The organism is Paenibacillus senegalensis JC66 (assembly GCF_000285515.1).
In the GTDB taxonomy this organism is placed as follows: domain Bacteria; phylum Bacillota; class Bacilli; order Paenibacillales; family NBRC-103111; genus Paenibacillus_L; species Paenibacillus_L senegalensis.
Genome location: NZ_HE610957.1, coordinates 1 through 57671, shown reverse-complemented (window position 1 = coordinate 57671; position 57671 = coordinate 1). Strand labels below are relative to the sequence as shown.

52 protein-coding genes and 2 pseudogenes (1 of these 54 running past the window's edge) are annotated in these 57671 nt (G+C 46.5%); 9 read left to right on the top strand and 45 right to left on the bottom strand.

Features of this window, described 5'->3' with window-relative positions:
- The 15 genes from PSHG_RS00690 to PSHG_RS00620 all read right to left on the bottom strand — a co-directional run.
- Positions 1-757 carry the 5' portion of an ABC transporter ATP-binding protein gene (locus PSHG_RS00690; RefSeq protein ID WP_010267995.1) on the bottom strand. Its footprint begins 230 nt before the window's first position, so 757 of the gene's 987 nt are visible here — the first part of the coding sequence; the start codon lies at positions 755-757; its stop codon lies beyond the left edge, outside the window.
- A complete protein-coding gene (locus PSHG_RS00685) occupies positions 750-1790 on the bottom strand; it encodes an ABC transporter ATP-binding protein (RefSeq protein WP_010267985.1) in 1041 nt (346 codons plus the stop codon). Before PSHG_RS00685 ends, PSHG_RS00690 begins: the two co-directional genes overlap by 8 nt.
- Before the next feature lie 12 nt (positions 1791-1802).
- On the bottom strand, positions 1803-2735 hold the full coding sequence (locus tag PSHG_RS00680) for an ABC transporter permease (RefSeq protein WP_010267984.1): 933 nt from the start codon (positions 2733-2735) through the stop codon (positions 1803-1805).
- A gap of 11 nt (positions 2736-2746) precedes the next feature.
- On the bottom strand, positions 2747-3667 hold the full coding sequence (locus tag PSHG_RS00675; protein ID WP_010267983.1) for an ABC transporter permease: 921 nt from the start codon (positions 3665-3667) through the stop codon (positions 2747-2749).
- Between the two features lie 136 nt (positions 3668-3803).
- A complete protein-coding gene (locus tag PSHG_RS00670) occupies positions 3804-5438 on the bottom strand; it encodes a peptide ABC transporter substrate-binding protein (protein ID WP_010267982.1) in 1635 nt (544 codons plus the stop codon).
- Between the two features lie 772 nt (positions 5439-6210).
- Positions 6211-7242, bottom strand: coding sequence for a Gfo/Idh/MocA family protein (locus PSHG_RS26210; protein ID WP_010267980.1), 1032 nt, complete (start codon positions 7240-7242; stop codon positions 6211-6213).
- Between the two features lie 217 nt (positions 7243-7459).
- Positions 7460-8851: a TrkH family potassium uptake protein gene (locus PSHG_RS00660; protein ID WP_010267978.1), complete on the bottom strand. Its 1392-nt coding sequence runs from the start codon at positions 8849-8851 to the stop codon at positions 7460-7462.
- Positions 8835-9500, bottom strand: a complete 666-nt coding sequence (locus PSHG_RS00655) for a potassium channel family protein (protein WP_010267976.1) — start codon at positions 9498-9500, stop codon at positions 8835-8837. The genes PSHG_RS00660 and PSHG_RS00655 overlap by 17 nt, the downstream gene beginning before the upstream one ends.
- Before the next feature lie 405 nt (positions 9501-9905).
- Positions 9906-10754 carry a phytanoyl-CoA dioxygenase family protein gene (locus tag PSHG_RS00650; RefSeq protein WP_010267971.1) on the bottom strand — a complete coding sequence of 283 codons (849 nt, stop codon included), beginning with the start codon at positions 10752-10754 and terminating at the stop codon, positions 9906-9908.
- Between the two features lie 109 nt (positions 10755-10863).
- The gene (locus PSHG_RS00645; RefSeq protein ID WP_010267969.1) at positions 10864-12393 is read right to left on the bottom strand and encodes an extracellular solute-binding protein; all 1530 of its coding nucleotides are present in this window, start codon (positions 12391-12393) and stop codon (positions 10864-10866) included.
- Positions 12394-12466: 73 nt separating this feature from the next.
- Positions 12467-13327, bottom strand: a complete 861-nt coding sequence (locus PSHG_RS00640) for a carbohydrate ABC transporter permease (protein WP_010267964.1) — start codon at positions 13325-13327, stop codon at positions 12467-12469.
- Entirely contained in the window at positions 13321-14277 is a 957-nt protein-coding gene (locus PSHG_RS00635) for an ABC transporter permease (RefSeq protein WP_010267962.1), read from the bottom strand. The genes PSHG_RS00640 and PSHG_RS00635 overlap by 7 nt, the downstream gene beginning before the upstream one ends.
- A 314-nt stretch (positions 14278-14591) precedes the next feature.
- Complete coding sequence (locus PSHG_RS00630) at positions 14592-15341, bottom strand: HAD family hydrolase (RefSeq protein WP_010267959.1); 750 nt, start codon at positions 15339-15341, stop codon at positions 14592-14594.
- A 29-nt stretch (positions 15342-15370) separates the two neighbouring features.
- Complete coding sequence (locus PSHG_RS00625) at positions 15371-16399, bottom strand: zinc-dependent alcohol dehydrogenase (RefSeq protein ID WP_010267956.1); 1029 nt, start codon at positions 16397-16399, stop codon at positions 15371-15373.
- Positions 16400-16469: 70 nt separating this feature from the next.
- Positions 16470-17630, bottom strand: coding sequence for a mandelate racemase/muconate lactonizing enzyme family protein (locus PSHG_RS00620; RefSeq protein ID WP_010267953.1), 1161 nt, complete (start codon positions 17628-17630; stop codon positions 16470-16472).
- A gap of 177 nt (positions 17631-17807) precedes the next feature.
- Here PSHG_RS00620 and PSHG_RS00615 point away from each other — a divergent pair, with 177 nt between their 5' ends.
- Positions 17808-18449 (top strand): GntR family transcriptional regulator, encoded by a 642-nt coding sequence (locus PSHG_RS00615; RefSeq protein WP_010267951.1) that lies wholly within the window; start codon positions 17808-17810, stop codon positions 18447-18449.
- Positions 18450-19227: 778 nt separating this feature from the next.
- On the opposite strand, the gene PSHG_RS00610 is transcribed toward PSHG_RS00615, so the two are convergent.
- From PSHG_RS00610 to PSHG_RS00595, 4 genes are read right to left on the bottom strand one after another with little or no spacing between them, the layout of a single operon-like run.
- Complete coding sequence (locus tag PSHG_RS00610; protein ID WP_010267949.1) at positions 19228-19929, bottom strand: PIG-L deacetylase family protein; 702 nt, start codon at positions 19927-19929, stop codon at positions 19228-19230.
- Between the two features lie 50 nt (positions 19930-19979).
- Positions 19980-20807 (bottom strand): carbohydrate ABC transporter permease, encoded by an 828-nt coding sequence (locus tag PSHG_RS00605; RefSeq protein ID WP_010267948.1) that lies wholly within the window; start codon positions 20805-20807, stop codon positions 19980-19982.
- Positions 20807-21724, bottom strand: coding sequence for a carbohydrate ABC transporter permease (locus tag PSHG_RS00600; protein ID WP_010267947.1), 918 nt, complete (start codon positions 21722-21724; stop codon positions 20807-20809). Before PSHG_RS00600 ends, PSHG_RS00605 begins: the two co-directional genes overlap by 1 nt.
- Positions 21725-21758: 34 nt before the next feature.
- Positions 21759-23072, bottom strand: coding sequence for an ABC transporter substrate-binding protein (locus PSHG_RS00595; protein ID WP_010267946.1), 1314 nt, complete (start codon positions 23070-23072; stop codon positions 21759-21761).
- A 449-nt stretch (positions 23073-23521) separates the two neighbouring features.
- On the opposite strand from PSHG_RS00595, the gene PSHG_RS00585 reads away from it, so the two are divergent.
- Together PSHG_RS00585 and PSHG_RS26205 are read left to right on the top strand one after the other, a co-directional pair.
- On the top strand, positions 23522-24553 hold the full coding sequence (locus PSHG_RS00585; protein WP_010267945.1) for a DUF6786 family protein: 1032 nt from the start codon (positions 23522-23524) through the stop codon (positions 24551-24553).
- A 152-nt stretch (positions 24554-24705) separates the two neighbouring features.
- On the top strand, positions 24706-24984 hold the full coding sequence (locus PSHG_RS26205; protein WP_010267943.1) for a hypothetical protein: 279 nt from the start codon (positions 24706-24708) through the stop codon (positions 24982-24984).
- A gap of 61 nt (positions 24985-25045) precedes the next feature.
- Here PSHG_RS26205 and PSHG_RS00575 read toward each other — a convergent pair.
- A pseudogene (locus PSHG_RS00575) lies at positions 25046-25198 on the bottom strand (MerR family DNA-binding transcriptional regulator); the annotation flags it as partial.
- 208 nt (positions 25199-25406) lie between these two features.
- Between PSHG_RS00575 and PSHG_RS00570 the strand changes: the two are divergent.
- The 3 genes from PSHG_RS00570 to PSHG_RS00560 all read left to right on the top strand — a co-directional run bounded on the left by PSHG_RS00570 (position 25407) and on the right by PSHG_RS00560 (position 27697).
- Positions 25407-26168 carry a MerR family transcriptional regulator gene (locus tag PSHG_RS00570; RefSeq protein ID WP_010267925.1) on the top strand — a complete coding sequence of 254 codons (762 nt, stop codon included), beginning with the start codon at positions 25407-25409 and terminating at the stop codon, positions 26166-26168.
- Positions 26169-26232: 64 nt separating this feature from the next.
- On the top strand, positions 26233-26967 hold the full coding sequence (locus PSHG_RS00565) for an ABC transporter ATP-binding protein (protein WP_010267917.1): 735 nt from the start codon (positions 26233-26235) through the stop codon (positions 26965-26967).
- Complete coding sequence (locus PSHG_RS00560; protein ID WP_010267913.1) at positions 26954-27697, top strand: ABC transporter permease; 744 nt, start codon at positions 26954-26956, stop codon at positions 27695-27697. Before PSHG_RS00565 ends, PSHG_RS00560 begins: the two co-directional genes overlap by 14 nt.
- Positions 27698-27787: 90 nt before the next feature.
- On the opposite strand, the gene PSHG_RS26200 is transcribed toward PSHG_RS00560, so the two are convergent.
- From PSHG_RS26200 to asd, 11 genes are all read right to left on the bottom strand, one after another.
- Positions 27788-28024, bottom strand: coding sequence for a uracil-DNA glycosylase (locus PSHG_RS26200; RefSeq protein ID WP_210436460.1), 237 nt, complete (start codon positions 28022-28024; stop codon positions 27788-27790).
- A gap of 268 nt (positions 28025-28292) precedes the next feature.
- Positions 28293-29339, bottom strand: coding sequence for a LacI family DNA-binding transcriptional regulator (locus tag PSHG_RS00550; protein ID WP_010267902.1), 1047 nt, complete (start codon positions 29337-29339; stop codon positions 28293-28295).
- A 125-nt stretch (positions 29340-29464) separates the two neighbouring features.
- Positions 29465-31255, bottom strand: coding sequence for a sensor histidine kinase (locus tag PSHG_RS00545; RefSeq protein WP_148497586.1), 1791 nt, complete (start codon positions 31253-31255; stop codon positions 29465-29467).
- Positions 31252-32079, bottom strand: coding sequence for a response regulator transcription factor (locus tag PSHG_RS00540; protein WP_010267898.1), 828 nt, complete (start codon positions 32077-32079; stop codon positions 31252-31254). Before PSHG_RS00540 ends, PSHG_RS00545 begins: the two co-directional genes overlap by 4 nt.
- Before the next feature lie 637 nt (positions 32080-32716).
- Positions 32717-33562, bottom strand: a complete 846-nt coding sequence (locus PSHG_RS00530) for a creatininase family protein (protein ID WP_235781998.1) — start codon at positions 33560-33562, stop codon at positions 32717-32719.
- 14 nt (positions 33563-33576) lie between these two features.
- The gene (locus PSHG_RS00525) at positions 33577-33948 is read right to left on the bottom strand and encodes a RidA family protein (protein ID WP_010267895.1); all 372 of its coding nucleotides are present in this window, start codon (positions 33946-33948) and stop codon (positions 33577-33579) included.
- Between the two features lie 26 nt (positions 33949-33974).
- On the bottom strand, positions 33975-35117 hold the full coding sequence (locus PSHG_RS00520; protein WP_010267894.1) for a hypothetical protein: 1143 nt from the start codon (positions 35115-35117) through the stop codon (positions 33975-33977).
- On the bottom strand, positions 35108-35866 hold the full coding sequence (locus PSHG_RS00515) for an SDR family NAD(P)-dependent oxidoreductase (RefSeq protein WP_010267893.1): 759 nt from the start codon (positions 35864-35866) through the stop codon (positions 35108-35110). Before PSHG_RS00515 ends, PSHG_RS00520 begins: the two co-directional genes overlap by 10 nt.
- Before the next feature lie 498 nt (positions 35867-36364).
- Complete coding sequence (locus tag PSHG_RS00510; protein ID WP_010267891.1) at positions 36365-37153, bottom strand: IclR family transcriptional regulator; 789 nt, start codon at positions 37151-37153, stop codon at positions 36365-36367.
- Positions 37154-37637: 484 nt separating this feature from the next.
- Positions 37638-39650, bottom strand: a complete 2013-nt coding sequence (locus tag PSHG_RS00505; protein WP_010267889.1) for an exo-alpha-sialidase — start codon at positions 39648-39650, stop codon at positions 37638-37640.
- A gap of 677 nt (positions 39651-40327) precedes the next feature.
- Positions 40328-41413 (bottom strand): aspartate-semialdehyde dehydrogenase, encoded by a 1086-nt coding sequence (asd, locus tag PSHG_RS00495; protein WP_010267886.1) that lies wholly within the window; start codon positions 41411-41413, stop codon positions 40328-40330.
- A gap of 1598 nt (positions 41414-43011) precedes the next feature.
- On the opposite strand from asd, the gene PSHG_RS00490 reads away from it, so the two are divergent.
- Positions 43012-43425 (top strand): VOC family protein, encoded by a 414-nt coding sequence (locus tag PSHG_RS00490; RefSeq protein WP_010267884.1) that lies wholly within the window; start codon positions 43012-43014, stop codon positions 43423-43425.
- A gap of 113 nt (positions 43426-43538) precedes the next feature.
- On the opposite strand, the gene PSHG_RS00485 is transcribed toward PSHG_RS00490, so the two are convergent.
- The 7 genes from PSHG_RS00485 to PSHG_RS00450 all read right to left on the bottom strand — a co-directional run bounded on the left by PSHG_RS00485 (position 43539) and on the right by PSHG_RS00450 (position 50938).
- Positions 43539-44363 (bottom strand): TerC family protein, encoded by an 825-nt coding sequence (locus PSHG_RS00485; protein WP_010267881.1) that lies wholly within the window; start codon positions 44361-44363, stop codon positions 43539-43541.
- Between the two features lie 568 nt (positions 44364-44931).
- Positions 44932-45624 (bottom strand): hypothetical protein, encoded by a 693-nt coding sequence (locus PSHG_RS00480; protein WP_010267877.1) that lies wholly within the window; start codon positions 45622-45624, stop codon positions 44932-44934.
- Positions 45621-46520, bottom strand: a complete 900-nt coding sequence (locus PSHG_RS00475; RefSeq protein ID WP_010267874.1) for an ABC transporter ATP-binding protein — start codon at positions 46518-46520, stop codon at positions 45621-45623. Before PSHG_RS00475 ends, PSHG_RS00480 begins: the two co-directional genes overlap by 4 nt.
- Entirely contained in the window at positions 46517-46888 is a 372-nt protein-coding gene (locus PSHG_RS00470; protein ID WP_010267869.1) for a GntR family transcriptional regulator, read from the bottom strand. Before PSHG_RS00470 ends, PSHG_RS00475 begins: the two co-directional genes overlap by 4 nt.
- A gap of 339 nt (positions 46889-47227) precedes the next feature.
- Positions 47228-48211 (bottom strand): ornithine cyclodeaminase, encoded by a 984-nt coding sequence (locus PSHG_RS00460; RefSeq protein ID WP_010267868.1) that lies wholly within the window; start codon positions 48209-48211, stop codon positions 47228-47230.
- Positions 48208-49203, bottom strand: coding sequence for a 2,3-diaminopropionate biosynthesis protein SbnA (gene sbnA / locus PSHG_RS26195; RefSeq protein ID WP_010267867.1), 996 nt, complete (start codon positions 49201-49203; stop codon positions 48208-48210). Before sbnA ends, PSHG_RS00460 begins: the two co-directional genes overlap by 4 nt.
- A 499-nt stretch (positions 49204-49702) precedes the next feature.
- Positions 49703-50938 carry an AMP-binding protein gene (locus PSHG_RS00450; protein ID WP_010267866.1) on the bottom strand — a complete coding sequence of 412 codons (1236 nt, stop codon included), beginning with the start codon at positions 50936-50938 and terminating at the stop codon, positions 49703-49705.
- A gap of 174 nt (positions 50939-51112) precedes the next feature.
- Here PSHG_RS00450 and PSHG_RS00445 point away from each other — a divergent pair, with 174 nt between their 5' ends.
- Positions 51113-51910 (top strand): YheC/YheD family protein, encoded by a 798-nt coding sequence (locus tag PSHG_RS00445; protein WP_010267864.1) that lies wholly within the window; start codon positions 51113-51115, stop codon positions 51908-51910.
- Positions 51911-51989: 79 nt separating this feature from the next.
- Here PSHG_RS00445 and PSHG_RS00440 read toward each other — a convergent pair whose 3' ends face one another.
- The 7 genes from PSHG_RS00440 to PSHG_RS26190 all read right to left on the bottom strand — a co-directional run bounded on the left by PSHG_RS00440 (position 51990) and on the right by PSHG_RS26190 (position 57241).
- Positions 51990-52850, bottom strand: coding sequence for a Gfo/Idh/MocA family protein (locus tag PSHG_RS00440; protein WP_010267860.1), 861 nt, complete (start codon positions 52848-52850; stop codon positions 51990-51992).
- A 158-nt stretch (positions 52851-53008) separates the two neighbouring features.
- Positions 53009-53566: a CGNR zinc finger domain-containing protein gene (locus tag PSHG_RS00435; RefSeq protein ID WP_042121035.1), complete on the bottom strand. Its 558-nt coding sequence runs from the start codon at positions 53564-53566 to the stop codon at positions 53009-53011.
- Position 53567: 1 nt separating this feature from the next.
- The gene (gene pnuC / locus PSHG_RS00430) at positions 53568-54275 is read right to left on the bottom strand and encodes a nicotinamide riboside transporter PnuC (protein ID WP_081505017.1); all 708 of its coding nucleotides are present in this window, start codon (positions 54273-54275) and stop codon (positions 53568-53570) included.
- 379 nt (positions 54276-54654) lie between these two features.
- The gene (locus tag PSHG_RS00425) at positions 54655-55494 is read right to left on the bottom strand and encodes a DNA alkylation repair protein (RefSeq protein ID WP_010267853.1); all 840 of its coding nucleotides are present in this window, start codon (positions 55492-55494) and stop codon (positions 54655-54657) included.
- Positions 55495-55525: 31 nt separating this feature from the next.
- On the bottom strand, positions 55526-55699 hold the full coding sequence (locus PSHG_RS00420) for a thioredoxin domain-containing protein (RefSeq protein WP_010267851.1): 174 nt from the start codon (positions 55697-55699) through the stop codon (positions 55526-55528).
- A gap of 81 nt (positions 55700-55780) precedes the next feature.
- Positions 55781-56479: a Crp/Fnr family transcriptional regulator gene (locus PSHG_RS00415; RefSeq protein WP_010267846.1), complete on the bottom strand. Its 699-nt coding sequence runs from the start codon at positions 56477-56479 to the stop codon at positions 55781-55783.
- 294 nt (positions 56480-56773) lie between these two features.
- Complete coding sequence (locus PSHG_RS26190; RefSeq protein WP_010267842.1) at positions 56774-57241, bottom strand: rRNA adenine N-6-methyltransferase family protein; 468 nt, start codon at positions 57239-57241, stop codon at positions 56774-56776.
- A gap of 227 nt (positions 57242-57468) precedes the next feature.
- On the opposite strand from PSHG_RS26190, the pseudogene PSHG_RS00405 reads away from it, so the two are divergent.
- Positions 57469-57671, top strand: a pseudogene (locus PSHG_RS00405) (BclA C-terminal domain-containing protein); the annotation flags it as partial.

Sequence of the window (57671 nt, the reverse complement as noted above, 5' to 3'; positions counted from 1 at the left end):
CTTCGAGCAGCCCTTGCGTATAAGGATGCAGCGGCTTAGTATAGAGCGTATCCGTTTCCGCCTTTTCAACCAGATTGCCGAGGTACATCACAGCAATATCATCCGAAATATGCCGCACCATACTCAAGTCATGAGCGATAAACAAATAGGTCAGGCCAAGCTCATCCTGGAGATCCATCAGCAAATTTATAATTTGGGCCTGAATCGACACGTCCAGAGCAGAAATCGCTTCATCACAAACAATAAATTCCGGCTCCACGGCCAAGGCTCTTGCTATTCCAACCCGTTGACGCTGGCCCCCGGAGAACTCATGCGGAAACCTCCCGGCATGCTCCCGATTTAAGCCAACCATCTCCAGCAGTTCATATATGCGTTCATTGCGCGCCTTTCTGCCGTTATACAGCTTGTGAATATCAAGCCCTTCTCCAATGATGTCCCCTACAGTCATTCTAGGATTCAGGGAAGAATACGGATCCTGAAAGATCATCTGCATTCTTTTCGTAAGCTCATGAGCTTGCTTGCGGGTAACGCGGTGCACGTCCATATCCTGAAACAGCACTTGTCCTCCATCCGCCTGGTATAACCGGACCACTGTACGGCCGATAGTGGTTTTGCCGCAGCCTGACTCGCCAACCAGACCAAGCGTTTTCCCCCGGGCAATCGAAAAGCTGACCTTGTCAATCGCTTTGAATTCGACACCCCGGCCTACCTGAAAGCTTTTCTCCAGGTCGCGCACGACTAACAATTCGTTAGACATGCTCCCCGCCCCCTTCCTGTTTCCTGTGACTTTTGATCACGGGTGGTGCCACCTGCGGCGCTCGCGGATCGAGCAGCCAGCATGCCGCCTGGTGAGCACCATCCACCGCAGCAAGCACAGGCTCCGCGGTTTTGCAGATATGCATGCAATACTTGCATCGGGCTGCAAAGGCACAGCCGGGCGGCGGAGCAAACAAATCCGGCGGCGAGCCCGGAATGGCGGCCAGCCGTTTGCCGGAGCGCTTCTCGTAGCTCGGCACCGATTCCAGCAGCCCCCAGGTATAAGGATGCTTCGGACGATAAAAAATGTCTTCAGCGGTTCCGGTCTCTACAATTTTACCGGCATACATAACAGCGATCCTGTCGGCCATCTGAGCGACGACTCCCAAATCATGAGTGATCAGGACGATAGCCGTTTTCAGCTTGTCCTTCAAGTCATTCATCAGCTGCAGAATTTGCGCCTGCATCGTAACATCCAGTGCGGTAGTCGGCTCATCTGCGAGTAAAATTTTGGAATTACAAGCCAGGGCAATCGCAATCATTACGCGCTGACGCATGCCTCCGCTGAATTGATGGGGATAGCGGTCCATATTTGTCTCATAATCCGGTATGCCGACAAGGCGGAGCATTTCAGCCGCCCGCTTGCGCGCTTCCTTGGTGCTGAGCCCTTCATGCTTGCGTATCCCCTCTATTATCTGCTTTCCTACTTTCATAGTCGGATTGAGAGAAGACATAGGATCTTGAAAGATCATCGAGATTTCTTTTCCCCGGATTGCTTCCATCGCTTTATCCGAGAGCCGGGTCAAATCTTGACCCTTGTACACAATTTCACCGCTCTTCAGTTTGGAGGGGGGCGAAGGAATCAGCTTAAGAATCGATTGGACGCTCACGCTTTTTCCCGATCCGGATTCCCCGACAATTGCCAAGGTTTCCCCTTCTCTTAATTGAAAGGAGATCCCGCGGACGGCTTGTACTTCTCCGGCATAAGTCTCAAAGGAGACGTTCAAATCTTTAACTTCCAATATGAGTTCCACGTATCATCCCTCCTAGCGGCGTAATTTCGGATCGAATGCGTCTCTCAGGCCATCGCCGAACAAGTTGAAGGACAGCATCGTTATGCAAATAAAAATGGATGGAATGAACAGCTGGGCCGGAAATACCCGGAATACTTTAATGCCTTCATTCACTAACTGCCCCCAGCTGGACATAGGCGGCTTGATGCCGATTCCAATAAAGCTGAGATAGGCTTCGTAGAAAATCGCTGCGGGGACGGCAGTCGTTATCCCGACAATAATAATCCCCAGCGTATTCGGGATCAGATGCTTGGCAATGAGCCGCGCCGCTGATGCTCCGAGCGCCCGTGAGGCGAGCACGAATTCCCGCTCCTTCAGCTGCAGAACAAGTCCGCGGATGTTGCGGGCGGAGCTCATCCAGCCGGTAATGGCAAAGGCCGCAATGATGGGACCGGGACCGGAGCCAAAATAAATCATGATCAGGATGACATAAATCAACTGCGGAATGCAGATGCAGATGTCAATAAATCTCATGATCAGCATATCAAGCCTGCCGCCAAAATAACCGGAAATGCCTCCGATAATAATGCCGATCAGACTGGGGACCACAGCTCCCAGCACGCCAACGATGAGGGATACCCTTGCGCCCATCCATACTCTCGCCCACAAGTCGCGTCCAAGGTTATCGGTACCGAACCAGTGCTCGGCAGACATCGGGGCATTAATATTCGTCAGATTAGTGTCGTTGTAACGGTAAGGTGTCATCATCGGTCCGAATATTGCAAAGAAAACCATCAGCACAATGATGCCTAGACCGAGCATCGCCACTTTATTTTTCATAAGCCGGTGCCAGGCATCCTGCCAAAACGATAAACTTGGCCTGATCACCTGCTGTCCGGCCGTATCGCTGATGCCTACCATCTCAAAGGGATCAGCAGGACGTTTGACGTTCAGTTCTTTATTCATTTGAAGTCTCCTTAATCAGCTACCCGGATTCTAGGATCGATCAATCCATACACAATATCGACGATAAAATTGGCAGCCACCAAGAATGCGCCAAAGAAAATGGTCAGCCCAAGAGCCATTGTATAGTCGAGAGATTGTACGGATTGGACAAAGTGCATCCCTAAGCCGGGAATGGCAAAAATCTGCTCAATGACAAAAGTCCCCATCAGCACGCTAGCGACCAGCGGTCCAAGAACGGTTACAATTGGCAGCATCGCATTGCGCAGCTGGTGGCTCCAAATAATTTTCAGACTGCCTAGCCCTTTGGCTTTAGCCGTTTTAATATAATCCTGACTGGTTACTTCAAGCATACTGGCCCTCATCAAGCGTGTGAGGGTGGCCATAAGGGATAACCCCATCGCCAGTGAGGGCAATACCGTGTGCCACACGCTGTTCCACTGGGCAACCGGAAAGATTCCCAGCTTGACGCCAAAGGTGTACTGCAGCAGGGTTCCGGCAATAAAGCTTGGTACCGAAATGCCGATGACGGCAACGAACACACACAAGTAATCTGCAGCCTTGCCTCTTCTCCGTGCGGCGATAACACCCAGCAGCAGGCCTAATGGAACCGCTAGCGCAAGCGCGCGAAGGCCGAGCTCGGCGGAGATTGGGAACGATTCGGCAATTATGCTGTTCACGGACCGATTTGTGTATTTCAGTGAATATCCCATATCTCCTTTAAGCAGATTGCCCATATACTGGAAATACTGCTCATATAGCGGCTTATCCAATCCGTAATACGCCATCATGCGCTCCTGTACCTCCGCTGACAGAAGCGTTTCGGTCTGAAACGGATTGCCGGGTAACGACCGGAGCAGGAAAAAAGACACGGTGGCCAGCAGCCAGAGCGTTAGCAGTGATATAAACACGCGTCTGATAATATATCTTTTCAAGCCAGTCGCCTCCATAGATTAAGATCCGTGCTTGCTTTGTTTAAAAAAAGAAAAGCCCTGGTCATGAAAAGAAACTTCTAGGACCAGGGCCTGGCCTTCTTTGAGCGCCTCCCTTATTTCATAGGCAAAACACTAATTACTTGGCAATGTCCGCGTAAATCATTTGTGAAGGAGCGCCAACTGCCGACCTAATAATGCCGCTGACATAATCATGAACCACGTAGCTGTTGCCGACATACATAAACGGTTCCAGCGGCCCGTTCTCGAACATATATTTTTCCACTTCAAAAAGCGCTTGATCTCTTTCTGCCGGGTCAACGATTCTCATCGCCTCTTGATACATCTCGGTATAGACTTCATCGTCCCAGCCAGTCCAGTTAACGCTTCCGCCAGCTACCCAGTAGTCGAACAGCTCGGACACATCGCGGGAAGCGGTCAAGCTTTGCAGGTAGATATCGTATTCTCTATTCATCGTAGCCTCAATTGCTTGCGGCACGGGTAGAATCTGGATTTCAATATTGTTCAGCCCCAATACTTGTACCCAGGCATCCTGAAGCGCTTCTGCATAGACCCGGTTTCGGCCATCCATACCTACATAGCGGATTACTGGCAGCTCATCAATAGACATACCGAGCTCGTCCAATGCGATTTGCAGGTATTCTCTCGCCTTGTCTTCATCCCCCTCAAGAGGCACTCCTTCAAACGGGTGCTCTTGCAGGTAAGAAGTAAAGGTTGGCAGTACAAAACGTCCTGCCGGCTCTGTCCCCGGCGGGGCAATCGCTGCTGCAATGTTGTTGCGGTTCAGTGCATAACTTAACGCTTTGCGAAAATTGACATTGGACATCAAAGGCTGAGATTCCGGCGTATCCCCGTCAAGATTAAATTGCAGCATCTGCACGCCCCCGGCAAGCGAATTTTCAGCATTCGGATAGCTGGTAATCAATGCGGCCGGAATACTTGGCAAATAATCTAATTCGCCAGTGTCAAACATATTCGCTGCCGTATTGCTGTCCGGAACAATCAGTTGAGTAATTCCATCGAGCTTAATGGCATCTGCGTTCCAATAATTTTCGTTCTTGACCATGCGAATTTCCGCCTCATGGTTCCATCTCTCCAGAGTGAACGGTCCATTTGTAACGATTTTGTCCGCGTCAGCTGCATAGTTGGAGCCGTGCTCTTCGACAACATCCTGTCTGACCGGATAGAAGTAAGAGTTGCTGCCGATGGTGACCAGGAAATAAGGAACGGGATATTCCAATTTAATTTCAAGTGTATGATCATCAAGCGCCTTGACGCCTACCTGGGAAGCATCTGTTATTTCCCCCCTGTTATAAGCCATCGCGTTTACAATCGCATCAACCTTCTCAACAAAGGAAGAGCCGGTTGCCGGATCAAGAAACCGTTTAAAGGTATACTCGAAATCATGGGCGGTCAAGGGTACACCGTCAGACCAGACAGATTCTCTTAAGTAGAAGGTGTAGGTCAGTCCGTCATCAGACACATCCCAACGCTCGGCTATTCCCGGCTTGGTTTCGTTATTGATGTTTCGCACAAGCCCTTCACTAATATGGAATAAAATCTCGTTGGACATATCATCTACACTCTTATTGCTATCCAAGGTTCCGGGTTCGGCTCCCATGGAATAAGTAAGTATTTTTTTCCCGCCTGCATCTCCCTCACCCCCGCCAGTGCCCTCTGAAGCGGTAGTACAGCCTGCGAGTAAGCCTCCGATCAAACACAAGCTTACAAGAATCAACCAACCCTTTTTCAAAACTGACCCCTCCAAAAAATGAAATGTGTAAGTGCGTCTTTAAGAAAACTTGACAATTTGTAAATCTACCACAGAACTCCTTTCCCAATTTTTCGCTTCCTAAACTAGCATGTTTATTTTTTATAGTTATACATCCAATTCTAACAAATTGTCAACCTATTTTTTGGGCCAAAATGTTATGTTATATAACATTTCGGGTGGATTTTTAAAGGTTAACTATGATTTTGTGCAAATTTCATGATTCGGTAGCATGTTGAAGTCAATTTTACTTACATTCACACTACCTTGTTTTGATTTTTATTAACGAATATCGCATAATTATTCAATCGGAAATAAAGTTCATTTAGCGTCCCGCAATCTCTGTCACTCTCATCCTAATATTGATTCATCGCTATTTATAAGCGTTTTTATATGCATATTTCTGATTGCTTTAACGCGTTGACGCAGTTTTCTTGCAATGCTTGCTGGCTTCAAAGCATGTATTAACCTATGTTAGGATACCTTCCTCCTAAAATAAACAAAAAGTCAAAATTTCGCGAAGGGAAAGCCATATTTTGTGATCTAGTAATGTACTTACATGCAGGTGCAAATTTTACATTCTCTTGCTATAAAAAAAGAAAAGACCGTACATAAGGGGTGTTCCCATGTACGATCAACCAGCTATAAGCGATGTCGTTCAACAAATCCGGATCTCAGCTTCCATAATAGAGTATCTGATACCAAGCCATAAGCTATTCTGTATATTAAAGGAAAGCTGACATCAAGTCATAAGCTATTCAGAATGATAATGATGGCGATATTCGGAAAGTCTGATTTTCTTCCCGGTTGAAACAGATTCGACAGCGGCACAGGTTAGCTCGAAGCTGTAAATATTGTCTTCTATAGAAGTGAGCGGTCTTCTGTCCTCCCGGATTGCGCTGATCAGCTCGGACAAAGACAGGACTCTGGGATCAGCCGCAAGCGGGGCAAGCGGAATTTCTCTTTCCTGCGTCACTTCTCCGCCAGTATTCACTTCTCTGACGACTATTTGGTCCCCTGCCAGCACTAGCTCACCACGCTCACCAACCAAACGGATATCTCCGCTCCATGGAGTAAGGCTGCCCCTTGGTACCCAGCTGCCAAAATAATTTACATGGATCCCGTCTTCAAACTGAATAACGACGCTGGCCGCCGGCTTGCCCTTCCACCAGCTCCATTCGGTTTGAAAGCTCTGGGCGAAAATCTCTATAGCTTCTTTGCCAAGCAAATACCGCAAAAGATCAAAGTGGTGGATCGACATATCCTCCAGAAGCACCTCCGGAAGCGTATCTCGCCAACCGCTAAGCTGTATGGACTGACGGAAGGTATATTCAACATAGCCGATTTTACCTACAACCGCCTGTTCCAGCATCCTTTTCAACGTCTGAATCGAGGCAAAGTAGCGGTAATTTTGACTTACCATAACCCGCTTATCATACTGCTTGCTCTCGTTAAGCAGCTCAATGCTATTGGCATATGAATCCGTCATCGGTTTCTCCATCAAAACGTGCATACCGGCTCTAACTGCTTGCAGCGTAAGCGCTTTGTGTGTTTGCTGAGGTGTGACGATAAGAGCGATATCCGCCTGAACCGTCTTGAAAGCTTCCTTTAGATCGGTAAATAATCGTTCCTCCGGCAAGCCGGTTATCTCTCCCGCTTTTTTCAGATTAGCCTCAGACAGTTCAACAACGGCACACAGTTCGGCGTCCGGGCATGCTTTCACGGCCTCCAGCCAGCTTTGACCGAAGCCGCCTGCACCAATTTGGATTACTTTTTTGTTAGCCATTTGATCCCCTCCGTAAGGTGGAGTGCTGAATACCACTAGGTTTTTCCTTTTTTCTTCCTAGTATCTTGCCTCTCAGTCATATCCATGCCGCTTCATGCTTCTAGTATCTTGCCTCTCAGCCATTTCCATTCCGCTTCACGCTTCCTATTATCCTGCTTCTATTCCTTTCCGTTTGTACAGTTTGTTAGGCTGTAAACTTATATGGAGGCGGCGAGCTTCATCCAATCATAATATTATCTTCTGGATAGCCAATTTTAGATTTCCTTCGTTTGTTAGCCAGTGCAAAAGCAAGTGTTAGCGGACCGAGCCGGCCAACGAACATCGTAACAATAATGATAACTTTGCCTATTGGGGAAAGATCGTCAGTAAGCCCCATAGATAGTCCTGTTGTACTAAAAGCGGAGGTGGCCTCAAACAACACTTCCAAAAAATGCTCCTCCAGCATATCTTCCGTTATGGTTAAGAGCAAAGCGACAATCAATACACAAACAATCGAACTGATAACAACGGCTAACGCACGCATAACCGTCTCCTGGTTGATCCTGCGGTGAAAAGCATGAATCTGTCCGCCGCCGCGGAATGTATTGATCGTAGCGAGCAGAAGCACAGTTAGGGTGTTGACCTTAATGCCTCCGCCGGTACCACCGGATGCAGCGCCAATAAACATCAGAATGATGATAAAAAACTGCGAAGTTGTCAGCATACTTCCTATGTCGATCGTATTAAATCCCGCACTGCGTGGTGTTGCTCCCTGAAAAAGAGCTGCCGAGACTCTTTCCCCAAAGGACAGCTCGCTAAATGTGGCCGGATTCCAGCTTTCCAGCATAAATATAACGAGGAACCCGCCGGCATACAAAATTCCAGAGACAAGCAGCACTACCTTCGTATGCAGGGACAGCTTTCGCCAAGACCGTTTTCTTAATAGATCGACAACAACAATGTAGCCAAGACCGCCGGTTACGAACAGAATGATAACTGTAACTACGACTACAGGATCACCGATAAAATTGGACAGACTATCTGACCATAAGGCGAATCCGGCATTATTAAAAGCAGAAATCGAATGAAATAGCGCATAGTAAATAGCTTGCCCTAACCCCATCTCATCCTGCCAGCGTAAAGTTAAAATAACCGTGGCCAACCCTTCCATAATAACGGCGATCGACGCGATATAGATGGAAAGCCGAACTAAACCTTGGGCGGAGGTGGCTTGAGTCGTTTGCTGGATGATAAGGCGCTGCTTCAACCCTATTTTTTTGCCCAGAACGATGGCCACCATTACTCCTAGTGTCATAAAGCCCAGACCGCCAATTTGGATCAGGATCATAATAATGACTTGGCCGAAGACGGAAAATGCACTTCCCGTATCCACGACAACTAATCCATTTACACAAATTGCTGATGTAGCCGTAAATAACGCATCAAGCAAGCCTATCGTTTCTCCATTAGCAGATGCTTGCGGGAGTGTGAGCAAGATGGTTCCCAGACAGATGAGCACGAAAAAAACACTCATAATAAACTGTGGCGGGCCCATGTTTTGCATAATGACTTTCCAGGATTTAATCCAAGCTGCTATTAAGGTAGAAATTCGTTTAGCGCTTTCGCTCATAGTGATTCTCCAATTGGCGAATATCTTCATTGCTGCCAATCATCAGCAATAAATCCCCAGCATGAACCCGGTCTTCTGCTTTCGGCGAGATGTTAATTTCATCATTAGTCTTAATGGCGAGTATAGTACAGCCAAATTCCGCCCGTATATTCAGCTCATCCAATGTACGGCCATTCATAGCATGGGGGGCCAATATTTCTACCAGATTATAGTTGGGGGAAAGCTCGATATAATCGATCAGAGTATCTGAGCTGAGCTGTTTGCCTAGCCGTATTCCCATATCCCGCTCCGGATAGACCACATGGTCCGCCCCTACTTTATACAGCACTGTTCCATGCATGTCATTTCTGGCTTTTGCTGTAACCTTGGGCATGTTAAGCTCTTTAAGAATCAAGGTTGTCATAATGCTGGCTTGCAGATCATCTCCAATGGCTACAATCCCGTGATGGAAATTGGAAGCCCCAAGCTGCTTCAATACGGTCTCATCTGTACTGTCTGCATGGATGACCTGGGTCGCTATGGAAGCCATCTCCTGGACCACATTCTCATTAGTATCCAGAGCCAACACCTCATGCCCATTCTCAATTAGCGTGCGTGTCAAGCTCGAACCAAATCGCCCCAAGCCAATGACCATAAATTGTTTTTTCATCTGTTTCCTCCACTGTTTCATGAGATCAAACCTGCAAGCAAAATCAAAGCACAAAAAAACCGGGAGTAGAAATCCATTATTACCCTGACAAGATGAAGGTAAACTAAAAAGCATGGATTCATTTCTCGCGGTATGCTCAGATAGAGCTTCCTTTTTCTGGACTGCGTACTTTTTCGTATACAGAAAAACCGCAGAAAAGCCCGCTTGTGGCAGGCTCCTCCAAATTACTGCTTATTCAATTCTCCAATTTGTGATTATACTATACCCCTTTTTATTGAAGTTGTAAAGATTGCCTTCTTAACCTGCAAAGAGCTGATAGCTAAAGCCACATCAGACTGCTCTAATGTGGCTTTAGGCGGAGTTATCCGGCAATCAAATATTGCTATTGATCCTATTCACGGTTTATTAAGAGTTGGATAAATTAAGCCAATATTTCTTCAGCGGTACCATAGATTCTTCAGGTACATAATACTTGAAGCAGTTCTCACTAATATCACCCAGAAGCTGGCGTCTTACTGGATCTGCTCCCTCCAGCAGTTCAGGGGATGCTTTATGATAGTCAATTGGTCTGATCCAAAAAGGACTGTAACCTATGAAAAGCTGGCGTCTTTCAAACTCTGAGCGGTTATGTGAGCCTGCATGCCACAGGTTCTGCGGAAAAATAAAGACATCTCCAGGCTTGCCGCATACGGCGATCTCATTCTCTACCGGTACATCGACATCCGTTTGCACCGGGTGGAAGTTAGGTTTTGTATGACTTCCAGGAATGATCTTCGTATTCCCTCTATCCGGCTCCGACATATCACTAAGAATGTAGCAAATCTTAATGTAGTAAGTGGACGTAAGTCCCCCTATTTTCGGAAACTGAGGATGCGGTCCATCCTGATGCCAGTTGATGAAGCTGTTAGTAGCTGTCTTAACATCAGCCGGGTTCGGTTTGCGAACAGTCAAATGAGATATATGAAGCTGAATGTTAAAGCCCAGCAGGTTCACCATCAAGGGCAGCAGATCCGGATGATCGATTAGCGAGAGGATCGCAGGATCACGCTCTACACTGTTATAAACATTATATGCAAGAGATTCTGTCTCTTCAGAAATAATCCGGTCAATCGCCGAGTTTAACTGCTTTACCTTATCCTCGGTGAGTACATTCCGCAAAAGAAGATAGCCTTCTTCATGAAATTGCTTTACCAAAGCTGGAATATCCAGGTTCAGTTGTGTTTGGTTTACAAGCTCGCTATTCAAGGTAGTCATAAGCTCATCCTCCGTATTTTACTCGAGTAAATTTTATTCTTTTTAAAAAAGGGAGAGAACCTCTCCCTTTCCATTTCATTTTTACACGTGTATACCTGTTTGTCAACCTTTAATTTCCATAGCCGAGCGCTTTCAATTGCTCGATTGCAGAGTCGACATAAAGCTTATAATTCATAGTTGTATCCATCGTATTCAGGAAATCATCATATTCGGAAAGCGGGCGTGTGCCATAAATGAACTTCGTGAACTCTTCCTCCAAATACCGGTTGGCGTCCGCCGGATTATATCCTTCTGGAAAATCGACGAAACCATTGAGTACTTCCAGGCGGGGATGGTTGCTGGCAAATTCGATATATTCAGCTTGTCGAGCGAATTTCACCTGCAAATATTCCATCTCCGGCCGGCCCGTGAATTGGTACAACCACGTAAATCCGGCTTCCTGCCCCATAAGCTCTGTAGCTACCACTTGGCCATCCTCTATATTGTAATGTCTGCCCTCCAATCCGAACTGAACCAGCATAGAGCCTTCTTCGCTAGACACATAGTTCAACAGCTCAAATACTTTGCTCAGCTTATCCGGATCGTTCTCCAGAGACTTCGGAATGGCAAACATCGCTCCTGCGTTACCGATATCCCAGGAGTTCGCATAAGCCCCTCCCGGTCCTTCCGGCGTAGCCAGTTGAATCCATTCGGCATTCGGGTTTACGGTATGAATTTGTTCAACGATCTCATCTTTGCTAATGTTAGCCCAGTCGATAAACAGCATTCCAGCCTGGCCCTTAATCGCTTTTTCCTGGTGCAGCAGTCCGGAGTTAGCCATAATTTCCGGGTCTACAACGCCTGCAGACATCATTTCATTAAAGAAAGTTAGCGCTTCCTTCATAGCCGGATCATAGAGAGAATTGATGATTTCCCCATCTTTAACAAAGAACTCTCCAGGATTGACAGTACCGAAGGAGCCATATAGCGGAGCAAACGTGCTCAATGAGCCGCCGGTATAGCCGATAGTGTCGTTTACACCATTCTGGTCGGGATCATCTTCGGTAAAGGCTCTGGCCACCTCAAAAAATTCATCAAGCGTTTTAGGAACTTCCAGATTCAGATTGTCGAGCCAATCCTTGCGAATCCAGATGGTCATGCTAGGAATACCGGGAGCCTTGGGAATCGCATAAACCTTGCCATCGATCATTCCCTTCTTGACGGTATCCTCGCCAATAAAATTGACAACCTCTTGCAAATCGCTCTCCAAATAAGGCGTCAAATCCAGCAGCAAATTTTGTTTTTGATATTGCTGAATCTGAGCTTTGTTAACTCCGAACAGGTCAGGCAGATTTCCGGAAGCCATACGCACGTTCAACTGATTCTGATAATCATCAGCGCTGCCATAAGCACTCATCACAAGATCAATATTAAGCGCTTTATCCAATTCCTGCTTAACGAAGTCCTTATCGGGTGAAGGCAATCCGCTTGCACTTAGCATGACCTCCAGCTTCGTTACTTGGTCCGTCGATTGCGATGGAGACGCCGATGGTGACGGAGTTTCTGTATCGCCTGTCCCGTTGCTGGAAGCGCATCCAGCAAATACTGCAGAAAGCAGCAAAATCGCAGAAGGTAAGGCTATCGCTTTTTTATTTCTCATGGTAACCCCTTCTTTCTTGTTTATTTATTGAATCAGGTTGGATGACCCGCGTCAAGCTGGCCATCCAACTGCCTCAACCTTTAATCGAACCTAGCAGCATTCCTTTAGTAAAATACTTTTGCAGGAATGGATAAACGACGATGATTGGCAGCGAGGCGAGCACAACTGCGGCCATCTGCAAGGTTTGTGTCGGAGTCATGTTCTCCACGTTCTCCATAGGCTGCTGAGTCTGCATCAATATCTCACGCACTACGACCTGCAGCGGGAATAGATCGCGGTCGGTGATATACATAATCGCTTGGAAGAAGTCATTCCAATGACCGACGGCGTAGAACAACGAGATGGTTGCAATAACCGAGAGTGATAATGGCAGCGCCATTTGAGCGAGAATCCTGAATTCACTAGCTCCATCCATTCTTGCGGATTCAAATATTTCCTCGGGCAGCTGCTCGAAAAAGCTTTTAACAATTAAGAGATTAAAGCTCCCCACCAATGTGGGAAGAATGAGCGCCCACAAGGAATCAAGCAAGCCTAATCCTTTGACCACCAAATAAGTGGGAATAATTCCTCCCGAAAACAGCATCGTAAACAGAACCATCATCAGGAAAATGCTTCTTCCCGGCAGCCATTTGCGGCTGAGCGGATAGGCCATCAACAGCGTAATGAGCATATTGAAAAAAGTGCCTACTACCGTAACCAGAGTGGTCACGCCCAGCGCTTTCACCATACCCGTTTCATCAAGCAGAGTTTTATAAGCGCTGAAGGTGATTTCCTTTGGAATAATCGGGAACGAACCGCTCCGCAGTACCTCTCCCAAAGGGGTCAGGGACACAGAGACTACATACAGCAGAGGAAACACTGCCACGATTCCGCAAAGGGACAAAATGATAATAACAACGGTGTTAAAGATGTGGTCCCCGGCACCTCTTACCATATTCCTTCCCCCCATCGTCTGGCAATCTTGTTAGAGATCAGGACAAGCACCAGACCAATCCCTGATTTAAACAACCCGACAGCTGCCGCCAAACTAAAGTTTAACTGAAGCAGTCCGGTTCGGAATACCCAAGTATCGATAATGTCTGCAACCGGATACACTTGCAGGTTATATAAGACGTAGACTTGACCAAATCCGGCATCCAGGATATAACCGAGATTAAGAATAAACAGCATAATAATAACCGAACGAATACCCGGCAGAGTCACATGCCAGATCATTCTTAGACGACTAGCCCCATCCACGCGCGCAGCCTCGTACAACGTTGGATCGATTCCGGACATCGCCGCTAAATAAATGATCGCTCCCCAGCCAAGATTTTGCCAGATTTCCGAGCCCACGAGAATTGATCGGAAATATGTCGTTGAGGTCATGAAAGGAATAGCTTCCCCGCCTAATTCCTTGATCCAGTGGTTAATCAGTCCGGAAGACTGGGACAGAAGAGCAATAAGAATTCCATAAATGATTACCCAGGACAAGAAATGCGGCATGTAAGTTAAGGTTTGCACCAGCGATTTGAACCATCTCACTCGGCACTCATTCAAGAGCAAGGCCATAATAATGGGCGGAAAAATACCGAAGATCAGTTTGTAAACGCTTATAAGAATGGTGTTCCTTAACAATTGATAGAAATACGGCGATTCAAAGAACGTAAGAAAATGCTTGTTCCATGGATCCGCCCAGGGACTTTTTAATATCCCGTCCAAAATGCTGAAATCTTTAAACGCTATAATTACGCCATACATCGGGAAATATTTAAAAATAATGTAATAAATAACTCCCGGCAGCAGCATAATATAAAGCGCTTTCGCTTGCCAGATGCGCCTAAGTCCTAAAGCCTTCCTGGCTTTAACCTGAGGCGGTGGATTAGCGGCAGTCGGTGAACTCATTCAGTACCCCCCTCATCGTTCCAGCCAGTTATAACATAGACTGGTAAGTCTACAAATGATTATAACAATGGCCCTAATACCTGCTCTATGCAGTAATCTTGTGAAATTAGGCAGTAAATCGTACATTCTTGGCATAAACAAAAACAGGGCGTCCAGTCGTCAGTTTTCACTGATACTGAACTGCCCTGACTCTAGGACTGCCCTTCGCTTGTATCTATTCGATTTGGATCGTAAAGTCTGCCGAACATTAAATCGTAAAAGTCTGTCGGCCATTAATTAGGTTAGATATATGAGGTTCGATGTATTAAATGAGATCACAACGGATCGATCCGGATCTGATTGATCGATGTAATCAGCACATCGGCTTCCGGAGCCAATACTTCTTCAGAGCCTTCGTAAGTAATGATACCTACAGCCAGGCTTCCAGCCTGCTTGGCCATTTTCATATCGACGACGGAATCACCGATTACAGCCATCTCATGAGGCTGAATATTAAGCTGTTGGCACGCGGTATGAACCATATCCGGTGCAGGCTTGCCATTCTTGACCTTCTCCGGGGTTACGATAAAATCCAACAGCCTCTGCACCTCCAGCAGTTCCATGCATTTTTCAGTACGAGCGTAGGAGTCTGAAGTCAGAATACCTGTGTAGATGCCTGCTTTTGTCAGCTTATGAAAAATATCGGGCACCCCTTCGACTTTTTTGAACGCCTGTGCAATTTCCATCTGTTTATCCGCTGTCTGGAATATTTCCTCTGCAGCCTGCTTGCATTTCACCCATGGCCAAGCCTTTAATTGATAAATCAGTCCTGCTGTCATAATAATCTCTTCATTAGTGGTAGCAACAGCCAGCACGCCCTGATGATCCACAGCAGTATCTGTTATACCCATGAGACGGCTCCAGGCTTCCTTGTACTGCTCACCAACCTGAGATGCGAATGCCTCTTTCCGCAAATTATCAATGTACAGCCAGAAGCCGAATGCATCGAACAAGGTACCGTCCTTGTCAAAAGCGACGCATTTAATGGTTGTCTCTTTCTCTCCGAACCACACAGTTGCTCCCATCCGCGCTCCCTCCTACTCAGTATCTGGCTCTATGCCTTTTCCCAGTCAATAACAGCTTTCACCCATGGCCACGAGCTGAGGCTTAACAATCGTGCCGCTTCCCCGGCAGAGATTACATGATCCGCAATGGTGTCTATAGTCAAGGCCCCTGAGCCGACCAGCTCCAACGCCTTAAGCCATAGCGATGGCCCATTCGTTCTTCCATAAAGCGTCAAATTCTTCAACACCATTTCTCGATGGGGAAAAGCGCGGCTCTCCGCTTCCTTTAATCCATATAAAATGATACGTCCGCCTACTCTTGCCATATTCACAGCCTGCAAGACGGTTTCCGAGCTGCCTACCGCATCGATAACCAAATCGAAGCCATCATGGTCCATATAGCAGCTTGTTGTACGAAGCCGGTCAATATTATCGCTCTCTACTAGTTCATTGGCTCCATACAATCTTAAGGCGTCTGTCCTGGCTTGCTGACGGTAGGAGACGGCTATGGCAGCGGCTCCCATCATGCGGGCAATCTGTACGAAGTACATAGCGGCCGGCCCGTCACCGAGCACTAACACGTGATCCCCAGTATGAATACCAGCCGCTTCCGACGCATTCAGCGGACAAACAAGGGGCTCGAACACGGCGGCTGCCATATCGGACATGGAATCGGGAATGGCATAGACACATCTGGCCGGAGCTTTTGCATACTCTGCCCAGCCTCCGTCCTCTGTAATGCCAAGCTCCCGGTAATTCCGGCAGAACTCCCATTTGCCTTGACGGCAAAATCTGCATACTTCACAGGGAATTGCGGGATCGACCACGACTCTCGTTCCAATTGGCAAATGGTCAGCTTCACTGCCAGTCTTCGCTATTGTACCGGTTATTTCATGACCAAGTGTGTATGGCGGCTTGTACGGATATTCTCCGTTAAAGATTTCCTGGTCCGTGGCGCAGATCCCCGAATAGCGAACTTTCACCAGAACTTCCCTGGCTCCTATGGAAGGTACCGGCACGCTTTCAAGACGCAAATCGCTTTTCCCGTGCCAAACCAGCGCTTTCATTTGCTGAGACATGCTTCTTCAACCTCCCTGCGCCTATCCGTTTTTTCAATAGGTTGAGTTACTCTCCGTTTTCTTTTCCGTGCTACAGCAGCATTCCAATTCTCGGCTGATACTGCTCTGCCGACTCATCATCATAAAAGACCATCTCGCGGATTTCGTCTTTAGCCAGTCCATTAAACTCTGGTGCGAGTTCTACTCCTAAGCCAGGACGGTCGCTCATGCTGAGCTTTCCATTCTCAATCGTAAGCGGCTGGCTCAGTACATCTGAAGCATACCACTCATAATGGGTATCGCTCGCCATCAGGAAGTTCCGGGATGATGCAATCAAATGCGCATTCGCCATGGTGGCAATTCCCGTTTCCGCCCAAGAACCGGTCACACACCATATGCCGTACGTGTTGGCCAGCTCAATAATCTGCTTGGCTTTCAAAAGTCCGCCAGCTTCGGAAGGATAGACCGTAAATGCGGACACCGCTCCTTTTTCAATCAGCTTAAGGGCAGAATCAAAAGTGGTACAGGCTTCATCCGCCGTGATCGGCACCGGTACAGCACGGCTTACCGCCGCCATCCCATCGATATCGTAATAAGGGACAGGCTGTTCAACAAGCTGCAGCCCATATTCCGCCATTTGGTTAATTGCGCGAATGGCAGTCGGGACGCTCCAAATTTGATTCGCGTCTATTCTGAGCTTAACATCCGGGCCGACTGCCCGGCGAATCTCCTTGATTCTTTGGGTATCATAATCGACTTCACGGCCAACTTTAATTTTAATTTCATCATATCCTTTGGCCACTAACTCCTCCGCTTCCCTAGCATTTACTAACGGATCGTCAATAAACAAATAGCCGGCAAAGCGGACATCCTTGCGGTACAAGCCTCCTAATAGATTATACATCGGAGTGCTTAATATTTTCGCCTTTAAATCGAGCAGCGCTATATCGATTCCCGCCATGGCATAATAGCCCATTTGCGACCAGTTAAGTACATATTCCTCTAATTGATGAAGAATAAGCTCTGTTTGCATAGGGTCTTTGCCTAGCAGAAAGGGCTTGAATTCTTTCTCCACTACTGTACGGATGGTCGGAATTGTAGGACCCACGCACTCTCCATAACCAATCAAACCTTCATCAGTAACTAATTGAACGATTAAAGCCGGAGCATTTCTGCGGATGCCACCCGACCACTTGGCAGGCTTTTTGAACGGAATCAAAACGGGCGTAGTTATTACATCGATAATCTTCATGAGGACACTCCTTATCGGGTTTCATAGATTCAAGTTCAGTTCTAGCATATGACACAGTATTGTCATTGTCAACAATAACATTTACGTTTATTTATACTGTAGACATTGACTTAAGAAATTATTTCCGTTATTGTAAGATAAAGTGTCAGTCCAATATGAGTGGAGGAAAAGTCAAGCATGAGCTCCGAATTTCGGTTTTCTATAAAAAAAACAGATACACTGCGCAATCAGATTTACCAGGATATTAAGGATGCCGTCATTGGCGGGCAATTGAAGCCTGGACAAAGACTGCGCGAGCAGGATTTGTCGAGAGATATGGGAGTTAGCCGCGGCCCAATCCGGGAAGCGATTCTCCTTCTGGAGCGCGAAGGCTTGCTCGTCACCCAGACTCACCGGGAAACGGTAGTCGCCAACGTGAATCAAGAAGAAGTCGCGGTACTGCTCAACCCTCTTCGGATCCTGCTCGAGTCGTTCTGCATTCGCAAAGTACTCAATCAGCTGGACGAAGACCATTTCCATAATCTGGACAATATCGTGAAAGAATTAATCGAAGCCTGCAAGAATGAAGATTTGGGCAGCGTCGTCAAGAAGGATCTTCAATTTCATGAATATCTGGTTTCCTTGACGGGCGAGCCCTACTTGATTTCATTATGGTCAGGGGTATCATCCAGAATCGTGTTTCATTTCATGAACAATTCCCATATGCATCAGCAAGATCACTTTGCCAAGCTGATTCAAGAGCACTCGGAGCTGCTGGAAGCCCTCCGGACCAAAGACTGGAGCTGCATTGAGCCGGTCCTGAAGTCTCATATATACTGAGCTGCTGGGAATGAGTCCACTCCAGCAGCTTTCTTAAACGCTTTTAGCGATAACGGCGTCATAGCTTAATGTCGTTATAATCCTTACAAGATAACGGGGCTGTCCAGAAAGTAAGTGTAGACTGACTGATGGACGGCCCCATTTCGCTTCCGATTGCGCTGCGAGGGCAATTGTATGCGGTTTTTGGCATAAAATTGGCACCCGGGCCCCGCTGTAGCGGCGATTGTATACGGTTTTTCTGTGAAAATAAAACTCCCCGCATGATGAGCATCTCGGGTAATCGTACCTCAATCACATGACTTGTACGACATTTCGTCTAGAACATTGGCTGCAGTTCCTTAATAGCTTAAAGCCCTTGCATTTGTACGATTTGTCATACAAATCTCGGGTAATCGCCCTTCAATCCCCTGCCTTTGTACGATTTGTCATACAAATCTTGGGTAATTGCCCTTCTATCCCCTGTATTTGTACGACGTTTCATACAAATCTCCGGTATTCGCCCGTCAACCCCATGCGTTTGTACGACATTTCGTACAAAATGCAGGAAACAACTAGCAACAACAGGCAACAAGCCCCCGCAGCCGCGACCCCCGCCAACCTTGGTTATTTTCATGCAGGAGTTGTGCCTTAGAATTCAATGGTATGATTGTTTTCGCATACATTTCGTATCGGGTCCGCTGCCTCGGGCGAGCTGCTTGGGGGTTGCTTTATTCTAACTATCGGACTGCAACGGCCACTTTTCGCACAGTCCCGTTATTATTTTATATTCAGGCTTAGCTTAAGGAAGAAGATGCCCTCCACCCTGAACGGGATACATGGGCAGGCTGCGGAAAGCCTCTGCATAACGCACCCCTATGGCCATTCCTCGTACCGAGCTCATTTTGGAGACAAACTCGATATAATCCATTCCATACTGATACTGCAGCCACGAATCCTGACTTTCGTGCGCGCGGATCATATTGCTTTTGGTTTCATATACATCGGTTACATCGACATAAAATTCCGGCTCAAAGCCGATAGCGCCTAAATTATCCATGATGAACACATGTGGAATTTTGCCTAGGGGCGGATGCTCTGTTTCAATTAACGGCACCGTAACGGGAATACGGCAGTCTGCAGCTATTTCACCACAAATCCTATGATCCGGATGATAATCATTGCTGCCATGCACGAACATCACATCCGGAGCCGCCTTGCGGATAGCATTAATAAAAGCCATCCGGGTTTCCCGGTCATGAAATAAAAATTCATCGTCATAGCCAAGCCAAATCAAATCCGCTCCGATGATATCGGCAGAGCGCTGGGCCTCTTTTTTCCGTACGTCGGCAATTTCCTCCTTAGTCAAATTTGGAGATCCGACGTTGCCGTTTGTTGCAATCATAATGGTGACTTGATCCCCCCTGGCCGCATATTTAGCCAAGGTACCTCCGCATAATATTTCCACATCGTCCGGATGCGCTCCGACGGCAAGCACTCTCATAAGTATTTCTCCTTTGCTTTTTTAGTTGAAAATTCAGCTCAATACGAAAATCAGCCTTTTACAGCACCGCTTGTCATGCCTTCAATCATGAATCTCTGACCGACTAAATAAATGATAAAGACCGGAAGCGTGGTCAACAGAATATTGCCAAAAATATAGTTCCAGTCCGTACGAAAATAGCCGTAGAACCGGTAAATATTCAAAGGCATGGTCCAATATTGATTGTCGTTGAGAAAAAACAGCGGAATCTGAGAATCGTTCCACACATTCATAAACACAAGAATAGCAGCGGTAAAAGTAATAGGTTTCATTAGCGGAAAGATAATGACCGCAAACATTCGGTAAGGCCCGCAGCCGTCAATAGTCGCCGCTTCGTCCATTTCCCGCGGAATGGTCTTAATAAAACCGACGTAGATAAACATGGCAAAAGGAATAAGGATTCCCGCAAAAATCATAATAATTCCTAGTCGTGTATTTAACAGGTTGAGGCCTTTGAGCACATTGAAGGTGGTTACTAGGCTGATGGGCGCCACCATCCCCAAGAGAAAAAACCGGTAAAGAAAATCGGAAAATTTCCCCTTTACTCTGGCAATATAGAAGCTGAGCAGTGCTGCACACGCCAGTACGAGCACAAGCGATCCAAACGTGACCACAACACTGTTGATAAAGCCCTGAATAATATGTCCTCTCTCAAATATGGTCTGGTAGTTTTCAAAAATATGAAACTCTGAAGGAAAGGAGAGACGAAACAGGCCTGCTTCTTTACTGTTCTTCGCCGAAGTTAAGACGACCAGCAGGTAAGGGATAAATATAATGAGGCTTAAAGCCCATAAACCCAACTCCACCAAACGATTTAAACCTCGAGTCTTTTTTCCCATTACCCTTCAACCTCCCTTTTTCTCATGTAAGAAAGAAGCGGCATGGAAATGACGATGATCAATACAACTAGAATTAGATTCATCGCGGTGCTGTAGCCATACAGCCCTTGTCCCATATATTTATAGACAAGTGTCATGAGCACTTCAGAAGAGCTTCCCGGGCCCCCTTGGGTAAGAAAGTACACACCTTCAAACATACGGGCTCCGTAAATGACTGCCAGCAAAACATTAATGGTTATAGCCGGCATTAGCAGCGGTAACGTGACATGTGTGAATTTTTTCCACATGGACGCCCCATCGATCTCAGCAGCCTCATAGTAATCCTTGGATATGTTCTGGATTCCCGCGATATAAATAGCCATGGAAATACCGGTTGCCCTCCAAATTTCCATTAGACAAGCTGCATAGATAGCCAGAGAAGGATCACTAATCCAGCCCAGCGCCAAAAAATCAAGATTTAAGGATCTCAGAGTATTGTTCAAAAAACCGGTATGCGGATTCAGCAGCCCTTGGAAAATTAAACCTACCGCCACTATATTGAGAATGGCCGGGGAGAAGTAGACGGCTCTTAGCGCGCTGCGGGCCCGGATCCCCATAGTGAGCAGAACGGCCAGGGCAATCCCCAGCCCGTTCTTGCCCAGCGTCGTTACAATGGCGAATATAAAGGTGTTTCGCAAAGCAATTCCAAAGTCGGGATTTTTAACCGCTTCCACAAACTGTGTAAGGCCTACAAAACGAATGTCCGAATTAGATGAATTCCAATCTGTAAAAGAGTAGTAAAAGCCGAGCAAAGTTGGATAAGCAAAAAACACAAGATAGACGATTAAGGCAGGTACAATAAATAAGACAGGATAGTAAATTGGAGGCCTGCGCTTTCTTAATAAAGGTAATTTCCTCGCTTCTATGCTGGCTGACACGTCAGTCCCTCCCTCCATTGAAATCGGTTCACGCTTACCATCCCGGCAGCTGCTTCCCTCTGCCAAGCAGCTCGGCTTTGGCGTCAAGCTCTTCGAGTACTCTTTGCGGTGATTTGCTTCCGAGCATCATTTCCTGCATTAATTTGCGTGCGTCCATATCATTCCATACCTGAAATCTTCCGAACATTCCCATGAATGCTCTCCCGCTGTCCATATACTTTTGCAGTTCCTCACTTATCATGTTTTGCTCCGCCTCGACATCAGCAAATACAGAGGTGCCCGGAGCTTTGCCCATATAGGCTTCCTGTTCTTCCTTAGTGGCGAAGAAATCAATCAGCTCCAGAGCCGCCTCTTTGTTTTTAGCATTACTATTTACAGACATTCCGACTCCAGCGTATAAGGAAATTACTCCAGGTGTATCGCCAAAAGGCATGGGGAAAAATCCCAGCTCGATATCCGGATAATTCTCCAACAGCGGCTCGAGTATAAAATCACCTCCAGGATGCATAGCCACTTGTCCGGTACCCAGCTTTTCCTGTGTCATCTCAAACGTATTGGAAATAAAATCTTCATTAATATAGCCCTTTTCCTTTAGCTCCAGCATTTGCTGCAAAGCCTGTTCATATTCTTCTACTTCCACGAGCTTAAGCTTATTGCTGTTTAATTCATCCCAAATCTGGCTCCCCCTGTTCAGCTCGGCATTGGCAAACAGCTGATGCATCAAGTGAGTGGTGCCAAATTCACTGCCGTTTGCCAATTGAATATTAATGGGGGTAACGCCTGCTTGCTTCAACGTTTCGGAAAGCTGAAGCAGCTCATCCCAAGTTGTAGGCTCGGACAATCCAAGCTCATCAAATATCGCTTTGTTGTACATCATCCCCATGCCGCCAGGATTCGTAATGGGGAGTCCGGTAATCCTTCCATCGTTCCATTCGATAATGGCTCTGCCCCCGTCTGAAAGCCGCTCTGCCCACGGCCGCTCTGTCAGATCCTCAAACCATTCTACGGGTACCTGAAATTGGGACATCGCTATATCGTCTGTTACGAACAAATCAGGACCTTCATCGGACATCATTTTTACCTTAAGCATGTTGTCAAATTCCGCTGCCGGGAACAGCTGTACATCAACCCGGTTGCCGCTCATCTCTTCGTAATTGGCGATGAAATCCTTCAGTCTGCCGCTGTAGTTTTCACTAGTGACCATGAATTGAAGAGTCACCTGACCCTCATTAGCATTTCCTTGTCCGTTGGTACCGCTTTCACTTCCGGCATTGCTGCCACAAGCTGTAAGTACTATGCTGATTAGAACGCCTGCCGCTATTTTCTTCTTCCCTCTTGTCATTACCATTGCCTAACCCCCTAATCTAATTCGAATATTGCTTTACAATAAACACTCTAATGCTGCAAGCCTTCCCTTTTGCTTGTGAACTGCATCAAAATCAAATTGTCTTTGTTGTTGTCAACAATTATAATGATAAAAAACAACTTACTTCCTATCGCCATGTCCTATAGTAACCAATATAACTATCGTAGCGCTTACAATAATGGTTCAATGATGCAAGCTTGCTTTCCCTACCCAGCTTCTTATCAGACACTTATCATATCCATCCGCATCTGGAGCAGTCAAATGTTTTAATCCCCTTCACCTGCCTATTCCCTCTGTATAACCCTTATAATACGATTCATTTTTTTGATTGTCAACAATATTGTTGACAATAAATCGTTGGATCGTTACTCTTATATCAATCGTTCTGCTCACAGTAAGACGCTTATAGTGTTTAATGAGGAGGCACTGGGATGAGAATCAGCCGTACATACAACGATAACGAATTAAAACAAAGCGGAATGTTTGTTCTAAAGGATGCCGCTGGAGGACACGCTTTATTGCTCCAGCGTGGTTCCCGGCTGATTGAATTAATACCGGCGGGATGCCGGCATTCTGGAATATGGTTTGATCAGGCTGCCTTGCGGAAAGGCAGCTGGAATGTTGGGGGTGAGCGTACTTGGATAAGTCCTGAAATGAAGTATTTTGTGGACGGGGCTGGTGAATATTACGTTCCAAGTCAGTTGGATCCTGGAAATTATCATATGTTCTATTTGAGTAATGACCTTATTCAGGCTGAACAAATTTGCTCCATGCTGCGAAGTTCCGACGGGCGCAAAGTGGATGTCCGCATTAAACATCGGTACAAGCTTGCTGCAAATCCATTCAGTATGAGTACGTGTGAATTTTCCGCTGAGTTGAGAAGCGTCTCTTATATTGGTTTAGACATCAGAAAATCGATTAAATTACTCAGTTCTCCCAATCCGTCTGATGAATCTGTTCCAGCTGTTAATCTTTGGTCTATTCTTCAAGTACCTCCTGGAGGAGATGTCCTTGTTCCTGTAATCGGCAGCAGGCCTCCCCTTACCATGTACAGCCAAGCGGCCTCAATTGAAGTATTTAACGGGGGACACTATATGAAGTTCTCATTCAATGGAGCATCACGCTTCAAGCTATCCTTTCCCCCGCTGCAAAGTACAGGACGATTTGGTTATTTCCGCAGAATTGATCAGAATACATGCTGTTTAATTGTCAGACAATTTCAGGTCAATCCATCGGGTTTGTATCCGGATTACCCCGCTGACCGTCCTGATGATAGTGGCTCGTGCATGCAGTACTTTTACGATGGCGGGCAAATGGGGGGCTACGGTGAGCTCGAGCACCATTCCCCCGCTCTTTGCGGTCCCGCCGAAGCTGTTGATCAGTCCCAACTTTATTATTTCGTAGGCAATGACGAACAAATCTCTCAAGCGGCCTATCACCTTCTAGGTATTTCCCTTAACTAAGCTTTGCGAGCCCACTTAACCAAAAGCACACAGAGGAAACAATTCCTCCGTGTGCTTTTAGGTGCACAAGGCTAGATGTGATGTCCCTGTAGACTCGCGTACCTCGATAGGCCATAGCGTTAAAGAAAATGCGTGAGGAAGGAAAGGTCGTCTTGGAAAAGGTTAAAAATACCGTATTCCCGGCAACATTTTATACTGCACTTACCTTTATGGAAAATTTAAATAACGATGATATTGTAAACAGCTTGGAGAAGCAAAAGCAGGAAATCACAGAAGTGTACAAGAGTATGAAAGCAGGGTACAAGCTAAAAAAGAAAGCGTTTGGGAAAGTACCGGATAATATTAATATTATTTTCGACAATATGTATGAGCAATGTGAACTTCAGTTGAAATCTATTGAGGCCATAATAAAGTCTATTAAGGGGAACTAAGATGAACCGAAAACACGTCAATTCTTCCGTTTTATTTGTAGTGATTCTGGCCATATTCGCAGATTTGCTGCAAGGTTTCAAGAGCTTGTTCGTCATAAAGCCTGTACTTCGCTTCTGTTACCGCGCTTGGTTTTAACAATCCGATTTTATCGTAATGATGCAGCATACGCACACTGATCCCTGTTAAATCTGAAACTTGCTTAATCGTTTTCATATCCTCACCTCCACAACGTTCATATTACACTATGACACAATGTAAGGATCAACCATATAAATCGATCAGCAGAAGATTACTCGCCTGGCAAGCGCGGGATATAAGGTTATTCTTGTTCCCATTGTTTTCATTCGTTATAATAAAACCCTCCATTAAACCACCAGGCTTATGAAATCATGATATCGTTAAGGGGGAGGGTATCAAATTCATGAATACGTATCGAACTGCAGAAATCGCGCACCGTTTTGGCATCCATCCAAACACGGTGCGGCTTTACGAGGAGCTTGGCCTTATCCCCCGACCGGAGCGAAAAGCGAATGGATATCGTGTTTTTACAGATTTCCATGTGGAACAGCTTAAGTTGGCCAGAACGGCTCTGGAAGTCGAGGTTTTGCAAAACGGTCTGCGGAAGCAGGCCATTGCCATTATCAAAGCCTCATCTGCCGGAAATTTCGACAAAGCCATTCATCTAACGGAGCGTTATGGCCAACAAATAAAAACCGAACAAACAAACGCCGAAGAAGCGATTGCGATTGCAGAAAAGTTATTGTCTGGCGAAAACCAGGAACGTAGCAACGCTCGCTTAACGAGAAGAGAAACGGCCGACCTTCTGCAAATCTCCATCGATGCCTTACGAAATTGGGAAATGAACGGTTTGTTGACCGTGAAACGAAAGCAAAATGGATACCGCGTCTATTCCGATCAGGATATAAGGCGGCTGAAAATGATACGTGCTTTACGCTGTGCCAATTATTCACTGGCAGCCATTTTACGAATGCTGAATGCGTTATCCCGTGACCCCAAAGCGGACTTGCGAGCAACCATTGATACGCCCGAAGAAAATGATGACGTGATCTCGGTATGCGATAAACTGCTCACCTCCCTGCAAGTCGCCGATACAAACGCTCGCATCATACTCACTCAACTTGAGGCGATGAAAAAGCAATTTGCAACTAACCCTCCACTTTAACACCAGACTTTGCGCTGGTGTTATTTTGTTTAGGCAAGTGAAAATTCAGGAGGGATTGGATAACGTGGAAATCACAATCAAGGTGGAAAACTTGAGCAAGTCTTACGCCAACGTCAAAGCGGTTGATCGACTCCATCTGGCGATTTGCCGCGGGGAAGTGTTCGGCTTGCTGGGCGCCAACGGCGCAGGCAAAAGCACCGCCATGGAATGTATGTTGGGCACCAAACAACCGGACAGCGGCACGGTGACGATATTGGGATTGGACCCGCAAAAAGAACGCAACAAGCTGTTTGAGAAGGTTGGCGTTCAATTTCAAGAAGCTCATTACCAAGACAAAATCAAAGTGGCGGAGCTTTGTGAGGTTACAGCGTCCCTTTACCAGACCGCCGCGGATTATACGAGCTTGCTGCAACAGTTCGGGCTGTCCGACAAGCTGAAAAACCAAGTAAGCGAGCTTTCGGGAGGACAGAAGCAGCGGCTGTTCATCGTGCTTGCGTTAATTCCCGATCCCGAAGTCGTCTTTTTGGACGAGCTGACGACCGGGCTTGATGCGAGAGCAAGACGGGATGTCTGGAAAAGTCTTTCCGATTTAAAAGCAAGAGGATTAACCATTGTGTTGACCTCTCACTTCATGGACGAGGTGGAAGCGCTCTGTGACAACGTCATGATTCTGAAAAAAGGGAAAAGCATTTTTTACGGCACCGTGCAAGAAGCGATTGCGGCCAGCCCGCATGAAACATTCGAGGATGCCTATCTTTGGTATACAGACGAGGAGGGAAGCGAAAATGAAAGCATTTAGAACGCTGCTCAAAACCGAAGGCAAGCTGTCGCTGCGCGGGATGGATATGTTCATCTTTGCCATCTGCATGCCCGTCGTTGCAGTGATCATTATAGGGGCAATTTTCGGCAATAAGCCGGCTTACGATGGCGCAGCTTATACGTTCCTGGAGCAATCCTTTGGCGCGCTGGCGACCATTGCGATCTGCGCCGGAGGCGTAATGGGCCTTCCTTTGGTGATTTCCGACTATCGCAGCAGGAGGATACTGAAACGCTTCAAGGTAACGCCGACCCCTCCCGCCCTCATCTTGGCCGTACAGGTTGTCATTTATACGATCTATTCCATCGCTTCGCTTATCCTTGTTTATTTGAGTGCGACGCTTGTTTTTGGTTATCAATTTCATGGTTCATGGCTGCCATTTGCAGGGGCATACTTGCTGGTCATGCTGTCCATGTTCAGCATTGGACTTCTGGTGGGCGGACTTGCGCCCAACACGAAAACAGCAGGCGCTATAGCCAGCCTGCTTTATTTTCCCATGCTGATTTTTTCCGGGGCTACCTTGCCTTATGAGATCATGCCCGCGTCGCTTCAAAACGCGGCCGATCTATTGCCGCTTACACAGGGTATTAAGATGTTGAAAGCCGCTTCGCTCGGCTTGCCTCTGGATAGTGTGATCATTCCCGTAGTAGTGATGATTGTGCTCACAGTGCTGTGTATAAGTCTGTCTCTTCGTTTTTTCAAATGGGAATAAGACGCATGTACGGATGCATTGCCGTCAGGGCATAACATTCGTTCACGGACCAACCTTGAACAGTTCCGCCCTTATTCCAATCTGATCGAATTAAGGCTGTTCACGAATGAGTTTGGCCATAAGCGCTATATCTTCAGAGGCCATTTCAAATTTGGATTTTTCAATCAAAATATTGCCTCCAGTCATCATATACGAAGGCATGACCCTTACACTACCATAATAGATTTCACTGTGGCGAATCTTGTAGGTTGAAATCGATGGCACGGCGTTTTTTCCGGTTTTTTTCTTGGCAAGGAGATTAAACGCTTTTTTGGCTACATCCCCCATCAGCATGATCACCCTCACATGGGGGAACAAGCCAAGCTCCTTTTCCAGAAACGGCAGGCTCTGTTCAATGCTGCTTTTCTCTACCGTATACCGGTACGCAACCTTTTATAATATCACGGAACAAGCAAAAGTCTCTCGTAGAGAAGGAGAGCCGCTTATCCTTTGTCGGCAGTCATCTCACGCTTGCATATCCAGGCTGAAAAACAGCGGGATGAACTTGCAGCTTCGAGAATATGACGAAATGGAATTATCGATCTATCCGAACCTCTCACAAATTCAGGAAGGGCGGCTTCCTCACAAGGCCGGAGAAATCTCCTTGCCGGCGCCCTGAAGAGTCGCGCACCTCCAAATGATAGGCCAGTGTTGCCCCCTCTGGCTTCGTGCTTTCCTTGTCCACGGCCTTCATCATGCACTCAATTGCGGTAAAGCCGATCAGCCGGCGGGGGTAATGAATCGTTGTAACTGCAGGAGTCGTATGGGAAGCCATCAAAATATTCTCACAGCCGATGATGGATAGCTCCTCCGGTACGTTAGTCCCTTTGTCTTTGCAAGCAGACAACACCCCAATAGCCATTAAATCGTTGGCACAGACGATGGCGCTGAACGGCAGCCTGGATGACGAATCAAGCTTTCCGCTCATCTCCATATAAGCGGTCTCCAGCCGCCCATCTGCCAGCAGCAGCCAGTCCTCCTGAAACTCCATTCCGGTATCCTTAACCGCTCGCAAAAACTGCTGGTAACGATAATGGAGATGATGATCCCGCATCCGACTGCCTATAAAGCCAACCTTGCGATGCCCATTCTGCTGCAGATGCTTTAAAATATCAAGCATTGCCTGATGCCAGTCTATATCTACAATCTTGACGGAAGGATGCGCCTCAACAGGAGAAGTAATCGATATGATCGGAATACCTAGACGATCAAAGTATTCCACCGTCTCCGGCTGAAAACTTTGCCCTAGCAGAATAAGACCGTCGGTTCGTCCCATGAAGATGGTCTTCAGCTTCTCCTCTTCTTCCCGCACAAACGTTTGAAAAATAAGAGATTGCCCGTACTCCCTGGCTTTCGCCTCAAGTCCGAGAGAAATTCCGGTCTCAAACGGGTTCCCTAAATTGTTGAATAATACACCAAACTGATTCGTTCTCTTCGTTTTTAAGCTGCGCGCCGCCAGATTCGGATTATATCCCAATTCTTTTATAGATTGCAGTACCCGCCTGCGGGTCGATTCCTTCACATTATTCTTATTATTAATGACATAAGACACTACTGCGACAGAAACTCCGGCATGCTTGGCTACATCGTTTCGGGTTACCATTGGCATTCTCCTTGCTAATCAGGTAAGTTCAAGATAGCGTTAATAGACCAGCCATGTCAAGGGCGCCTATCGGAGAAGGGAATTCATTTGCCGTCTTCCCCCCTTCCACTCTACGCACAGGAGCGTCAGTGAGTCCCTCCACCGAATCGTAATTCCTCTTTTCTAATGGACTGCTGCGCGGGAAGGGTAATGACAATTATCGTTCCTTGCTGCGGTATGCTTCTTACGCGCAAACCGTAAGAAGGGCCGTAATAAAGCCGAATTCGTTCATATACATTGGACATGCCAATACCGGTAAACCGTTCCTTCGAAAGCGGACGCTGCACCTTCGAAAACAGCTCTTTATACTGTTCCTTCTCCATGCCTATTCCGTTATCGCGAATGACCAAACGCAGCTTTCCTCTGCGGATTTCCCCTCTTATGGCCACCCTGCCGCCTGCGCTGCCTTTAGGCAAAATGCCGTGAAAAATACAGTTTTCCACTATCGGCTGCAACGTCAGCTTCAGAATAGTCATGGAGAGAGCTTCCTCGGAAATGCCGCACTGAAACTCAATCTTGTCACCATATCTGGCTCTTTGAATCTGGATATATTGATGCAATCCCTCTATTTCTTCCCCCAAGCTCACGTACTCCGATGTCCTATCAAAAGTAAATTTGAGCACGCCAACCAGCGCACGGATCGTCGCCGTCACTTCCTGGCTCCGCTGCTGTCTGGCCAGACTTCCTATACAAGCCAGCGTATTATACAAAAAATGCGGAGCAATTTGGCTCTGAAGCACTTTAAGCTCCAGCTCCTTTTTACGCTGCTCCATCTCTTTAGTTTCTCGGAGCAGCCCTTGAATCCGGTCCATCATCTCATGAAAGCTGCGGGCAAGTCTCCCGATTTCATCCTTGCGGCGAGTCTCCACATTAGGGATGACGGCGATATCATGTACCCTGTCCATCCGCAGGGCGAGAAGTCTTATCGGTCTAGTAAAAAATCGCGACATCGTATAGGCCAGCACAAGCAGCATTGCAAGCATAATGATCCCTGCTGTCATGAAACTGTCGTATAATCCTCTAAGACTCTGGTAGAGGAAGCTTTCCTTTATGAACAGGACCAGCGTCCAACCTAGACGGTTCTGGCCGGATTTCAGAGTCACGAGATTACCTTCCGCTCCCATGTATTCACCCGAGCCGTGCGGAAGACCTGCTATTTCTTTAGGAAATGAGTCGGGAAGCGCCGCCGGATATACTGTACGCACCATCGGCAGCAGCTCGTTGCTTGCATCGTACAATACAATTTCATTCTGGCCGGATATTAAGGCAAACGTCTGATTGGCTGAAGAGATGTCCACCATTCTGCGTCTTAGTTTTTCCAAATCCAATTCCACAATGGCTACACCGATCCGTTCATTGCTATCATCCACCATAGGCCGGGCAATAGCTACCGTACGTCCAGATTGCGGGGACCAATAGGGCTCGCTGACCATAGCCGTATAACTTAATCTCGCCTGCTCATAAATATCGGGCAGCGTTGGATTGCCCAGTACCTCGTAAAAGACCTGAGAGCTGCTGAACACCTTTCCGTCATTACGAACAATGTAAAGCGTTTTCAGGATGGTGCTGTTCGTTTCCGCAACTGATCTCAGGAAATCGCTAATCTCCTTTTCTTCAGCCGATTGCAAAAAATCCGTTCGCGTGGACAGCAGCAGTAATATATTTTGACCATTATCCAAATAAGAGTCGAGAAATTGATTCGTCCGATTCATCAGGGCTTGGGCATCGTTTATAATTTGCTCCTTAAACAGCTTGGCTGTCTGCTGGTAGTTGGTGACCGCCAGAAACATAACGATACTCAAGGTCACTACAAACATCATCAGAAATAACTTGGTAGCTATACTCCAGTTGCGGATACGGTTTAACAGCAGGCTCACCCCTTTGGAGCAGCAGAAACAAACAAACCGCTTTTTTTGTATTCTGTCGGCGGAATGCCAGCATACTCCCGGAACATAGAGGCAAAATACCGGTAACTGGGTATGCCTACCTCGTAAGCAACTTCATATACCCGCAAGGAAGTTGTTCGGAGCAGATAGGCCGCTTTTTCCATCCGCTTGGTTGTAATATAGCTCTGGTAGGATATTCCGGTTTCTTCCCGGAACAGCCTGCTGAAGTAATGGGGACTCAAATTGACTTGCTCTGCAACCACATTTAAGGATAATGAGTGCTGCAAGTTTTCTCTAATATAATCAATTGCATCTGCAATTTCCTTGCGAACTGCAGCAGGAATATCCGAATGTTTGTCCTTATCCCCATACAAGGAATCCGCTTTCAAATTAGCTGCCTGCTTGTTAGCTTCCAGCATCCGCTCCCGCAGATAAGCTGTCCGGGCATGATTTAGCGCATTTACCAGCTCTTCAGACTCCATTGTCACCTTCAGCAAATACTCTACGGCGCCGAAGCGCAAAGCTTCCCGGGCAAATTCAAAATCGGAATGACAAGTCAGCAGAATCACTTTGACGTTGAGCTGCTCATCCTTCAAGGTGCGAAGCAGGTCAAGCCCATTCATGACCGGCATCGTTATATCGGTAATGACGATTTGCGGTTTAATCTTGCGGCACAGCTGCAGCGCCATTTCTCCATTCTCCGCCTCTCCCGCCAGTTCAAAGCCATGCTCCCGCCACGGAAACAACCGCAGCTCCTGGCGTAAAGGCAGCTCATCATCAACCAGCACTACCTGCATAACGTTTGCATCTGTCATAAGTGCCCCTCCCTTTTTCTACGGCTTGCTAACCTCATAGCTGATCAAAACTTATATCCTGGCAGCGGAACTTTTACAGGGTTATGCTCCCGATTAGTCCAGTAAAAGCTTCCAGCGATGCTCATTCGAAGACGAATAAACCCGGTATTAGCGGTACCTTTTCATGCCAATCAGAAAGCGGGTTTTCGGATATCGAATAACTTATGCTTTCTGATGAAAACAGGCTTACCTACGGCATTGCTGCCGTAGGATAAGCAATTGGGGATATTCAAGTCCCATTCAAGTCCCGCTGGTCAGCAGGATTCCAAACCGTTCCCAGCGAGAACCCGAACTCCGTCCACTTCATTATAATACTCGGAATGGTCCTCAAAATAAAGCTCATTTGAAAGCCAATAGGATAATTGCAGCCCAAGCATGATCGGCTTCAGGCCTCAATTGTTGAAAGCGATCCCATTCCCGTCTGCTGCTGAGTATGGCAAAAATCGAATTTCCTTTATTGCGGGAAGACAACGGCCCGGTGCCATCATCTCCGAAACTGCGGACGTAAAGTTATGCCCTTTTCTGACTGTTATATTCTGGCTGCTTTCTATTCTGGCTGCTTGCTCTATCTGGATGTATGGTTCCTCTAAATTAACGATTAGAGCGGATATTCACGCCCGCTCGTTCTCCCCATAATCCTACCTGGTGCTGATATATAATTATCAGCATCTTCAACAAACGGCTCCATGGTGCCGCATACTTCACTCAACCAACTAGAGACAGCTTGTATAATCGCTTCCAGACATGCCTTTCCCCCCGATGCGGAAGCATGGATGGATGAATCCGTGAAACCGCTTACGCCAGTAAGCTCGCCATGCCGTCCTACAAATGTTCCCTGAGGGCCGGAAGCGATCCATGGCCGTTCCAGATGCTGGGCAGGGCTGTGCTGTTGTTTGACCTTGTCAGCCGAGATCGCCAGGATGAGAGAAGTTTCGAAGCCTCCCGCATGGCCTGGAACACGCCCAAGCTGGGCCGCATTTGCAGCTTCCAATGCCGACCTGGCTATGTTCCAATAGGAAGCTGAAGCCGTCCAGACGGGATGACGTACAGCCAAATCCTGTGCAGCCTGGTGCATAATATTTTCATTGCCCCCATGCCCATTCAAAAAGATGATTTTGTGAAATCCGTCCTTTACCAGGCTTTCTCCCAAATCCATGAGCATACTTAAATACGTTGCGGAAGAGAAGGATAGCGTTCCGCCAAATGCCAAATGATGATCGGAGCTTCCTACGGACAGCAAAGGGGCCAGCAGCAGCTTCGCTCCTCCGTCCCTAGCACGAGCAGCGGAATGCCGGCTGATCTCCCAGCAGATCATGCTATCGGTTCCTACCGGCAGATGGGGGCCATGCTGTTCAGTTGCAGCTAGCGGTATAACAACGGCATACCCTTCATTAGCCATACTCTTTAATTCTTCCCTGGTATAATGCTCGAATAAGAACGACACCGTTATCCCCCCAATTAGTTTTTTACGGCTATAGCATCAATCTCTACAAGCAGCCCGTAATTCAGCTCGCAGTAAACAGCTGTGCGGCTCGGATAAGGCGGTTGAAAAAATGTTTTGTAAAGTTTATTGAATTCTTTATAGAGATTGACATCACTTAAATAAATTGTAGTTTTCACAATATGATCCATAGTTAAGCCGGCAGCCTGCAGAATAGTCCGGATATTTTCCAGTGTCTGGATCGTCTGTGACTCCAAATCATCACCAACCACTTCTCCTGTATCGGGGCAAAGTCCCCCCTGTCCGGATATAAACACTAATGATTCCGTCTCAATAGCGGAGGAGAACGGTTTGTCATGTTTTCCCTTGATCACAATTTCCTTTTTCACCTGGCGCCTCCCTCTTTTCGTTTTGTCTAATAAGTACGTTTAAGCTCGGGTGTATAGATCGTGCGCCCTTTGGCTAAAGCTTCCATCGCCCGGTTAATCAATACACTGGAGAACAGGATCCGCTCTGCAGGTATAGGCTCAATGCCCGTAAGCAAAAACCGTTCAATCAGAGAAGTATAAGTATCAAAATGGGAGAACGGACGATCTTCACCGCTAGCACAAAGGGAAGAGATAATCTGCTTTTGCCCGGTACGGAAGGAAAACCTCCATCGTTCTGACAAACCGTTTTGCTGAATGACATAGCCTTTGCTACCGTCAATGTACTCCACTACAAATAAAACAGGAATTTCAGCGGACATTCTTGGATGCGTTCGTTCTTGCTCCCGAAATAAATCCAGAGCTTGCTGCATCAGCAGCTCTGGCCATTCATCACGGTCCATAGCCTCCCACACCGCCGGCCCTCTCGTCACCGTAATGGCGGCAATCCCGGTTTCTCCCCCACGGCGCTTCTCGGCCAATGCCTGCAGCAGCTCGAGAGCATGATAGCCATAGGCCTCCACTTCATTCGAAAAGCTGACTATGAGCCATTCGTGCGCTTCCTTCAGATGCTGTTGATCAAATGGAGGTGCGAACATGACGTGAGGGATAGACGAGCCGCCAAAAAAAGGAATGTTCCTTGCCTTAAGCTGCTCAAAGATCCACAGTGAATCCTCCAGATTCCACGCCAAGAATTTATCTGAAAATAGCGGAACACGCAGCTTTAGATCATCCAAAATCTGCAGCGTCTCCTCGATAAACCGTCTCCGCGGGTATTGCTTGCGCCCCCAGCTATCCACCGGATAATCTCCATGCTCTCCGATAATGACGACACCATCCAGCCCTCCATGCTCGGCTGCATAGCGTATCGTATCGGGCACCGTATGCATAATCGGAATATGATGCTTGGCGGCTTCCTCCCGGCTCTGGTCGTTAGGCGGAAGCTGGTCCGTATACAGGGAGGCAACAATCACCTGCGGTTTATATCCGAAATTCCCCAGCAGACGGCCTACAATCATTTCCGCATGGGAATTATACCTATATTCCGTGGCAATAACTGCAATCCGTTTGCGCTGCCGGTTATTAGCTTGGTTATTGCAGCTGCTCTTCTCTTCCGAGTCTGTCATCGGCATAGCTCGAACCCTCCGGTCACGGGATACAACGCCCCGGTCACATAAGAAGCAGCATCAGACAGCAGGAAAGCAGCAACTTCATTGATTTCATTCGGATAACCGCTGCGCCCCGCAAGCGTCAGCTTCCGCATCCTGTTCTCCTGCTCTTCACTAGCCTGAGCGAGCACATGCTCGGCTTTGAAATCGCCCGGCGCGATAGCATTCACGCGAATGCCTTGTCCAGCGAGCTCTACAGCCGCTACCCGGGCAAACTGTTCCAAGCCGGCTTTTGCCGCGCTGTAGGCGGAATTCTCTATTATTGGCACACGACTTAAAATCGAAGAAGTAAGCACAATAGAGCCGTTAGCATTCATCTGGCGGGCTGCATGCTTGGTAACAAGAAAAGCGCTCGTTAATGTCCCTCGCAGCGTATCCTCCCATTCACTAAGGGGCTGGTTGACAATCTTTCGGGTTTTATTAGTAAATGCATTATGAAAGACGCCATCTAGTTTACCGAAGGTTGTCTCTATCTGTGTGCTTAGTCTCTCTATCTCATCTTCCTTGGTCATATCTGCCTGCACATATATATGGCGGTCAGCGCCAAATCGCTTATTCAGCTGCCCGATATGTCCGGATTCATCTGCAGACCTTATATCACAGGCAACCACGTTAGCTCCCCGCTCAAGAAATAGTTCAACAGCGGCAAGCCCCAACGCTCCTAACGAGCCGGTGATGAGGATAACTTTATTGTCAAGCTGATTGGTACTCATGCCCCTCCTCCTCTGCTGTATCAATGCACCAAATCGCATCGGAAACGTCGGTACAACCCAAATTTTACTCCAGTAAATTTAGTCCCGTCAAGGATAATTTGCAGGTGGAATCAATTAGTTATGCGAAGCTGAAGCTCATTTGGGCACGTTCCGCAATGTACATGGATGATTAGCTGTTCTAAAGGATAAGTACCTCTGAGCCTGATCACCATGGAGCTGAATCTTAGTAAGCCACACAATCCACAATAATAAACCCAATCTCAATAAGTCCCAGTTAGCCCATCTGAACAAACCGCTGTATACCATCTTAATAGGCCACAGTTAGCCCATCTGAACAAACGCTGTATACCATCTTAATAGGCCACGTGACTGCCGCTGTAAATACTGAAACGCACAAAAGCCGGAACTTCAAAAGTTCCAGCTTTCCAGGTAGCGGTTGATAGCATATATTTTTGACTACTTTCCATGCAATTTTGCAAGTTCTATTTTATCAACCCATTATCCGTAATAACCTAACCGGCGTGATAACTGTGCGGCCAGTCCTTTCATTTTTAATCCGACTTCAGTAATCCGCTCGTAGGTAATATTGTACCCGCTCACACTTATGGCGGCAATAACCTCGCCCATCCGGTCTCTTACGGGCGCCGAAGCGCAGCGCATGCCGACAACCGACTCCTCGTTATCCAAGGCATAGCCGTTCTCTCTGACCCGAGCCAGCTCCTGCAAGTATTCGTCCACCGATGTGATGGTTGTGCTTGTTTTCTTCTCAAAGCTGCAGTCAGCTAACAGAGTGATCGTTTTCTCTGCCGGCAGCCAAGCGGTGAGGGATTTTCCCAACGCCGTATTATAAATCTGCTTCCTCTGCCCGACCGCTCCAAACAAATACTTAAAATGATCAGGCTCCACGTTAACCAGGTATAAAACCGTTTGTCCGTCCAAGATCGCCAAGTGAGCCGTCATGCCTATTTCTTCGACTACCTGCATGAGCATCTGTTTTCCCTCATCAATCAATGATGTGGCGCCTGTGTAAACAGAGCCGAGCTCGAATGCTTTCGGTCCAATCATATACTTTTCCGTGTCCCGTACCTGCTCCAAGTACCCATGAAGCTGCAAGGTCAGCATCAGCCGGTGAACGACGCTCTTATGCAGGCCAAGACGCTTGGCAATTTCCGTAACTCCCATAGGACGGCGCTCCTCGATGAAGCTCTGCAAAATGGTTAACGCGCGGTCAACCGACTGGATCATAAAATAGGGGGCGTCTTTTGTTTTGCTCGATGAATCCGTCATAGAATCACCTGCTCCTGCCGATAGTTAATCAACAACAATAAACCACAACACGAACCACAACCACAATTAACCACAGACCGCTAACCAGCCAGGAACATTAGACTAAAAATGCTAACTACAGATTACCAGCTACAGACTATGAACCACTTACATTTTTAGGCGTGTGTAAAGATCTTACAACCGAATTAGGTCACAGAAAAGCTTGCCACAAGCTAAAAACCATGACAAGTGCTATTTCATTCCCGTCTCGGTTCGAAGGCTGCAACCCCGGGTTCAACCCTGACTAGATTGATCCCAAAATTATACACTATCGAGAGCGTTTTTTAAATACAGCTCCATCTCCTGCAAACATATTCAGAGCCATGCTCAGAACAAAAACAGAGCCATATTCCACTTGGATCAGTCAAGAAATATGGCTCTGAAGCATCGTCCTTATAATATGTTAAAGCATATAATTCTCACAAAATAAATGGCTGCAAACATATTAATTGCGGAACTCATACAGCCGTAGTTCATTGAGAACCGGCCAGCCCTCTGAAGCGGTAATTTCGACCTTGACATACCTCGCCTCTACCGCTGTGCCAAAATGATTAATGTCCAAACGCTCGCTATTATGTCGCGCCCCGGTGTAGGTTATGACTGGCGTCCAGCTGATTCCATCCAAGGATACAGAAACCGTGGCATCCTGGGCATAGTCTCGCGGCTTCAAGTTAACGCCAACCCCTGCCAGTTGTCTCACATTGTCCAGTTCAACCATGTAATAGGCTGGAGGAGGAGTATTGGAGTTTCGGGTAGCGGAGTCATAATAGCCCAGGCTGCCGTCTAATGGACCCGTAATGCTGAATCCTCCGGATGAATAGGTCAGATCGGTATCTATTTGTACCTCATTGTTCTGATAGAGGGATAACAGGTCAAGCGGCACAAGCGAAGGCTCCCCATACAAAGCAATCTCACTCAATGCGGCCTGCCCTGATGTTTGGGTAATTCTTACCCTTACCTCTTTAGCTTGCAGCCCCGGTTCAAATTCATGAATATCGAGAATTCCTTGTTCATGGACAACTTGATCGTAGGAGAACAAGGAGTGCCACTGTCCCTGGCTGTCTTTATACTCCACGACAGCGCTTTGCGGCCTGTTGAGCTGTGGCTTTAAATTAATGCCAATCGCATTCAAATTATAAGTATACGGCAGAATCAATGTGTAGTAGGATTCAGGCGGGTTAGGCACACGCCCCCAAGCAGCACGAGCCATGCTCGCTATCCCATCGATGGCTGCGGTCGGCTTGACGTGCTGCCTGCTAGGAGTGTTCGGATCTTCAAAATCCAGGTTCGTGTCTATTTGCACTAACCCCTCATTATACAAACCAAGCAGGTCGATACGGTCTTCACGCTTCTTAACCGTAACATCTTCAATGTCGATAAATTTCCCGCCAATAAAGCCCTTGGTGGAGTGTGCATCATAGAATACGATAAAGATACGTCCGTCCGGAAGCTCCACCGCACTAGGATAGGCCATATCCGTAGACCCCGGGCTCTTATAAATCAGTGCATCCTCCCAATCCTCCCAGTCGGTGCCTGGCTCCATTACTCTTCCTACTACCGCTCTGCCGCTGCTAAATTCGAATTTACGGTCACCCCACGTGTGGAGAACTGTTCCGTTGCTGAGAACAAGCAAATCCGAACAATGAGCGTACATGGTTGTTCTTTCTGCCGGAGTCCACGTATGACCATAATCGAACGACTCGGACATCCAGCCAATTCCATTATCGCTGCCGGAATAACTTCTATGCATGCTTATCAAGTGTCCGCTGCCTAGATCCGCGATAACCGGCTCAACAAAACCGATAGCTGGAAAAGGATTAGGCTGCGGAAGCGGTACCGGTTCAGCCATCGTTGATTCCTGCGAAGGATCCCAAGTCATTCCTCCGTCAGAGCTGCGCACAACAACAGAGCGATAAACACCTTGCTCTGAAGCATAAAATCCATAAATTGGAAGCAAAAGCTCACCTGTATCCAGTTCCACAATTTTAGAGGATACAGCAGCTTCCTCCAGGTTCGTCTGCACCTTGGATGGCGGACTCCATGTTAAGCCTTCGTCCGTGCTTCGCGAGACAAACACCTGATTTTTACCATTCTCCCGCATAAACCAGTTGAGAAGCAAGGTACCGTCAGACAACACAGTAATAGAAGGGTCACGATCATCCTCCGGAGTATCCATAATGATCCTTGGCTCCGACCAGGTCAGACCGTGATCGGTGCTTTCTACCATAGCTATTCTACCATCTGTGCCTTGATGAGCGGTTGCGTTGTAATAGACGACTAGCAGTTTCCCATTAGGCAGCTGTTCCATGGCCGGGAAATAAGTGTTGTAACCATCATCCGTTTTCGCAGCTACGATCACATCGGGCTCCCACGGATTCTGTACAGCAGCTGATGCAGATAAAGGAATCATCAAAAAAAGCATGCTTAATACCAATCCAACAGATACGACTTTTCGCATATAAAGCTCTCCTCCGTTTAAAAAATGTTGAAGGTATTCCACTGCCTAAAAATCGTGCTGTCTGCTCTTTGATGACTCCACTCCCCCGGGTGATACTTCTATTTTCTTTTCTGATCAGTAACCCGCCAATTCTCAAAAATAATATCTCAGTAGGCTATCACCCCCCATGGTGCCATTTTATATCCAGTTATGTAATCGCTTGCAATTAATAAATCCAATCCTGTTAAAATATGAAACTATGCAGTGCGGCTTTGAAAAAGCGTATGTATGGTGATGCAACTTTGAAAAATACGTCTGTATGCGATGTAATTTTAAAAACCACGGAGTATGTATTTGATGCAATCAATGTGATGCGATCAATATGATGCCATCATTCGCTGAAGTGGTATAAACCAAGCCGGAAAATTGAACGATGATGAATTCCAGCATAACGCCTCCTCAATAGTGTCTCTTATTATGAGACGGGGTGTCTTTATGAGGTACGTTTTTATTATATATCAATTAGTAAACTGCTGTAAATAAAAAATCATTGCTAATCCAACATGAATAATTTTTAGTTAGCATTCCATGCTTGACGGAATTGTGATTTCAGATCAACTGATTTAGCTTCCCTGTACGCAAAAAAAGACCGGTATTGACAAAGCTCTTGTCAATACCGGCCCTGCACAGGACTAATATTATTTCGGTTGAATATATCCTTCGGCTTTCAGCAGTTCCGCGATCAAAACAGCTCCCCCTGCAGCGCCTCTCAGTGTATTATGGGACAATCCAACAAATTTGTAATCAAACAAAGTATCTTCACGCAATCTTCCAGCGGTTATTCCCATGCCGCCCTCAATATCCCGGTCCAATTTGGTCTGTGGACGGTTATCTTCCTCAAAATAGGTAATAAACTGCTTCGGTGCGCTCGGCAATTCAAGCTCTTGCGGACGGCCTTTAAAGCTTTGCCAGCGCTCAAGAATGGCTTCCTTGGAAGGCTTGTTTTCGAATGATACCGCTACTGTTGCAAAGTGACCATCCGTAACAGGTACGCGAATACACTGCACGCTGATAAGCGGAGCACTGGCCTTTACAATCTGACCGTCGGCAACATGACCCCAGATGCGCAGCGGCTCCTGTTCACTTTTTTCCTCTTCCCCGCCAATATAAGGAATAATATTATCGAGCATTTCCGGCCAATCGGTAAAGTTCTTGCCGGCACCGGAAATCGCTTGATAAGTCGAAGTAAGAACCTTTGTCGGCTTAAAGTCCAGAAGAGCATGCAGCATAGGCACGTAGCTCTGAATCGAACAGTTTGGTTTCACGGCAATAAAACCAGTTGATGTCCCCAGACGTTTGCGTTGAGCGGCGATAACATCCAAATGCTGGGGGTTCAGCTCCGGAACTACCATCGGCACGTCCGGTGTCCAACGATGGGCAGAATTATTCGAGACAACCGGAGTTCCCGTTTTCGCATATGCTTCTTCTAATGCTTTAATTTCATCCTTATTCATATCAACGGCACAAAAGACAAAGTCTACCTCACTGGCCACTTTCTCCACGTCTGCAGCATTTTGCACCACAATCTGACGAACTGCCTGCGGAATCGATTCGGAAAGCTTCCATCTGTTTTGAACGGCTTCCTCATAAGTCTTCCCTGCAGAACTGCTGCTTGCTGCAATCGATGTCACTTCAAACCAGGGGTGCTGGTCAAGCAGCTGGACAAATCTTTGGCCAACCATACCGGTTCCGCCGACAATACCTACTTTTAAATTTGCTGTCATAGCAACCATCATCCTTTCTGGAAACTGTTGAAAATTCAAGAGACGTTTCTTCATTGCAAGCCCTGCTTAGCCATGGCACTTCTATGGCGGATGCCATTAAAAAAATCCCGCCCTAAGACATAGTCTTAAGGGACGAGATTGTATGCTCGTGGTACCACCCGAAATTCACCAGTATGTCACCATACCAGCCTCTTCAAGTACGGCATTAAGTCATAATGCTTATACTCTAGCTCTGTAACAGGAGCCCCTGTCGCACCATCCCTGCTAAATAATAAACCCTAGTTCCGATGCGCTGCTCTGAGTCTTTATTCAATAAAGGCGCCATTGCTCCTTCTCAGCTGCCGGAACTCTCTGTATATGGCAATCCCTTTATTTACTCGTCTCTTCGTAGCATTTGTTATGTTGCGTCTATGATATCAAAGATCTGCCTGAAGGTAAATACATATTTGCCAATTGAAACAAAATTGGGCCTGGCGCATAATTTTCATTAGCGGGAGGAAAACTACGAATTGCGCATTCCTTTATCATCTTCATTCACTTTAGCAGAAACCAACCAAACCAACCCCTACACCGCAAAAAGAGGAGCTTAATCAACCGCCGACACTGGATCATATTCTGTATCAACTACAAGATTGCGAAGACTTGACCCACACCTCTTACCCTACTCTAACATCAGGCCCCGAAGCCCGTTCAGTCAGTCAATCGGAGACGGAATCTGTGATTACAGGCCTTCCATTGATAATAAAACAAAAACGCCCCGCATAATGAGCAATCTCGGGTAATCACGTCTCAACCTCACGACCTTGTACAATATTCATCTAAAACACTGGCTGCAGGCCCTTAATAGCTTAAAGCCCTTGCATTTGTACGATTGTCACACAAATATTAGGTAATCCCCCTATAATCTCCTGAAATTGTACGATTTGTCATACTAATCTTGAGTAATTGCCCTTCAATCCCCTGAATTTGTATGACGTTTCATACAAATCACCGGTATTCGCCCGTCAACCCCATGCATTTGTACGACATTTCGTACAAAACGCAGGCAACAGCCCGCGCAGCCCTCGAACCCCGCCAACCTTGGCTAGGTTTTTCACACAAATCCAGAAAGACACAATCGAAAAAGTATAGATTATCGCCTACATGAAGGTTATACCCGTAATCGACTCGTAAATTGGGCTCAATACTTATTTTCCCCTTGAAAGATCCTAGCAGCTCATGCTGGAGCATAGGCGATTGATGGCATGGATCAAAAACTGGTAAGATGCCCGGTCAGTCCCTTCCATATTCCATGCCCCTGCATTGTTAAATCAGCTTCCCCTCTTTTTACCTGTTGCCTTTGCCTCAGCTCTTAAATAACGGACAAAAAAAAGTACCGCAAATAAAAAGAAATAAGACATGCGCTTAGCTGCTATACTTGAAATCAGCACCACCACAGCACCCTTGCATAAACCCCGCCATTCCGGTAATGAATCAAGTTACGGATTTACGAATGTCTTAAACTGACATCTCTGACCGTATCATGCTGCTGCTAGTGGGTGAAAAACGAATTAGTCAAAGGCTTATCTAAATGCAATCACTCAAAGGAGGTTTTTTTCTTGGCATTTCAGCTATGTCCCTACCTCTCCTTTAACGGAACGGCCAAGCAAGCCATTTCCTTCTATAAGGAGACCTTTAATGCAGAAATTGTGGAACTGATGACTTATGGCGATATGCCGGATGAATTACCCGTCGAATGGAAAGAATTGGTCGCCCATTCCCGTTTACGTATCCAAGGAACCGAACTTATGATTTCTGACTCGCCTAATCCCGTTCCCCAAGGAAAGCAAGTATCCATTTGCCTAACGTTTTCCTCCCTGGAGCAGTGTGAGCAGATTTATGAAGCATTGATCCAGGAAGGCACGGTCAATATGGCTTTGAAAGCCACCTCATTCAGTCCGGGCTATGCCGATGTGACGGATAAATTTGGCATCACCTTCCAGATCTCGACGGAAGCGGAGCTGTCCGCGTAATCGTTGTGGAGGCCGTGCCTATCAGATGAAATATTACTGTATATACACAAAAATCAAGCTGCAGCCATACAATGGTTACAGCTTGATTTTTTAGAATGATGGATGTCATTCCATTAATTCGCTGGCTTCGGATCCGCATCCTCTACCTCGGGATGGGTATCATGCTCGTCTGCAGGATGATCTTTGGATAAAAACCAGCCGGCAAGAGCAATAACAACCAGGACGAGATAGAAAGTAAGCTTCCAAGCCGTGCTGTGGGCGAAGCTTTCGGGAATGAACCCAAGGGACGGGTGTGATAAGGTATAAACCGCCAGCTTCACTCCTACCCACCCAACAATGACGAAAGCGGCAATTTCCAATCCCGGTTTCTTATGCAGCAGGTTGACGAACAGATTCGCGGCAAAACGCATAATGATCAAGCCAATAAAGCCTCCGAGGAATATGACGATAAAGTGGCCTCCATCCATCCCGCCAATATGGGGAAGGGGTGTTTCCGGCAGCACGACCGCCAGAGCGACAGCCGCCAGTATGGAATCCACTGCAAAGGCGATGTCGGCCAGCTCAACCTTAAGTACTGTCGCCCAAAACCCTGGTTCCTTGGTTTTATTTGCCACGGCTTTGGCCGCTTTCACGCGGGGAGTCGATTTATGGGCCACCACTTTACGAACTATGTGATTGATAGCGATAAACAATAAATAAAGCGCTCCGATCGCTTGAACCTGCCAAACACCTACAAGGAACGATATGGCAAACAAGGATAGCAAACGGAAAATAAAAGCTCCGGCCAACCCGTAAAATAAAGCTTTCTTTCTTGATTTCTCCGGCAAATGTTTAACCATAATGGCCAAAACCAGCGCGTTATCGGCAGCCAGCAGGCCTTCCAAAACAATTAGAACAAGCAGTACCCAACCGTACTCAAGCAAAACGGCTAATTCCATCGCAACTCCTCCTGTAAGCTAAATTTCTGCAGCATTTTGCTTATTAATGCGAATGCGAATTTTTCCGCAAGCGGCAGCAGATTATAGACAAAGGAACGCTGTTTTTATCTATACTTGCTGAATTAAACACCCGCCCGGATATATGCAAAATGCTAAAGTGCTGATCTATAAAAAAAGACCTTTACCTGTTTAAGTAAAGGTCACAAAAAAGAGACCTTTCCTGAACAGGCAAAGGTCTCGCTAACAACAGAATCGTTGCCAGTAAAGCCGGAGATTATCTCGTAATGACGACTTTACTGTCTTAAGCTACTCCCCTTCGGAGACAAAATCTATACTTAAATAATACCACTTATTGGCGAGAAGTTAAAGACATGCTTAAAAAATAATTCTTACATCGGGTGTAAAGATAGACAAGCTATAGTGATGAGTGCCGCTTTATTAATATCGCCATATGGTCATCATTTCATTTTGTCCAACGCTGTTCAACCTTAGGCTATCCAACTTTGACAGCGCCTATCCTTTACTTACCCATTAGCTGATGCTCTAAACAAAAAATCTCACCTATTTTTTAAAGACTGGCCCGGCGGATAAGCAGCAGAGAACACATCATGCAGATCAGCGTTAGAGGGATAGTCCATAATACAACGCTCAAAAAAGTTTGCTGAACGAACCACTCCGCAATAGGCCCCCACCAGCTGAATTCCACACTGGCATACCCGAGAACCGTAAGCCCCAGAAAACCGCATAAGCCGCAGATGACCAAGCTTTTAGCCCCAAACCGAAGGTATACGCTGCCGATCAACAATCCTGCGAAAAATACGAGCAGATAGATCAGAAATACGCTCAGGACATAAATCAGAAAACGGGTCAGAGCTGTGTCTCCGGCGAATTCATAAAAGAAGAAATAAAGTCCGCTCCCCCATCGATCAGACAGCTGTTCAAGCGCTCCCAACAGAGATACCAACACCGCAGTAACAGCGCTAATGATTAAGGAAGTCAGTAACGTCCCCTTAAAAAAATCAGTCCGCGTTGTTCCCAAGCCCAGGGCTAAAGGAAAGTTTTGCGGTATGACAATAATTCCCGAAACAAACATGTAAATGATGACAGAAATAATGCCGCCGGTATAAATGCTTTCATTTCTAACAATGATGCTGACAGCAAGGTTTACAACAAAGCTGGAAGCAAAAATGATTAAGGGGATATAGATCCAGCTCCAACGATTTTTCAAATGCATATGCATCACACTGATTGTACGGCTCATGAGGATACTCCCTCCTTATAGCTATCCGGATTTTGCTTGGTCAACAGAATGATCAGATCTTGTAATGACAGAGGAACGATTTCCAGAGACTGTTCAGCTGCCAGCTGTCTCATCTTAGGCAGCAGAGGCTGCAGCACGGTTGCCGTTATCAGCCCGCCAAACGGCTCATTATTAACCACATTCAGCCCCTCTACAAATTGTTCCACCTTGTCTTTAACGCCTGCTACTTTGAAGGCCTTATTGCGGAGTGATTCCGTATCGTCATCCAGCAGCAGCCGCCCTTGATCAATCAGAATAACATGCTCCAGCAAGCGGTTCACCTCATCAATCAAATGTGTGGATAACACAATTGTCCGCGGATTTTGCGAATAATCATGGAGCAGCTCGTCGTAGAACATGCTTCGTGCAACTGCGTCCAGCCCTAGATAAGGCTCATCAAAAATCGTTAACGGTGCGCGGCTTGCCAACCCAATAATGACGCCGACGGAAGACAGCATTCCTCTCGACAGTTTTTTTATGGCTCTTTTGCGCGGCAGGCGAAAAAGCTCAACTAGCTGATCAGCATACTTCGCATCCCAATTTTCAAAAAAGCTTGCTGCAACATCCAGAACATCCGCTACGTTAAAGTAATCGGGATATTTCTGACTTTCTTTGATAAAACAAACCTGACTTAACACTTTATTGTTTTCGTACGGGTGTTCGCCAAATAACTTAACCCCGCCACTCGTCGGGAACATCTGTGCGGTAAGCATCTGCATGATTGTTGTCTTCCCAGCACCATTGCGACCTAGCAGTCCGTAAATTTTGCCTTCCTCAAGCTTGAAGCTGACCGAATCAACAGCTTTGACCTGTTTGTAGTTTTTGCTTAATTGGTTCACTTCTGCAATGATTGTCATTGTCCTCTCTCTCCTTTCCTGATCAATTCAATCACTTGACCGGATGTTATTCCCAGTTTAGCTGCTTCCTGCAGCATCGGCTTTACATATTGCTCGTCAAATTGTTTCTTACGATCCTCAAGCAATCGTGACCGGGCTCCTGCAGCAACGAACATGCCGATTCCTCTTTTCTTATATAAAATTCCCTTATCTACCAACAGATTAACCCCCTTGGCGGCCGTAGCCGGATTAATGTTGTAATAGGCGGCAAACTGATTGGTCGATGGCACCTGATCTTCTTCCTTAAGAATCTCTTCAATGATATCATTCTCAACCCGGATAGCGATTTGGGCGAAGATCGGGCGGTCATCGTCAATAAAAAAGCTCATTTTTTCACCACCCTGCCATGCAATTTTTCAAGCGCCCTATAATCTCCGAGTCTATCCCCAAAGATCCATATGGCAAATTAACTAGTTCATTCGTTAAGTGGTTAGTTAGTGATGTAACTAACTATATAAGCATTCATTGTTTTTGTCAATCCTTAATCTGAATAAAACGCAGAATCGGGCGATATCCGGTTCTATGTAGGCTTGTCCAATATCGCTAACAGCAGCAAGCTGCAGCTCTATTGCATCCCCCTGCAGTAGCTTTTTACTGTCCACTGCTGCATCCTGCTAGGACCAGGCTAAGTCAATACGGCCCTAACCTGGCCCTATCTGTATAAGGGTTCAGCATTCCGGTTTTTCCAAAAGAATGCCTGCTCCACGCTGCTCCGCCTGACTCACGTAGTATTCTGCTAGACCAATGTCGAACACTCCAAGGCCCATCGGATTAAAAAATATCGTATCCTCTGCTTGAAATCGCTCTAAGCCCTTCTTCTCCCCTGCCAGTACATCCATCAAAGTGATAACATCCTGCTCCTGCAAACCGCACATCTTGTGCAGCAGTTCAATGTCCGTATTCTCACGGCATACTTCCCTCCAGTCATCCACAACGATTCCTTTTAACTGTACTACGCTATGGGGAAGGTAATCCCGTAAGGATACATTGAGCAGCAGCGAGCCTCTTTTCGGCTGTTCATCAATATAGCGGGCAGACGAAACCGTACAAGTCGCCACTACATCCATATCCCGGTAAGCCGATTGCCAGGAATTTGCAACCTTGGTTATCCTGCTGAGCGGTTCAGGAATCGCAGCTTTATCTATTCCCTGCAAATCGTATAGCGTTATCTGCTCTAATCTGTCCTTAAGCAGCGAGGATAGCATCGCCAGGTGCAATCTTCCGACCGGCCCCCATCCTATGATCCCAACTTTCAGCTTAGGCATCTTCCGAGTACGATCCCAAGCCTTCACCATCGCTCCGCTTACTGCTGCTGTACGGATAGCATTTAATAGCCCGCTGAAGATAAAGGCGGTAGGCTCCCCGGTATCTGGATGGTTAAGAATAATCGTATTGTTTGCACGCGGCAGACCATAAGTGACATTATCCGGGAAGCTGGCAATCCACTTAACTCCGGCCCGGCGAATATTGCCGCCCACATAGGCCGGCATAGCAATAATCCGATTATGCGAAGGGCCGAAACGCAGATACGGCTTCAGCGGATGCACACAATCTCCTGCTGCCTCCAGCTTCACGATCTCCTCAATTCTCTTCGTCAACAATTCCCAATTGATTCCCAGCTTGCGGATATGCTCGTCATGCAAATAGATCATAGCGTTCCCCCCACTTGGTAGAAAGGACGATCAAACCCGAGCTCTTGTTGAACCCATTGGTCGTCATAGATCGTGTTTAAATACCGTTCTCCCCGATCCGGCAGCAGGACAACACATTTCGCTCCAGACGGTATTCTATGCGCAAGCTTTTGCACAGCTGAAATAACGCCGCCGGAAGATGCTCCCGCCAAGATAGCTTCATGCCGCATCAAGTCCCGGCAGCCTTTTACACAATCCATATCCGTTACATATACCACCTGATCTGCGATATCCGGCTTATACTGCCTTGGAACAATTCCGGCCCCTAGGCCCGGCAGCTTGCGGGAACCTTTCGGGCCGCCAAAAATAACACTGCCTACAGCATCGACTGCTAAAAGCTGTGTGTCCCATCGTTGTTCCTCGATGTATTCGCGAATACCTCTAATCGTCCCGCAAGAGCTGACACCGCAAATCATGTAATCCGGCTGGCCAAGCTGGTGAGCAATCTCCGGCATCATCGTTTCCTTATGAGCTTTATAGTTATCCGGATTTTCGTACTGATTCGTCCAATACGAATCCGGAAAGCGCCTGAGCAGCTCCTGCACCCTTTGAATTCTAGCCGGCAAGTACTCTCCCGTATCCCGGTCGGGCAGCTGCACCAGCTCGAGCTCTCCCCCGAAACTCTCTATGATACGGCGGTGCTGCTTGGTTGTCCGCGGGTCAATTACACAAATAAAGCGCAGTTCCAAATAACAGCATAATTGGGCTAGACTAATGCCCAAATTGCCGGAGCTTGACTCAATCACGACCGTATTCTGTGTGATTTCTCCGCGGCGTATGGCTTCCTGAAGCATATACTTGGCCGGGCGGTCTTTGGCGCTGCCCGCTGGATTCATCCATTCGAGCTTTCCGTATACGGTAAACGAATACCCGGCAAATAGCTGCTTCAGTTCAACCAGCGGAGTTGAGCCTATCGTCGATGCAATACCACGGGTCAAATCCACCCGAATCATCCTTTCTTCCTTAACTAAGGACAATATTTAGGCTGCCGATTGACTTTGAAAAACTGTTAGGCAGCTTTCAGTGAACCATGTTGCAGGCCGTTGGTAGCGTGGTTGAGACTTGAGATCCGGTCGAGTACTGGTTGAGCTCCGACCGAGGACTGGTTGAAATCCGGTAGAAGGCTGTGAGACACAATGATGGTTGGTTGATAGTTGGTTGATGGGTGATGGGTGGTTTACGGTTGGTTGAGAGGCGGTTGACGGCTGGTGATGGTTGGTTGAAGGTTGGTTGAAGGTTGGTTAAAATGGGTTGAATGCTGTTTGAGTCGCGGTTGATGGCTGGTGGAAGGCTGCCTGAGGCACCTCGCAGACAGCTCCCAAACAGCTTCCAACATTTCTCGGTCACCCCGCTTGACCCCTCGCCGAATATGCGCAGGTCAATAGCGGCAAGCAGGATGCCGACTATAATCAACAGCCTCAACTTGACTCCTATATCGGCCTTGTTTTTTGACTACTCATAATGTATTTTCTTGTTCTTCACTGCACGGCTGTACATGGAATCGTTAAAATGGCCGCGGATGACCTGAATCGGCTCCAGTAAGCCTGCTCGTATCATCATTCCGATTTCCGGCAGACGCTCTTCCAATTCATTGCGGATTTGCTCGAGCACAGCATTTGTTGCCTTCGGATCATATATAGTTACAACCAGCACACGGTTTGCCATGCTCACCCGCACAATTGCCTCATTCAAATGCCGCAGCACTACGGTCTCGATATCATGAATACTGATTTTTTCACCATGCTTCAAATCAGGCCCTATCCGTTTCACGATGCATTTAAAGCTCTGCTGCCAGTTTCCATCTATTAGGATTGGCCGCAAATCACGAACGACATCATACGTGACATAGCGTATAACTGGAAACGCCTCTCGGACCGTTGATGTTAAAACCAGAACCCTCTCCTCCTTGTCCTCAAGTGAAGGAAGAGATTCCTCAATTTCTTCCGCGGACAGCCCTTCAGCCCACAGGCCTTCTGCAAACAAATATCGCTCATGCTTATGGCAATAGTAAGAAATGGTGCCCACCTCGATCGACCCGTACGTATCGACGATTTGCGTCTTATCTATACCCAGACGATTCGCGGCACTTTGTATCCAAGCATGGGTTGCAATTTCACCGACCAAAATCACTTTTTTAATTTGATAGTCTTGTGGATTAGGGGAAGCATGGAGGATACGATCAAGAATGGATGGCATCGTATACAATACATCAGGCTGGTATTCAGTTAAGCAGGCCACATGCTCCGCAATGGGCTGCTGAAAAGATATGGACTCCGCCTCCATCCCCAAGCAGCGAAATACATCAACGGCAGTTGCTGCCGCGTGCCCGGTTCCCATATCGGCTAGAGCTTTCCTGTAGGTGTCTGCTCCCAATATTTTTCTGAAAACATCCTGCTTGATTCGCAAGTACTCGTCTTCATCTCTTTGGGTGTAGTATATGGTTTTGCGATGACCGGAGCTTGTTCCCGACGTTTGATAGGTGTATAAATCATTGCGGCGGGCCAATGGATTGGAATCGTTGTAATAAAACTGCTCCAGCACTCCGCTTGTCACCAGGGGTAACGAAGAAAACGAAGGAGTCTCGTCTTTGTCCGAATTTCCGTTCTTCCCGCCCAGCCAAGGAAAGTGTCCTGGCATCAGCCGGTCTACGCGAAGCAAAGCTTGCCGCCAATTGACCCGCGGTTCCATCTTTCCCTCTTCCTTTCCATCATGGTTTTTTTATACTTTATGACCGTTAATGATAATCGTCCTGGGTATTCAAGCAAAAAGGCGTCCGGCCATTTCATCTCCATCTTCACTTCCATAGGATAGTAAGAGCAGTTTTTGAGTAGAAAGAGGAGCTTAGGAAAGGAAGTGAAATAGATGAACTCCTTCAAGCAGATGAAGCCTCTCAGAATGAGGAGCAAGCTTAAGAAAACCAGGATTCTACTTAAACAGCCGAAAATAGCACGGCATATTCCACTGACTGTGTCATTTAGCAATGGCAATCTACAATTCATGCTGAATCGTTACCGGATGGTCTATGTGAAGCCGGATCAAGGAGCTATGGGCGTAGGGGTGATGCGGGTTGAGAAGCATCAGGGGGGCTATCAGTATCAATATGGAACAAGAGTATACCGCTATTCTTCACTCTCCGCGCTTTGCCTGGCTTTGAGGGATCGAATGAAAGGCAGACGCTACCTCATTCAAAAAGGGATTCGCTTGCTTCGCTATAGACAACGCCCTTTTGACCTCAGGCTCATGGTGCAGAAAAATCCGGCCAGAAAATGGGAGCCTACCGGCATGTTTGGTCGTGTCGCCCATCCTCGCAAAGCGGTGACCAATGGCAGTCAGGGCGGCTCGATCTATTGCGCATCCCGACTTATTCGTTCCTATGCCGGTAAAGAGCAAACAAGACGACTGATCAAGCAAATGAAGCACATAGCACTGCTTACCGCACATCAGCTAGGCGGGGTTAATCGAACTCTGAACGAGCTGGGCCTAGATATTGCCCTGGATCGAAAGCTTAAGCCGTGGATACTGGAAGTTAACACACGTCCGGATATTTGTCCGTTCACTCTGCTTAAGGATAAAAGTCCCTTAAGAAAAATTATTGCTTATGGCAGATGGAATGGCAGACGCTACCGCCTTACATGCAAAAAGGCAAGGAGAGGAAATTAAACTCCATGTCCCGCGACGGGACCTAAGCAAATAATTTAACGGGATTAATGATTAATCCCGTTAAATTATTTGAATTCTTTTATTTTTTCACAGGTATCCAGGTATCCCTAGTCGTTAAAGCCTGCTGCCCCGCTTCCAGCAGCGCCATAATCTCCAAGGTTTCTTCCTTTGGCACCGGGGCTTCTCCTGTTTCAAAAAAGCGCAGGATAGCTTCTATCAGTCGTGGAAATATATCGGAGCATTGTGCGAAGAACATTCCTTCACCACTGCTTAATTGCAGCCCAATCTGAAAGGGGGCATTTGCCGTTTGGGACAAGCTTGCTTGCTTACCCTCAGGGTAGTCAATGACGAGCAGCCGGCTCTGTGAGCTGGACAAGCTTTTGACCTGCTGGGCTCCAACGCCCATCATCGTGACGATCATTTCCAGCTGGTGAACCGCATAATTAGCAAATTGACCGGGGCCTGATGTGGTGACAGCCTCCAGGCTTTCACGGTTTACCTGTTCATTCGGAAACGCTGCCAGCTCTGTCGCGAACCTGAGTGCGGAACTGGAAAATAACGGTGTCTTGTGCCTTTCGGCTAATTCGAACATCCGGATCCCAGCGGCCAGGTCTGGAGAGAATGTTTTGTCCATGTAGACCGGCTTGCCCGAACGGAGGGCTTCTTGGGCCAATCTTTCGTGATGTTCAGGGTGATCCGGTGAAAGAACGATAATAGCATCTGACTGCTGCACCAGTTCTTCGACACTGTCCAGCCACTGCACGTTTTGAGCTTCACACCAAGCTTTTGATGAAAGGCCGTCCTCCTTGTCTTTCTCCGCCCATGCAAAAGCCACATCCCATTCTAGACCATTGCCAGAGGCGCACTCCCGAATCCAATTGGGATAGTTATTCGCGTGCCATTCATCCAAATAGTAATCAATAAACCCTATTTTCTTCAATGATTTTCCTCCTTCTTCCAAAGCCAAGGAACTTTATCCGGCACTAAAAAGCAGTTATAAAAAGACTAATCCAGTCCCCTATACCATACTGAAAAAGCGATCCATAATCAATCTCCAAAGCAGTAAAACAGCCGCTTACATTACCTCAATGTGATAATTTAATTTTCTTCCGCTTTTTTTCGGGAACGGAAGCGGCGAACCTTCATAATATTTCCACATACTTTATCATCGCACCATCTTCGTGATTTATTTTTACTTTGGTCATAAAATACCCAACCGCAATTCTGATTGTGACATACCTTAACCCGTGTAGTGCCGTAATTGCATAACATGTCTGCAAAAGATTTGGCGACATGCCAAATCACCAAAAACCACCCTTTTTCACTATAACTGTACTCAAGGGCAAATTCGTTGTTTTTATAATCCATCCGGATATATGTGGACATGTCTTCCAGTATGTTGTTCACCTCATGAAGCTGGTTTCTCTGTAGTTCATCACCGTTACTCAATTTGGATACGATAGCATACATTTGCTTGCGCAATGCCTTTAGCTTTTTTAGAGAAACCGTATCTATTGGTGAAGAAGCCTCTAGCTTCCATTTCTGTAAAAGCTCATTTAACCATTTTTCATCGTCCAACATATCCCTTACATTTTCAGCATTCTGCCAGTCAACCCTGTTACTATTCATAATGTCTATACAAAGAAACTCCATCATCTCACCCTTCTGATTTTTGCAAATCGTTATTTGCTGAATTTCTATGCCATTTGATAATTCCGTAGATATTTATGAAAAGGAAGCCCACCGAAGCGCAAAACATCATAAATGCACCTTCTCCATTGCTGAGCAAAACCAAAGTCCATATGATTAAATCTAAAACGTTATTGACTAGCCACAGCCAAAACGCTTCCTGGTATCGCATAATCATCAATATAACGCCGAATAAATTGATACAGTTTGTACTTGCATCCAAGTAAGATAACTGCTGATTCGGAATTAAACTCAATAGATAGCCGAGAATAAAGCTGCACACAATACTTAAGACAATTATAGAAAGTGCTGTTTTCAAAGTAAATCTTCTTGCGGTAACCGTGTTATCCGCATTCAATTGCTTCTTCCATGAAAAAAAGCCTATTATTTGAAGCGGCGCAAATAGGAATGTGTAAAAAAATAAAATTCCATGCAAATGATTTTTGTACGCTACATAAGCCATTAAAAGGTAATTGATCAAGCCTAAAATGTAGTTAATTCGTTTTCCTTCACTTGCATAAAATGCACCGATCAAACCTGTAGCAAGTATGGTACCCCCAATCCATAAATCATTAGATAAATAACCAAAAATGATGGAAAACGCAATACACAAAGTTGTGATTGCTATCTCCTTTTTGCTTTTTATTGTAGAAACAATTTTATTTGCAAACATCATGCAGCCCCCTGTACACTTTCCCACAGAGTAAATTAATCAGTTATTGAAGTGGATTGACCTGATTTATAAAGGTATCATACTGCATGTAACCACCTTTGTCAATTATGGTAGTTACACCGAAACAAAGAGAGGGAACGGCAGCGAGGACATAGTTGTTCATCCGTCAAGTTGTCCCGTGGTTATGAGGCTTTTCCGGCTAATTTTGTTTTGATTATGCTCGTAATTAGTCGAAAAGAAGTAAAAAACACCTTTTAAGGAAAGTTCCAAAAAGGTGTCGAATAAAAATGAGTGCGCGTTACACCCAAAAGTTCCTGTATTTTATTAATGGTTTGTTACAGAACATTTTCTTATAATCACTCATTGACCGAGGCTCCCTGATTTAGTGTTTCATACTTCTTTGCGCCCGCGCTACAATTCGCTTTGTCTCATTGTTGTCTGACACTTCCATCCATGTGCGGCATACTTGGACAACCCAATCCGGTCGTGATTTGGCTGCGTCATTCAGCCAATTCGCAACAGAATCTTGAACATATTTAGATGGATCAGCTTTCAATGGCTCCAACAGGGGGAGCCCCCATTCCGGATTGTCCTTCAGATCCGCAATATGTTTGGCCCAAACGCCGCGCGGCCGAGTCAGTTCTACGGCGAATCGCCGAAGATTAGCATCCGATTCCCGTACCCAACTGCTTAGCAGGCTAATAGCTAACTGCAGCTGCTGCGAAACGGAATCACGGACCGCCATCCAAGCGATTTCCCGCACACCAAAGTGGTGATCCGCAGCAAATGGACGAATGGCTGCCAGCTTCTGTTCAAGCTCTGAAGGGTCCAACCCAACAACGAAAGCTGCCCAGCAGCGCACACTGTCCGATCGGTGAGCCGCTAATCGCTCGAACAGCTCCCCCTGATCCTGGTCAGTCTGTAGGCGGATTAGCTTGAACCATTCGCCCGCAATGGCGGGGATTACTTTCATCGTCGATTGCCTCTTTATTTGTTCCAGCACAGATAGCATCGCATCAGCATGCTGCAACATCTCATATTCTGCTAGAACGTGCCTAAGCAACTCTAAATGGTCTACTGCCAACCATTCGGTCAGGTTGGCACTTTCTATTCGTCCACTGTTTAATAATCCGATCACATCGGGAAGAATGTCGTTGGCTGTGCGAGCTCCTTTCCGATTTAAAATAAAATCCGGAATTGAAATCTTGTCATTACTTTGCATGAGATAGAGCCCCCAATCATGATTACAAGCCTTATAGTGAGGCCAGCATCTCCAATACTTGCGAAGGCTCCAGCCTTCGTTTATAGTCAGCTTCGACATAAACCAGGCGAATAATGTTCCCGCGATCAATGACATAAGTTGCGGGAAGTGGAAGCTTCCAAGAAGAATTGCCATTATAATCGTCAAGCGAAATACCTATTTTCATCGATTTCACTCCTTTCGTCAATTTTCCTAATGATACGGGGTAGACGAAATGAAAAGATGTAATTTAGTTTACAAGTTGCTATCATTTAAGCAATTTTTGCTTTTGCACTGACACGAGAGCAGTACGGCAAATGGCCACAGTACGGAATCCGGTACGGATCATCCCAGCCTCCTTTAGTTCTTTTAGAGCCACGGACACAGCTTCTCTTGATGCTCCTACCAAGTGAGCGATCTCTTGATGGGAAATAAGCATATCAATTCGGCAGTAATCATTCCCCTCCTCCCGAACTCCGAACCGTTCGGAAAGTTCTGCCAGAACATGAATGATTTTATCATGCAGCTTTCCAATGGCCAGATTCTGGACGAGACTGCTCATGTAAGATAACCGTTCACTCATGGCTTTCATCATGTTCATCATGAATCGCGGACGTTGCATGAGGTAGCTCTCGAACCGCTCTTTGTCCATTACACATATGTCGCTTTCTTCAATTGTTTCAATAAATAGTCCCCGCGTACCCAATGAAATATCGCCCAACTCACCAAAGATGTTCCCTTCGCTCAGGATATCCAAAGTGAACTGCTTCCCCTCATGATTTAGTTGATAGAGGCGCACTCTTCCATTTTTCACAAAGTACAGCCCTTCAGTGAACGTTTCTGGTGTTTGAATGAACGTATGCTTAGGAAAAGTTGTGATCGAAGTCAATTCGTCCATAGTGATCAAATCTTCCCTGGAGAGTGAACGCAATAGGTTAAACTGCGACAAATATTGAATGCGATCCATCAATTGTTCCTCCCTTCCATGTTCCTATATTGAACGGATATAAGATCCGCTAGCGTGCTCTTTTACGACACTTTGTAAGTGAGGGGTTATTTTGCTATTTTAATATATGAGCAGGTTTAGCAAGTATCACGACCGACGGAATTGCTTATAGCATCAAAAAAGACAAAGCCATTGGATGTACAGCGTTGCTCCATCCCTTTGTAGCGGTGGTAAATTTACTCTTTTTAAAGCAGTTGAAGTTTGTTTTTTGGTCAGAAGACTCCTATTGCTGAATAGTCCATTTTAATGCATGATCTACAAATTTTTTAAAGGAATTATAATCTGCTCTATCCAGATCTGGATTTTTTTAAGTGATAAATGCAGCAACACTGAGTCAACAGATGGCTTCGGGTGGAAATCTACTCTTTGAAAATGATAAATAATCTTCATTTCCCAGTTTGTTTTAAGAAATAAAGAATTCCTGGTTTCATATGGAATTCCTAAAAACCTTTTCGCAGCACCTTTTTCTACCACAATCCATATATCAACCGGTGGCTTTTTTGCCTCTGTTAATTTTTCAATAATCCGTGTTGTGATGAAATATGGAATGTTGGCAAAAACTATGTAACTTCTCTCATTAGGTAATTGATATTTTAAAAAATCACCGTCAATTAGTTCAAGGTTATGGACAGCAGATAGTTTACTCTTGCGGGGAAACTCAAAGATTGCGTCCTTGTATCCCTCAAATATGTATATGGGCCGAGTTTTGGCATAACCAACCATCTAGATTGAAACTATCTCTCATAAAAATGTTTAATTTCTATATTAATAGGATTCCTGTTTCCTCTCCTCCTCTCTTGCTGCTCAGCTGTTTTTCGATAACAAACTAAATGCAGCCGTATTTTTCCACCTAATTTGCGTAATCTACCTTCCTATTAGGCTCTCATACCTTACCAGAGTTGTAAATCGTCATATACTAGATCAGTTCTATTAATAAGGAGGTTTGTACTTTGTCCAATCCGAATATTCCGAACATATCTCCGAACATAACGCTGACGCGGGATGATGTAGTGAACCTGTTGATGTCCTCCATCGCAATGGAGGAGTTGGGACTTGCCCACATCATCAATGCGGAAGGAGAGAAAATTCAATTTGCTTTAGGTACGCTTCAAGGAGCAAGCGGCCCCCCTGCCACCCTGCAAGAGGTACTCGT

Coding starts and splice junctions, on each gene's coding strand:
- PSHG_RS00680 (WP_010267984.1), bottom strand. CDS start 2,735: ATGAATAAAGAACTGAACGTCAAACGTCCTGCTGATCCCTTTGAGATG.
- PSHG_RS26210 (WP_010267980.1), bottom strand. CDS start 7,242: ATGGCTAACAAAAAAGTAATCCAAATTGGTGCAGGCGGCTTCGGTCAA.
- PSHG_RS00660 (WP_010267978.1), bottom strand. CDS start 8,851: ATGAGCGAAAGCGCTAAACGAATTTCTACCTTAATAGCAGCTTGGATT.
- PSHG_RS00655 (WP_010267976.1), bottom strand. CDS start 9,500: ATGAAAAAACAATTTATGGTCATTGGCTTGGGGCGATTTGGTTCGAGC.
- PSHG_RS00650 (WP_010267971.1), bottom strand. CDS start 10,754: ATGACTACCTTGAATAGCGAGCTTGTAAACCAAACACAACTGAACCTG.
- PSHG_RS00645 (WP_010267969.1), bottom strand. CDS start 12,393: ATGAGAAATAAAAAAGCGATAGCCTTACCTTCTGCGATTTTGCTGCTT.
- PSHG_RS00640 (WP_010267964.1), bottom strand. CDS start 13,327: ATGGTAAGAGGTGCCGGGGACCACATCTTTAACACCGTTGTTATTATC.
- PSHG_RS00635 (WP_010267962.1), bottom strand. CDS start 14,277: ATGAGTTCACCGACTGCCGCTAATCCACCGCCTCAGGTTAAAGCCAGG.
- PSHG_RS00630 (WP_010267959.1), bottom strand. CDS start 15,341: ATGGGAGCAACTGTGTGGTTCGGAGAGAAAGAGACAACCATTAAATGC.
- PSHG_RS00625 (WP_010267956.1), bottom strand. CDS start 16,399: ATGTCTCAGCAAATGAAAGCGCTGGTTTGGCACGGGAAAAGCGATTTG.
- PSHG_RS00620 (WP_010267953.1), bottom strand. CDS start 17,630: ATGAAGATTATCGATGTAATAACTACGCCCGTTTTGATTCCGTTCAAA.
- PSHG_RS00615 (WP_010267951.1), top strand. CDS start 17,808: ATGAGCTCCGAATTTCGGTTTTCTATAAAAAAAACAGATACACTGCGC.
- PSHG_RS00610 (WP_010267949.1), bottom strand. CDS start 19,929: ATGAGAGTGCTTGCCGTCGGAGCGCATCCGGACGATGTGGAAATATTA.
- PSHG_RS00605 (WP_010267948.1), bottom strand. CDS start 20,807: ATGGGAAAAAAGACTCGAGGTTTAAATCGTTTGGTGGAGTTGGGTTTA.
- PSHG_RS00595 (WP_010267946.1), bottom strand. CDS start 23,072: ATGGTAATGACAAGAGGGAAGAAGAAAATAGCGGCAGGCGTTCTAATC.
- PSHG_RS00585 (WP_010267945.1), top strand. CDS start 23,522: ATGAGAATCAGCCGTACATACAACGATAACGAATTAAAACAAAGCGGA.
- PSHG_RS00570 (WP_010267925.1), top strand. CDS start 25,407: ATGAATACGTATCGAACTGCAGAAATCGCGCACCGTTTTGGCATCCAT.
- PSHG_RS00560 (WP_010267913.1), top strand. CDS start 26,954: ATGAAAGCATTTAGAACGCTGCTCAAAACCGAAGGCAAGCTGTCGCTG.
- PSHG_RS26200 (WP_210436460.1), bottom strand. CDS start 28,024: ATGGGGGATGTAGCCAAAAAAGCGTTTAATCTCCTTGCCAAGAAAAAA.
- PSHG_RS00550 (WP_010267902.1), bottom strand. CDS start 29,339: ATGGTAACCCGAAACGATGTAGCCAAGCATGCCGGAGTTTCTGTCGCA.
- PSHG_RS00540 (WP_010267898.1), bottom strand. CDS start 32,079: ATGACAGATGCAAACGTTATGCAGGTAGTGCTGGTTGATGATGAGCTG.
- PSHG_RS00520 (WP_010267894.1), bottom strand. CDS start 35,117: ATGCCGATGACAGACTCGGAAGAGAAGAGCAGCTGCAATAACCAAGCT.
- PSHG_RS00515 (WP_010267893.1), bottom strand. CDS start 35,866: ATGAGTACCAATCAGCTTGACAATAAAGTTATCCTCATCACCGGCTCG.
- PSHG_RS00510 (WP_010267891.1), bottom strand. CDS start 37,153: ATGACGGATTCATCGAGCAAAACAAAAGACGCCCCCTATTTTATGATC.
- PSHG_RS00505 (WP_010267889.1), bottom strand. CDS start 39,650: ATGCGAAAAGTCGTATCTGTTGGATTGGTATTAAGCATGCTTTTTTTG.
- asd (WP_010267886.1), bottom strand. CDS start 41,413: ATGACAGCAAATTTAAAAGTAGGTATTGTCGGCGGAACCGGTATGGTT.
- PSHG_RS00485 (WP_010267881.1), bottom strand. CDS start 44,363: ATGGAATTAGCCGTTTTGCTTGAGTACGGTTGGGTACTGCTTGTTCTA.
- PSHG_RS00480 (WP_010267877.1), bottom strand. CDS start 45,624: ATGAGCCGTACAATCAGTGTGATGCATATGCATTTGAAAAATCGTTGG.
- PSHG_RS00475 (WP_010267874.1), bottom strand. CDS start 46,520: ATGACAATCATTGCAGAAGTGAACCAATTAAGCAAAAACTACAAACAG.
- PSHG_RS00470 (WP_010267869.1), bottom strand. CDS start 46,888: ATGAGCTTTTTTATTGACGATGACCGCCCGATCTTCGCCCAAATCGCT.
- PSHG_RS00460 (WP_010267868.1), bottom strand. CDS start 48,211: ATGATCTATTTGCATGACGAGCATATCCGCAAGCTGGGAATCAATTGG.
- sbnA (WP_010267867.1), bottom strand. CDS start 49,203: ATGATTCGGGTGGATTTGACCCGTGGTATTGCATCGACGATAGGCTCA.
- PSHG_RS00450 (WP_010267866.1), bottom strand. CDS start 50,938: ATGGAACCGCGGGTCAATTGGCGGCAAGCTTTGCTTCGCGTAGACCGG.
- PSHG_RS00445 (WP_010267864.1), top strand. CDS start 51,113: ATGAACTCCTTCAAGCAGATGAAGCCTCTCAGAATGAGGAGCAAGCTT.
- PSHG_RS00435 (WP_042121035.1), bottom strand. CDS start 53,566: ATGATGGAGTTTCTTTGTATAGACATTATGAATAGTAACAGGGTTGAC.
- pnuC (WP_081505017.1), bottom strand. CDS start 54,275: ATGATGTTTGCAAATAAAATTGTTTCTACAATAAAAAGCAAAAAGGAG.
- PSHG_RS00425 (WP_010267853.1), bottom strand. CDS start 55,494: ATGCAAAGTAATGACAAGATTTCAATTCCGGATTTTATTTTAAATCGG.
- PSHG_RS00420 (WP_010267851.1), bottom strand. CDS start 55,699: ATGAAAATAGGTATTTCGCTTGACGATTATAATGGCAATTCTTCTTGG.
- PSHG_RS00415 (WP_010267846.1), bottom strand. CDS start 56,479: ATGGATCGCATTCAATATTTGTCGCAGTTTAACCTATTGCGTTCACTC.
- PSHG_RS26190 (WP_010267842.1), bottom strand. CDS start 57,241: ATGGTTGGTTATGCCAAAACTCGGCCCATATACATATTTGAGGGATAC.